The sequence below is a fragment of the Epilithonimonas sp. genome (assembly GCF_032054305.1).
Taxonomy (GTDB): domain Bacteria; phylum Bacteroidota; class Bacteroidia; order Flavobacteriales; family Weeksellaceae; genus Epilithonimonas.
This window is the reverse complement of sequence record NZ_DAMBSX010000007.1, coordinates 71,070-128,740: the sequence shown is the minus strand read 5'-3', so window position 1 is coordinate 128,740 and position 57,671 is coordinate 71,070. Positions and strand designations below refer to the sequence as shown.

46 protein-coding genes (2 of these 46 cut by a window edge) are annotated in these 57,671 nt (G+C 37.6%); 39 read left to right on the top strand and 7 right to left on the bottom strand.

Annotation, left to right across the window (positions count from 1 at the left end; all coding sequences use genetic code 11):
- The 11 genes from RTX21_RS15925 to RTX21_RS15875 form a co-directional block, all read left to right on the top strand.
- Positions 1-692, top strand: the 3' portion of a protein-coding gene (locus tag RTX21_RS15925) for an aldo/keto reductase (RefSeq protein ID WP_312769169.1). Its footprint begins 283 nt before the window's first position; only the last 692 of its 975 coding nucleotides appear in the window; its start codon lies off the left edge, out of view; its stop codon occupies positions 690-692.
- 245 nt (positions 693-937) lie between these two features.
- On the top strand, positions 938-3,565 hold the full coding sequence (locus RTX21_RS15920; RefSeq protein ID WP_312769167.1) for a glycoside hydrolase family 3 C-terminal domain-containing protein: 2,628 nt from the start codon (positions 938-940) through the stop codon (positions 3,563-3,565).
- A gap of 777 nt (positions 3,566-4,342) precedes the next feature.
- Positions 4,343-7,066, top strand: a complete 2,724-nt coding sequence (locus RTX21_RS15915) for a T9SS type A sorting domain-containing protein (RefSeq protein WP_312769166.1) — start codon at positions 4,343-4,345, stop codon at positions 7,064-7,066.
- Between the two features lie 216 nt (positions 7,067-7,282).
- Positions 7,283-9,265, top strand: a complete 1,983-nt coding sequence (locus RTX21_RS15910; protein WP_312769164.1) for an alpha-L-arabinofuranosidase C-terminal domain-containing protein — start codon at positions 7,283-7,285, stop codon at positions 9,263-9,265.
- A 183-nt stretch (positions 9,266-9,448) separates the two neighbouring features.
- Entirely contained in the window at positions 9,449-11,146 is a 1,698-nt protein-coding gene (locus RTX21_RS15905; protein ID WP_312769162.1) for a ribulokinase, read from the top strand.
- A gap of 271 nt (positions 11,147-11,417) precedes the next feature.
- Positions 11,418-12,116, top strand: a complete 699-nt coding sequence (locus tag RTX21_RS15900) for an L-ribulose-5-phosphate 4-epimerase (protein WP_312769160.1) — start codon at positions 11,418-11,420, stop codon at positions 12,114-12,116.
- A gap of 149 nt (positions 12,117-12,265) precedes the next feature.
- Positions 12,266-13,762 carry an L-arabinose isomerase gene (gene araA, locus RTX21_RS15895; protein ID WP_312769157.1) on the top strand — a complete coding sequence of 499 codons (1,497 nt, stop codon included), beginning with the start codon at positions 12,266-12,268 and terminating at the stop codon, positions 13,760-13,762.
- 21 nt (positions 13,763-13,783) lie between these two features.
- A complete protein-coding gene (locus tag RTX21_RS15890) occupies positions 13,784-14,941 on the top strand; it encodes an aldose epimerase family protein (RefSeq protein ID WP_312769155.1) in 1,158 nt (385 codons plus the stop codon).
- Between the two features lie 2 nt (positions 14,942-14,943).
- Complete coding sequence (locus tag RTX21_RS15885; RefSeq protein ID WP_312769152.1) at positions 14,944-16,671, top strand: sodium:solute symporter family transporter; 1,728 nt, start codon at positions 14,944-14,946, stop codon at positions 16,669-16,671.
- Between the two features lie 80 nt (positions 16,672-16,751).
- A complete protein-coding gene (locus tag RTX21_RS15880; RefSeq protein WP_312769150.1) occupies positions 16,752-17,333 on the top strand; it encodes a Crp/Fnr family transcriptional regulator in 582 nt (193 codons plus the stop codon).
- A gap of 57 nt (positions 17,334-17,390) precedes the next feature.
- Complete coding sequence (locus RTX21_RS15875; protein ID WP_312769148.1) at positions 17,391-17,744, top strand: DUF4260 domain-containing protein; 354 nt, start codon at positions 17,391-17,393, stop codon at positions 17,742-17,744.
- A gap of 6 nt (positions 17,745-17,750) precedes the next feature.
- On the opposite strand, the gene RTX21_RS15870 is transcribed toward RTX21_RS15875, so the two are convergent.
- A complete protein-coding gene (locus RTX21_RS15870) occupies positions 17,751-18,437 on the bottom strand; it encodes an NUDIX hydrolase (RefSeq protein WP_312769146.1) in 687 nt (228 codons plus the stop codon).
- A gap of 541 nt (positions 18,438-18,978) precedes the next feature.
- On the opposite strand from RTX21_RS15870, the gene RTX21_RS15865 reads away from it, so the two are divergent.
- The 13 genes from RTX21_RS15865 to RTX21_RS15805 all read left to right on the top strand — a co-directional run bounded on the left by RTX21_RS15865 (position 18,979) and on the right by RTX21_RS15805 (position 36,426).
- Entirely contained in the window at positions 18,979-21,354 is a 2,376-nt protein-coding gene (locus RTX21_RS15865; protein WP_312769144.1) for a glycoside hydrolase family 127 protein, read from the top strand.
- Positions 21,355-21,379: 25 nt separating this feature from the next.
- Complete coding sequence (locus RTX21_RS15860; protein WP_312769143.1) at positions 21,380-23,290, top strand: sialate O-acetylesterase; 1,911 nt, start codon at positions 21,380-21,382, stop codon at positions 23,288-23,290.
- Between the two features lie 125 nt (positions 23,291-23,415).
- Complete coding sequence (locus RTX21_RS15855; protein WP_312769141.1) at positions 23,416-24,870, top strand: MFS transporter; 1,455 nt, start codon at positions 23,416-23,418, stop codon at positions 24,868-24,870.
- A gap of 288 nt (positions 24,871-25,158) precedes the next feature.
- On the top strand, positions 25,159-26,280 hold the full coding sequence (locus RTX21_RS15850; RefSeq protein WP_312769140.1) for an endo-1,4-beta-xylanase: 1,122 nt from the start codon (positions 25,159-25,161) through the stop codon (positions 26,278-26,280).
- Positions 26,281-26,321: 41 nt separating this feature from the next.
- A complete protein-coding gene (locus RTX21_RS15845) occupies positions 26,322-27,296 on the top strand; it encodes a glycoside hydrolase family 43 protein (protein WP_312769138.1) in 975 nt (324 codons plus the stop codon).
- 79 nt (positions 27,297-27,375) lie between these two features.
- Positions 27,376-29,406, top strand: a complete 2,031-nt coding sequence (locus tag RTX21_RS15840) for an alpha-glucuronidase (RefSeq protein WP_312769134.1) — start codon at positions 27,376-27,378, stop codon at positions 29,404-29,406.
- A gap of 117 nt (positions 29,407-29,523) precedes the next feature.
- Entirely contained in the window at positions 29,524-30,177 is a 654-nt protein-coding gene (fsa, locus tag RTX21_RS15835) for a fructose-6-phosphate aldolase (RefSeq protein ID WP_312769132.1), read from the top strand.
- A gap of 2 nt (positions 30,178-30,179) precedes the next feature.
- A complete protein-coding gene (locus tag RTX21_RS15830) occupies positions 30,180-31,025 on the top strand; it encodes a transketolase (protein ID WP_312769255.1) in 846 nt (281 codons plus the stop codon).
- A 113-nt stretch (positions 31,026-31,138) separates the two neighbouring features.
- On the top strand, positions 31,139-32,092 hold the full coding sequence (locus RTX21_RS15825; RefSeq protein WP_312769131.1) for a transketolase C-terminal domain-containing protein: 954 nt from the start codon (positions 31,139-31,141) through the stop codon (positions 32,090-32,092).
- A 178-nt stretch (positions 32,093-32,270) separates the two neighbouring features.
- Positions 32,271-33,281 carry a Gfo/Idh/MocA family oxidoreductase gene (locus tag RTX21_RS15820; protein WP_312769129.1) on the top strand — a complete coding sequence of 337 codons (1,011 nt, stop codon included), beginning with the start codon at positions 32,271-32,273 and terminating at the stop codon, positions 33,279-33,281.
- A 54-nt stretch (positions 33,282-33,335) separates the two neighbouring features.
- Complete coding sequence (gene galK / locus RTX21_RS15815; protein ID WP_312769128.1) at positions 33,336-34,523, top strand: galactokinase; 1,188 nt, start codon at positions 33,336-33,338, stop codon at positions 34,521-34,523.
- A complete protein-coding gene (locus RTX21_RS15810; RefSeq protein ID WP_312769127.1) occupies positions 34,507-35,556 on the top strand; it encodes a UDP-glucose--hexose-1-phosphate uridylyltransferase in 1,050 nt (349 codons plus the stop codon). The genes galK and RTX21_RS15810 overlap by 17 nt, the downstream gene beginning before the upstream one ends.
- Before the next feature lie 72 nt (positions 35,557-35,628).
- Positions 35,629-36,426: a Cof-type HAD-IIB family hydrolase gene (locus tag RTX21_RS15805; RefSeq protein WP_312769126.1), complete on the top strand. Its 798-nt coding sequence runs from the start codon at positions 35,629-35,631 to the stop codon at positions 36,424-36,426.
- A 132-nt stretch (positions 36,427-36,558) separates the two neighbouring features.
- Here the strand turns inward: RTX21_RS15805 and RTX21_RS15800 are convergent, their stop codons facing one another.
- The 4 genes from RTX21_RS15800 to ccoN form a co-directional block, all read right to left on the bottom strand.
- Positions 36,559-37,422, bottom strand: a complete 864-nt coding sequence (locus RTX21_RS15800) for a T9SS type A sorting domain-containing protein (RefSeq protein ID WP_312769124.1) — start codon at positions 37,420-37,422, stop codon at positions 36,559-36,561.
- An 85-nt stretch (positions 37,423-37,507) separates the two neighbouring features.
- Positions 37,508-39,331 carry a T9SS type A sorting domain-containing protein gene (locus RTX21_RS15795; protein ID WP_312769122.1) on the bottom strand — a complete coding sequence of 608 codons (1,824 nt, stop codon included), beginning with the start codon at positions 39,329-39,331 and terminating at the stop codon, positions 37,508-37,510.
- Between the two features lie 499 nt (positions 39,332-39,830).
- Complete coding sequence (locus RTX21_RS15790) at positions 39,831-40,706, bottom strand: cbb3-type cytochrome c oxidase N-terminal domain-containing protein (protein WP_312769120.1); 876 nt, start codon at positions 40,704-40,706, stop codon at positions 39,831-39,833.
- 17 nt (positions 40,707-40,723) lie between these two features.
- A complete protein-coding gene (gene ccoN, locus RTX21_RS15785; protein ID WP_312769118.1) occupies positions 40,724-43,003 on the bottom strand; it encodes a cytochrome-c oxidase, cbb3-type subunit I in 2,280 nt (759 codons plus the stop codon).
- Positions 43,004-43,177: 174 nt separating this feature from the next.
- Between ccoN and RTX21_RS15780 the strand changes: the two genes are divergently transcribed.
- Positions 43,178-43,471 carry a helix-turn-helix transcriptional regulator gene (locus RTX21_RS15780; RefSeq protein WP_312769115.1) on the top strand — a complete coding sequence of 98 codons (294 nt, stop codon included), beginning with the start codon at positions 43,178-43,180 and terminating at the stop codon, positions 43,469-43,471.
- Between the two features lie 2 nt (positions 43,472-43,473).
- Here the strand turns inward: RTX21_RS15780 and RTX21_RS15775 are convergent, their stop codons facing one another.
- Positions 43,474-44,172 carry a DUF1826 domain-containing protein gene (locus RTX21_RS15775; RefSeq protein WP_312769253.1) on the bottom strand — a complete coding sequence of 233 codons (699 nt, stop codon included), beginning with the start codon at positions 44,170-44,172 and terminating at the stop codon, positions 43,474-43,476.
- A 250-nt stretch (positions 44,173-44,422) separates the two neighbouring features.
- Between RTX21_RS15775 and RTX21_RS15770 the strand changes: the two genes are divergently transcribed.
- The 12 genes from RTX21_RS15770 (at position 44,423) to RTX21_RS15715 (ending at position 54,443) form a co-directional block, all read left to right on the top strand.
- On the top strand, positions 44,423-45,355 hold the full coding sequence (locus tag RTX21_RS15770; protein WP_312769113.1) for a ring-cleaving dioxygenase: 933 nt from the start codon (positions 44,423-44,425) through the stop codon (positions 45,353-45,355).
- A 60-nt stretch (positions 45,356-45,415) separates the two neighbouring features.
- Complete coding sequence (locus RTX21_RS15765; RefSeq protein ID WP_312769111.1) at positions 45,416-45,712, top strand: GNAT family N-acetyltransferase; 297 nt, start codon at positions 45,416-45,418, stop codon at positions 45,710-45,712.
- A 48-nt stretch (positions 45,713-45,760) separates the two neighbouring features.
- Complete coding sequence (locus RTX21_RS15760) at positions 45,761-46,714, top strand: VOC family protein (protein ID WP_312769109.1); 954 nt, start codon at positions 45,761-45,763, stop codon at positions 46,712-46,714.
- 1 nt (position 46,715) lies between these two features.
- The gene (locus RTX21_RS15755) at positions 46,716-47,336 is read left to right on the top strand and encodes a dienelactone hydrolase family protein (RefSeq protein ID WP_312769107.1); all 621 of its coding nucleotides are present in this window, start codon (positions 46,716-46,718) and stop codon (positions 47,334-47,336) included.
- 133 nt (positions 47,337-47,469) lie between these two features.
- Complete coding sequence (locus RTX21_RS15750; protein ID WP_312769105.1) at positions 47,470-47,817, top strand: hypothetical protein; 348 nt, start codon at positions 47,470-47,472, stop codon at positions 47,815-47,817.
- Positions 47,818-47,826: 9 nt separating this feature from the next.
- A complete protein-coding gene (locus RTX21_RS15745) occupies positions 47,827-48,138 on the top strand; it encodes a hypothetical protein (RefSeq protein ID WP_312769103.1) in 312 nt (103 codons plus the stop codon).
- An 11-nt stretch (positions 48,139-48,149) separates the two neighbouring features.
- Complete coding sequence (locus RTX21_RS15740; RefSeq protein WP_312769101.1) at positions 48,150-48,734, top strand: Crp/Fnr family transcriptional regulator; 585 nt, start codon at positions 48,150-48,152, stop codon at positions 48,732-48,734.
- 147 nt (positions 48,735-48,881) lie between these two features.
- Entirely contained in the window at positions 48,882-49,757 is an 876-nt protein-coding gene (locus tag RTX21_RS15735) for a pirin family protein (protein ID WP_312769099.1), read from the top strand.
- 155 nt (positions 49,758-49,912) lie between these two features.
- Entirely contained in the window at positions 49,913-51,331 is a 1,419-nt protein-coding gene (gene gndA, locus RTX21_RS15730; protein WP_312769096.1) for an NADP-dependent phosphogluconate dehydrogenase, read from the top strand.
- A gap of 10 nt (positions 51,332-51,341) precedes the next feature.
- Positions 51,342-52,823 carry a glucose-6-phosphate dehydrogenase gene (zwf, locus tag RTX21_RS15725; protein ID WP_312769094.1) on the top strand — a complete coding sequence of 494 codons (1,482 nt, stop codon included), beginning with the start codon at positions 51,342-51,344 and terminating at the stop codon, positions 52,821-52,823.
- A 14-nt stretch (positions 52,824-52,837) separates the two neighbouring features.
- The gene (pgl, locus tag RTX21_RS15720; protein ID WP_312769091.1) at positions 52,838-53,554 is read left to right on the top strand and encodes a 6-phosphogluconolactonase; all 717 of its coding nucleotides are present in this window, start codon (positions 52,838-52,840) and stop codon (positions 53,552-53,554) included.
- Positions 53,555-53,816: 262 nt separating this feature from the next.
- Complete coding sequence (locus RTX21_RS15715; RefSeq protein ID WP_312769089.1) at positions 53,817-54,443, top strand: TetR/AcrR family transcriptional regulator; 627 nt, start codon at positions 53,817-53,819, stop codon at positions 54,441-54,443.
- A gap of 1 nt (position 54,444) precedes the next feature.
- On the opposite strand, the gene RTX21_RS15710 is transcribed toward RTX21_RS15715, so the two are convergent.
- The gene (locus RTX21_RS15710; protein WP_312769087.1) at positions 54,445-54,948 is read right to left on the bottom strand and encodes a DUF6702 family protein; all 504 of its coding nucleotides are present in this window, start codon (positions 54,946-54,948) and stop codon (positions 54,445-54,447) included.
- 61 nt (positions 54,949-55,009) lie between these two features.
- Here RTX21_RS15710 and RTX21_RS15705 point away from each other — a divergent pair, with 61 nt between their 5' ends.
- Positions 55,010-55,588 carry a HupE/UreJ family protein gene (locus RTX21_RS15705; RefSeq protein ID WP_312769085.1) on the top strand — a complete coding sequence of 193 codons (579 nt, stop codon included), beginning with the start codon at positions 55,010-55,012 and terminating at the stop codon, positions 55,586-55,588.
- A gap of 278 nt (positions 55,589-55,866) precedes the next feature.
- Positions 55,867-57,671: the 5' portion of a M1 family metallopeptidase gene (locus RTX21_RS15700; RefSeq protein ID WP_312769083.1), read on the top strand. It continues 568 nt past the right edge of the window; only the first 1,805 of its 2,373 coding nucleotides appear in the window; it begins with the start codon at positions 55,867-55,869; the stop codon falls past the right edge of the window.

Here is a 57,671-nt window from a genome sequence, read left to right as displayed (position 1 = left end):
AAAACATAAAAGCCGTTGCCGAAGCTTCTTTGAAAAGATTGAGAACAGACGTTATCGATTTGTTTTACCAGCACAGACCCGACCCTAACGTACCGATTGAAGACGTTGCAGGAACTGTAAAAGATTTGATACAACAAGGTAAAGTGAAACATTTTGGACTTTCGGAAGCCAATATAGAAACCATTCGCAAAGCAAATTCAGTTTTACCAATAACGGCTTTACAAAGCGAATATTCGATGTTTTATCGTGACCCTGAAAACGAAATTATTCCTGTTTTGGAAGAGTTGGGAATTGGTTTTGTTCCTTTCAGTCCTTTAGGTAAGGGCTTTTTGACAGGAACAATCAATGCTGATGTGGAATTGGCTAAAGATGATACCAGAAATATGTTGCCGCGTTTCAGCAAAGAAAATCGTGAGGCAAACCAGGCTTTGGTAGATTTGGTGGTTTCCATTGCGAAAGATAAAAATGCAACGCCTGCACAAATTGCATTAAGTTGGTTGCTGGCTCAAAAACCTTTCATCGTTCCAATTCCGGGAACATCAAAATTACATCGCCTACAGGAAAATATTGGTGCGACAAATGTTTCGTTAGGAATTGAGGAATTAAACAGAATAAATTCAGCTTTAGCAACTATTAAAATTGTTGGCGAAAGATATCCTGTGCAGATTCGGGATACGGCAGAAAGGAAATAAGTTATACAACTATATTAATTTGTTTTTCAACTGATTAATAATCTCAACCAATTCATTTTTAAACCATCGGATTACTGATGGTTTTTTATTAAATGGTTTATATCACAGAATTACATTAATTTAAATAAAATAAGTGTTAATTATACATTTATTAAAAATAGAATCTTATATTTGTTATCAACCGAATATCGAATTTCAATTATTTGAATCGATTTGATATTTCAATGATTTTTAAATAAATTATAATGAAAAAAGTTCTGTTCTCCTTATCCATCTTAATTTGTGCTTTCTCATCGGCGCAAACTTTCAAATATCCATTCCAAAATCCAAAACTTCCGGTCGAGCAGAGAATTGAAAATCTTATCGGATTATTAACGGTTGAAGAAAAAATAGGAATGATGATGGACCAGTCCAAGGCAGTTCCACGTCTGGAAATTCCGGCTTACGGCTGGTGGAACGAGGCGCTTCACGGTGTGGCAAGAGCAGGAATAGCTACAGTTTTTCCACAGGCAATCGGGATGGCGGCAACCTGGGATGTTCCGGAACATCTCAAAACTTTTGAAATGATTTCTGATGAAGCCAGAGCAAAATACAATAAATCTTTCGATGAATCCAACAAAACCGGACGTTACGAAGGTTTAACGTTTTGGACACCCAATATCAATATTTTCCGTGACCCGAGATGGGGAAGAGGTCAGGAAACTTACGGTGAAGACCCGTTTTTAACTTCAGTTTTAGGCGTTGCAGCCGTAAAAGGTTTGCAGGGAAATGACCCGAAATATTTCAAGACGCACGCTTGCGCCAAACATTTTGCCGTTCACAGCGGTCCGGAGTGGAACCGACATTCTTACAATGCCGAAGTTTCAAAACGAGATTTATACGAAACCTATCTTCCGGCTTTCAAAGCCTTGGTTTTGGAAGGAAATGTAAGGGAAGTGATGTGCGCTTACAATGCGTTTGACGGACAGCCTTGCTGTGCGAACAATACTTTGCTGACAGAAATTCTCCGTGGAAAATGGAACTACGATGGAATGGTCGTTTCCGACTGTTGGGCTTTGGCAGATTTTTACCAGAAACAATATCACGGAACGCACCCCGACGAAAAAAGTACGGCTGCAGATGCTTTGAAACATTCAACAGATTTGGAGTGTGGCGATACTTATAATAACTTAAACAAATCTCTCGCAAGCGGCTTAATCACAGAAAAAGATTTGGATATTTCAATAAGAAGAATCCTGAAAGGTTGGTTTGAATTGGGAATGCTTGACCCGAAATCTTCCGTTCACTGGAACTCAATTCCGTATTCTGTGGTGGATTCTGACGAACATAAAAAACAGGCTTTGACGATGGCGCGAAAATCAATTGTGCTGATGAAAAACGAAAAGAATGTTTTGCCATTAAATAAAAATATCAAAAAAATTGCAGTTGTGGGGCCAAATGCGGATGACGGACTGATGCAGTTGGGAAATTACAACGGAACACCTTCTTCAATCGTCACTATTTTAGATGGAATTAAAGCTAAATTTCCAAACGCCGAAATCATTTATGAAAAAGGAACAGAAGTGGCCGACCCATCTACCAGAACGTCATTGTATCAAAATTTCCTAAGCCAGAGAAATGGCGAAAGAGGAATGAAGGTCGAGTTTTTCAATAATAACGAATTCAAAGGAAAATCTGCCGATATTTCGGTCAATAAAACAGGAATCAACTACAACAGTTTTGGCGGAACTCAGCTTGCCCCGAATGTTGGGAGAGAAAATACGTCGGCGATTATTTCAGGCGTTTTTAAAAGTACTTACACCGGCGATGTGATTCTTTCACCTTCAACTTCCGATGTTTACACACTTTTTGTTGACGGAAAAGAAATCGCCACAAGAAAAGGTCCCGACGCAAGACATCCTTCCGAATTTCCTGTAAAAATGGAAAAAGGAAAAGAGTATAACATCGAATTACGCCACACCCAAAAAGGAAAATATGTGAGCATCACTTTCGATGTGTACCGAAAAGACCCTGTGAATTTCGCTTCCGTAAAGGAAAAAGTGAAAAATGCAGACGTTATTATTTTCGCTGGCGGACTTTCGCCGAGTCTTGAGGGTGAAGAAATGTTAGTGAGCGCCGAAAGTTTCAAAGGTGGCGACAAAACATCCATCGAGTTGCCGAAAGTTCAACGTGAATTGTTGGCAGAATTAAGGAAAACCGGAAAGCCAGTCGTTTTTGTGCTTTGCACGGGAAGTTCGCTTGGTTTGGAACAGGACGAAAAAAATTATGACGCCTTACTAAACGCTTGGTATGGCGGACAATCCGGCGGAACGGCTGTCGCAAATGTTTTGGCTGGCGATTATAATCCGTCAGGAAAATTGCCGATTACATTTTATAAAAATCTGGAACAGCTCGACAATAATTTGTCAAAAACCAGCAAACACCAAGGTTTCGAAAACTACGATATGGTCGGAAGAACTTATCGTTATATGACAGAAAAACCGTTGTACGCTTTTGGTCACGGTTTAAGCTATTCGAATTTTAATTTTGGTGATGCTAAATTGAGTAAAAACACAATTAATACAACTGAAAATCTGACGATTACCATACCTGTTAAAAATACTTCAAAACGAGATGGCGAAGAAGTTGTTGAGGTTTATGTGAAAAGAAACAACGATGCTTCTGCGCCTGTAAAGACTTTGAGAGCTTTCGAAAGAGTGTTCATAAAGGCAGGTGAAACAAAAGATGTTCAGCTTACTATTTCTCAGGATTCATTTAAATTTTATGATGAAAAAGTGGATGATTTAGCTCCAAGACCAGGAGACTACACGATTTTCTACGGCGGAACATCTGACGAATCCGGATTGAAGAGTCTTCAGATGAATGTGAAATAAAAGATCTGGATTAATCTATTATCAATTGCCCTTCTATGTTAAAATGGAAGGGTTTTCTATTATACTTCGATTTGAATTTCATTTAGTTCTACGAATGAATTTTAACTGAATTTGACAAAAAAAACGGATACAAAAATTCAAATATTTTTTCAGTATATAAAAATTAGGTCAGGTTATGTTCTTTTTTGGTAATAAACTAATTGGAATTTGTGACAAAAAAGATATATTTTTTATAAAAATGTATTTTTTTAGATTTTTTTTACAAATAAAATAGCATAATCCTTATCATATACCATCATTATTTTTTAATTATCAAAAATAATCTTCAGACCTGTGAAATTTCATTAATAGTATATTTTCATATTAACTAATTGTTAACTAAATGATAAGCTATTCATAAAATAGCTGAGTTTTTATATTATGCATTATTTTTAAAAATGGTTATTTATTTGATTTATATTTATAATAAATGGTAAATCTTTGAATATTTTTATTATATTAGATTATAATAATATCTAATTGTTAATTAATATGAAATTAGAAAATTTACCTCCTTAAACAATTCCGACTTTAAAATTGGAAAATCTACTATTTTGTTTTTTTAGTCAGATTTAAAGATTTGATTTCTACGGTAACTCTTCAATAGCTTTTTAAAACTTAGTTAAAAATGTGCATTTGTTCAAATTGCATCAGCTATCGTATTATGTATTTATAAAGAAGAAAAGTTACTGATAACTCTTTTAAAAATTCAAAAATCATTAAAAATAAACTTATGTTATGAACAAATTTATCACTAAACTAATTAAAAGAATTGCATTTTTTGCCATTGTTTTATCCACCTTTCAGTTGATTGCTCAAACTCCGAAAGTCCGTATTGATGCAACACCAAGACAAAAAATTACCGGATTTGGAGGATTTGTGTGTAGTCCTCAGTTTGCCTACAACCATATGACTCCTGCTGAGATCCAGAAAATGTGGGGAGCAGGTAGTGAAGCGGGATACAACATCATGAGGATTTATATTCCTACCACTCAGGAAAACTGGTCTACAGTATTGGAAACATCTCAATTGGCCCAGTCTTTAGGTCTGAAAATCTTTGCCAGTCCTTGGTCGCCGCCGGCTATTTGGAAAACCAATGGCAATGATGCAGGAACTTACAATGGGGTGGAAGGTTTTCTGAAACCTGAACATTATGGGGATTTTGCAAATTATCTGAATGACTTTGTTGTCTATCTAAGGAATAATGGGGTAGAGTTGGAAGGTATATCTCTGCAGAACGAACCGGATTATGTCGTAGATTATGCTGGATGTACATGGACAACTGCTCAAATGACGAATTTTCTGAAAAATTACTCAGATGTTATTAGCTGTAAGATCATCGCTCCGGAAACTGTGGGAATGTCGAACAATTATGCCAATGCACTTCTTGCTGCAGATGTATTGCCAAAATTTGAGATCTATGCAGGACATCAATATGGCGGTATAGGTTCCGCATATAAAGGTTTCCTGAATACGAACAAAGAAATCTGGATGACAGAGTTTCTGATTAACTGGAACTCTAATGGCGGTACAAGAAATTTTTCTTGGAATACCGATGCGTTTGACTTTGCGAAAAGTGTTAACGATGTTTTGGTAGGAGGAGGAAATGCCTGGATCCATTATGCTACGAAAAGATATTATGGGATGATGGGCGATGGTCTGTACGGAACTGTAGCTGGCGAAATTACCAAGCGTGGCTATATACTTTCTCACTTTGCAAAATATACGACTGGCTCTAAAAGACTGGATGCCATCTGGAGCGATCAGGGCTCGATGCAGGGTTCAGCATACATCAATGATTCCGGAGATAAAGTGACGCTGATGGTTTTAAATTCATCTGCCAATACTTATACTCTGAAAGTAGATTTGCCTTTCTATACGACGTCTGCGCAGAAGATTCTGACCAACGAGACCTCTAATATGGTTTCTTCTAATCAGAATTTTACAGAAACCTTCCGTCCGACCATTCAGGTCAATCCATCAAGCGTTATCACTTTTGTTTTTGATAAAAGTAATATCAGAGAAGTTTCCAATATGACGGGTCAGGATATTAATTATTCTAAAATTGAAACCCAATCAGTTACCAATCCTGCGTTCGGAACAACTTATCAATTAAGTGGTAAAACAGCTACGTTATACAACTCCACACCATTGATCAGTTCCAATATGACAGATTCCAATGGATACATCAGTTTAGATGACCGATACAACAAATTGGTTTTCCATGTCAATAGTTATACGACCAGCAATCTGGCAACTTCATCCAACACAACCTTATATTATGTTGATAACGCAGGCGTTGTGAAATCTTATAATTATGGAACTGTCAACTTGCCGTCGTCAGGTTCTTCTAATTTTGATTTGACATTTGATATTTCCAGAGCAGTTCTTACTACAGGCTGCAAAGGAATCATTGGACTTAGAAATGGTAATTTCAGCTCTATTCTGACATTCAATTTCGGAGATGTTTATTTCGCAATTTCAAATGAAAAAGCGATGAAGTTTGCAGGCGTTTACTCAGATGGCGATAGTAATCTGATGGATGTTTACGAAAATGCCTATTACACATCGCTGGATTTTACCAGTACAACAGGCATCAGTACTTCGGCAGATTGGAAAAGCAAAATGGCCAATTCCAATAGTATATTTTATGTTAACAGTGGTGCAGGATTCCGCATAGGTTCTTCCAAAGCAGCCAATACAAATGTTGTTTCAGGAACAGTTGCTGCGTCATTGGAATTATCTGACCAAGGCGGTGATTTTAATGTACCTTCTACTTTCAGTGCAACTGCCGCATCATACACAAAAACATTAAATGGATATGGCGTGATCATACTTCCGTTTGAAGCTAATGTACCAAATGGAGTACAAGCTTATAATATGTTGCCTTCATCATCTAAGGTAGTATGTACTGCAATAGAAAATGGTAAAATTCCGGCCAATATTCCAGTATTGGTTAATGGAAATGGTACTTTTGTATTCACTGGATCTGGTACTGTTTCTACACCGAAAGCAATTGTTTATAATCAGTTCAATGCAGATTACAGCACAATCAAAGCTTATTCAGGAGGTTATGTCCTGAAAACTGTGAATGGAACTCCCGGATTTCACAAAATTACGAGCGGAAGTGAGACTGTAACTGCGTTCAGCGCCTATATTACAGAAGAAAATTCTTATTCAGCTTTACTTTTACCATTAGAATTTGGAACCCTTGCCATTGGAGATATAGCTAAATATAAAATACAGATTTATCCGAATCCTGCAAAAGACGAACTCTTTGTTACAATCGAAAATTCGGATTCCGAATATAAGATTATAGATGCAAAAGGAAGTTTGATCTTTACAGGAAAACTAACATCAGGTAAGAATAGAATCGATGTTTCCAAACTTGCAGCTGGAGTATATTATATTATTTCTGGAAATACCCAAAAGACAGAAACTAACAAATTTATCAAACAGTAATTTCTTCATTAACATTTTTTCATTCAAAGCCATCACAGAATTTCTGTGATGGCTTTTGTATCCACTATTATAGTTGGGAAGTTTATGCTTAGTATGTTATCTGAAAAAATAAGTGTTTATTTTACATTTAATTAAAATAGAATCATATATTTGTTATTGCTCCGTGATAAATATAATTATTCAATTTTTTGGATAAAATAATCAATAAAATCAAGAATGAAAACAAAATCCAAAATATTCGCTACCGCATTTTCTTTAAGCGTAGCCTTCTTTTCAGGACAAAATGGAAATGTAAAAAAGCAGTTCCTCGATTTAGACGGAACTTCCACCAACATCAAAATCCAGCCAACGATGTACGGGATTTTCTTCGAAGACATCAACTTTGCCGCAGACGGCGGATTGTACGCTGAACTCATCAAAAACCGAAGTTTCGAATTTGATGAACCTTTGACAGGTTGGAAACAGCCCAACACAAAAACACTGTCTCCGAATCTGGATTCCGGTTTTCTGACGATTATAACCGACAAGTCTAAAACCAATAAAAACTACGCAAGAATCACGGTTTGGAATGATAAAAACTATTTGCTCGAAAATGAAGGTTTCAGAGGAATCGGGATTCATCAGGGTGAAAAATATGATTTCAGTTTTAATTTAGAAAATATTTCAGGCAATATTTCTGCGGTTAGGGCAAGTCTTGTAGATGAAAAAGAAAAAGTAATTTCGGAGGTTTCAACAATCATAAAAGGTAGTGGCTGGCAAAAATACAGTTTGGTTTTCGCTCCAAAATCGACGGTTGAAAAAGCAAAATTACAGCTCACTTTCACCGGAAAAGGTGTGGTAAATATGGATATGATTTCTCTGTTCCCACAAGACACCTGGAAAAGCAGAAAGGGTGGACTGCGGAAAGATTTGGTTCAGAAATTATACGATTTGAAACCCGGATTTTTGCGTTTTCCAGGCGGATGTATTGTTGAAGGACGAACTTTGGCAGAACGTTATCAATGGAAAAAAACGGTCGGAAAAGTAGAAGACAGAGAAAATCTTATTAATAAATGGAACAACGGGTTTGCGCACCGTCTTACACCCGATTATTGGCAGTCTTTCGGACTTGGTTTTTTTGAATATTTCCAGTTGGCGGAAGATTTAGGCGCAGAACCACTTCCGATTTTAAGCTGTGGAATGGCCTGTCAGTTCAATACCGCAGAATTGGTGAAGATGGAAGATTTAAATCCTTACGTTCAGGATGCTTTGGATTTGATTGAATTTGCCAACGGAGATTCCAACTCAAAATGGGGGAAAATCCGTACAGAAATGGGACATCCGAAACAGTTTAATATGAAATACATCGGCGTTGGAAACGAGCAGTGGGGCGAAGATTATATTGAAAGATACAAAGTTTTTGAAAAAGCGATTCACGATAAATATCCAAACATCCAAATCATATCAGGAAGCGGACCGTCGCCGGACGGAGAATTTTTCGATTACGGCTGGAAAGAACTTAAAAAACTGAATGCACAAATCGTGGATGAGCATTACTACAATTCACCGGGTTGGTTTTTAAAAAATGCAGACCGATACGATAAATACGACAGAAGAGGACCAAAAGTTTTCGCCGGAGAATACGCTGCGCAGTCAGTCGGCGTAGTGAAACCGGATAACAAAAATAACTGGCAGACCGCACTTTCCGAAGCTGCTTTTATGACGGGATTGGAACGCAACGCAGATGTCGTGACGATGACTTCGTACGCGCCGCTTTTGGCACACGCAGACGGTTGGCAGTGGACGCCGGATTTGATTTGGTTCAATAATCTGAAATCCTACGCAACTCCGAATTATTACGTTCAGAAATTATTTTCGAACAACAAAGGGACCGATTTAATTAAAATCTCTGAAAACGGAAAATCCTTAACAGGTCAGAATAATCTTTATGCATCGGCAGTCAAAGATAGTAAAAGTGGTGAAACTATCATCAAAATAGTCAATTCAAACACAAAAGAAACTTTGGTTGAAATCAATCCTAAAAATATTAAATCGGGCAGTCAGATGACCAAAATCGTCCTGACTTCTTCAGGTCTTTCCGATGAAAATAATTTCCAGACCGAAAATATTAAACCTGTTGAAGAAACGCAGGTATTAAAAAAAGGAAAAATTTCGGTGGATATTCCGGCAAATTCTTTAGTTGTTTTAAAGATTAAATAACGCTGAAGTACCATCAATAAAGAGAAAATTAAAATTAAGTGTAAATATTACATTTATTTAAAATAGAATCTTATATTTGCTTTAACTCAAAATCAGAAATGCGAAGATTTCTTTAAGTTAAATGAAAACTTACTGCCAAATCTTTGCCGACTGCCACAATAATTGAATAAATCTCTTTCGTTAATGAAAAAATATGTTATCGGCTTAGATTACGGAACAGATTCCGTTCGTGCCGTTTTGATTGATACAGAAAACGGCGCAGAACTCGCCACTTCCGTGAGTTACTACCAAAAATGGAAAGACGGAAAATTCTGTAAACCCGAAATCAATCAGTTTCGCCAGCATACGTTGGACCATATTGAAGGTTTGGAAAAAACCATTTCAACCGTCGTAAAAGAAAGTGAAATAGCGCCCGAACACATCGTCAGCATTTGCATCGACACCACCGGTTCATCGCCACTTCCTGTTAATAAAGAAGGAATTGCCTTGTCACTTTTGCCTGAATTTTCAGAAAACCCGAACGCAATGATGGTTTTGTGGAAAGACCATACGTCTATCAACGAAGCTGAAGAAATCAATCATTTGGCGAGAAAATGGGGCGGTGAAGATTATACCAAATTCGAAGGTGGAATCTATTCTTCCGAATGGTTTTGGGCGAAAATTCTTCACATCAACAGAGAAGATGAAGCGGTAAAAAATGCGGCATACAGCTGGATGGAACATTGCGATTACCTTACATTTTTACTTTCCGACCATCAGGATTTGGCAACTTTCAAAAGAAGCCGTTGCGCAGCAGGTCACAAAGCGATGTGGCACGAGTTGTGGGATGGACTGCCTTCCAAAGATTTTCTCTCGCAGTTAGATTTATCTTTGGCAGAACTTCGTGACAGACTGTACGATAAAACCTATACTTCCGACGAAGTTGCAGGAAATCTGAATGAAGAATGGGCTGAAAAATTAGGCTTGACAACCAACACAATAATCGCAGTCGGAACTTTCGATGCACATTCCGGAGCGGTGGGCGCAAAAGTCGAGGAGAATACGCTAATTAGAATTATGGGAACGTCAACCTGCGATATTATGGTAGCTCCCAATGAAATTATCGATGACAAAACCGTTAAAGGAATCTGTGGGCAGGTCGATGGCTCTGTGATTCCTGGATTAATCGGACTCGAAGCGGGACAATCTGCTTTCGGAGATGTTCTGGCTTGGTTCAAAAACATTTTGATGTGGCCAACTCAGAATATTCTGATGAATTCCCACATCATCGATGACAATCAAAAACAATTATTAAAAGAAGAATTAGAACAAAACTTAATTCGAAATCTGACGCTGGAAGCAGAAAAAATTCCGCTGTCAGAATCGGTTCCAATCGCTTTAGACTGGATTAACGGAAGAAGAACGCCCGATGCCAATCAGGAGCTGAAAATGGCCATCAACAATCTTTCTTTAGGCACAAAAGCACCACATATTTTCAAAGCTTTGGTCAATGCAATTTGTTTCGGTTCCAAAAAAATTGTAGACCGTTTCGAAGAAGAAGGCGTGAAAATCGAAAAAGTAATCGGGATTGGCGGTGTTGCCAGAAAGTCGCCTTACATTATGCAGACTTTGGCGAACGTTCTCAATATGCCGATTATCGTGGCAGAATCAGACCAGGCTCCGGCTTTGGGAGCTGCCATTTATGCCGCGGTTGCCGCAGGAATTTATCCAAATGTTCAGGAAGCAAGCCAGAAAATGGGTTCCGGTTTCGAAGCCGAATATTTCCCGCAAACCAAATACGTAGAAAAATACGCAGAACTGATGAACCAATATCAGATTCTCGCAGATTTCACTGAAAATAATATCAAGTCTAAGAAAAAGTTGAAGGTTGACAGTTTATAGTTGATAGAAATTTCAGACACAAAAACCAACAACCATCAACCAAAAACTATCAACTAAAATAATTATGGCAGCTTAATCCGTCTTCCGCTCCCAATCTTTTTTGCCTAGGCTTTTCCCAACGCAAAAAAAAGGATTTCCGCTCAAGCCGGGCTACAGATTCAGCATAAAACACAATCAATTATAACCAGGAAGTTTGTCAATACGTAGGAATCTATACAAAACTTGCAAAGATTGTTACGGAATGACAAACGAAAGTTTAAAAACAAAAAAAATGAGCATCTATAAAGAACTGAAAAGAGAATGTTACGAAGCCAATATGCAGCTCGATGCGTTGAAACTCGTCGTTTACACATTCGGGAACGTAAGCGCCGTTGACCGTGACAAAGGAATTTTTGCCATCAAACCGAGCGGTGTTCCTTACGAATTGCTGAAACCGGAAGACATTGTGATTTTGGATTACGATGCCAATGTCGTTGAAGGAAATTTAAGACCGTCTTCTGATACCCAAACCCACGCTTATCTTTACAAAAACTGGGACAAAATCGGCGGAATCTCACATACGCACGCTATTTATTCTGTAGCTTGGGCACAGGCACAACTGGATATTCCAATTTTTGGCACGACGCACGCAGACCATTTAACGTCAGATATTCCCTGTGCACCGCCGATGCGTGATGATTTAATCGAAGGAAATTATGAATACAATACCGGAATCCAGATTCTCGACTGTTTTAAAGAAAAAGATTTGTCTTACGAAGAAGTAGAAATGGTACTCATCGGAAATCACGGACCTTTCACCTGGGGGGAAAATGCAGAGAAAGCCGTTTATAACAGCAAAGTTTTGGAAACTATTGCAGAAATGGCGTATCTCACAAGACAAATTAATCCTAATGCGCCCCGTTTGAAAGATTCATTAATCAAAAAACATTACGAACGGAAACACGGCAAAAATGCCTATTACGGACAATAATACAATTAAATAAAGTCTGTCATTCTGAACGAAACGTAGTGTAGTGAAGAATCTCAATTAAATATGACCAATAGAGATTCCTCGTTCCTCGGAATGACAAACACAATATTAAACTATCAACAATCAACCAACAACAATCAACTAAAAATATGTTAATACCTCTCAATACGAAAGAAATCTGGTTCATCACCGGAAGCCAGCATTTATACGGTCCTGAAACATTGGCTCAGGTTGCAGAACATTCAGCGAAAATCGTGGAAGCGTTGAACGCTTCTTCACAAATTCCTGTAAAAGTGGTTTTAAAACCAACGGTAAAAACAACGGAAGAAATTTTCGAAACCTTAACTGCCGCAAACTTCGCAAAAGACTGCATCGGAATCGTAACGTGGATGCACACGTTCTCACCCGCAAAAATGTGGATTCGTGGATTGACGGCTTTGCAAAAACCGATGTTGCATTTGCACACACAGTTCAATCAGGATATTCCGTGGTCTACGATGGATATGGACTTTATGAACCTGAACCAGGCTGCTCACGGCGACCGTGAATTCGGATTTATGGTGAGCCGTCTCCGCAAAAACAGAAAAGTGGTGGTTGGACATTGGGCTGAAGATAGAGTTCAGAAACAAATCGGTGACTGGAGTAGAGTTGCAGCTGGTTGGGACGATTGGCAGGGTGCGAAATTTGCGCGGTTCGGAGATAATATGAGATATGTTGCAGTGACCGATGGAGATAAAGTAGAAGCAGAAACCAAGTTTGGTTTTTCAGTCAATACTTGGGGAATTGGGGATTTGGTAAGCGTTGTCAATTCAATTGGCAATGGTGAAATCAAAACCTTAATTGAAGAATATGAAGCTTCATACAAAATGGCAGAATCTCTTCTTTCCGGAGGTTCAAACAGAAAATCTCTGGAAGTTGCTGCAAGAATTGAATTAGGTTTAGAAAAATTTCTAAAAGACGGAAATTTCAAAGGTTTCTCTGATACTTTCGAAGACCTCCACGGTTTGGAGCAGCTTCCGGGAATCGCCGTTCAAAGGTTAATGGAAAAAGGCTACGGTTTTGCTGGAGAAGGCGACTGGAAGACGGCTGCGTTAGTTCGTGCAATGAAAACTATGGGACAAGGTCTGGAAGGCGGAAACGCTTTTATGGAAGATTATACCTACCATTTAAATCCATCAAATCCGTCCGTTTTAGGTTCTCATATGTTGGAAGTTGACCCTGTTTTGGCTGTGGATAAACCATCTTGCGAAATACATCTGTTGGGAATTGGCGGAAAATCTGACCCGGTTCGCTTGGTTTTCAATTCAAGAGGAAATATCGATTCTTTGAATGCGGCTTTAATGGATTTCGGAAATCATTTCAGACTGTTAATCAACAAAACAAAAGCGTTGGAAATTACCGAAGAACTTCCAAAACTTCCTGTGGCAAGAGTTCTTTGGAAACCACTTCCGGATTTGTACACAGCAGCAGAAGCGTGGATTTTAGCTGGTGGAGCACATCACACTTGTTACAGCGAAAACATCAGTGCAGAACAGCTGGAAGATTTTGCGGAAATCGCAGGAATTGAGTCTTTAGTTATTGATGAAGATACGAAAATCCGTGATTTCAAAAATACGCTTCGTTGGAATGAGATTTATTATCGTTAAACTTGCAAAATCATTCAGACTATGAAAAAAATAACTTATAACCTGATTATTGTTGCGTTTTTGAGTATTTTCGGATGCAATAAAAAAGAAAACAGTAATCAGCCTCAAAAAGAACAAATGGAAAATATACAGGTTTCAGACTACGGCGTGACGGCTAAGGGCGATTCTATCAGGAAATTTACGCTCACCAACAAGAACGGGATGAAGATGGAAGTCATTAATTTTGGAGGAATTATCACTTCACTCACCGCTCCCGACAAAAACGGAAAATACGAAGACGTGGTTTTAGGTTTTACGAAGCCTGAAGATTATTTCAACGGAAATCCTTATTATTTTGGAGCATTAATTGGCCGTTATGGAAACAGAATTTCAAACGCCAAATTTACTTTGGAAGGCAAAACCTACGACATCGACAAAAATGACGGACCGAACAGTCTTCACGGTGGAAAAGAAGGTTTTCATACCAAATTCTGGGACATCGAGCCTGTAAAAGATGTGAAATTCCCAACCTTAAAACTGACTTACACCAGCGCAGACGGCGAAGAAGGTTATCCTGGAAAATTAACGACGACGGTTCTTTATACTTTGACAGACGACAACGCTTTGGAAATTACGTACGAAGCTGAAACTGATAAAGCGACAGTTGTGAATTTAACGCAACATTCGTATTTCAATCTTTCAGGGAATTTCTCTAAAACCATTCTTGACCACGAATTGCAGATTAACGGAGATAAATTCACGCCGGTGAATGAAACTTTGATTCCGACTGGAGAACAAAAAGAGGTGAAAGGAACTCCGTTTGATTTTACGGCTTCAAAAGCGATTGGAAAAGATATTTCTGCTGAAGATGATCAACTGAAAAAAGGGAAAGGTTACGACCACAACTGGATTTTGAACGGAAGCGGACTGAGAAGTATTGCAAAAGTGTATCACTCAGAATCTGGAAGAATGATGGAAGTTTTAACCGATGAACCGGGCGTTCAGTTCTATTCCGGAAACTTTTTAGATGGAAAATTTGAGACTAAAACAGGCGGAAACAATGAATTCAGAACCGGTTTTTGTTTAGAAACCCAACATTTCCCGGATTCTCCGAATCAACCTTCATTTCCTTCAACAGAATTGAAACCCGGACAAAAATATCAGACTAAAACGATTTATAAATTCTCAGTTAAAAAATAGGTATGGGAAATTTAGCAACAATAGATATCATCATATTTTTAGTGTATTTTGTGGTGGTTGCCGGTTACGGATTATGGATTTATAACAAAAAAAAATCTGCAGCAACAGGCAGTAAAGATTATTTCTTGGCGGAAGGTTCACTAACTTGGTGGGCGATAGGAGCGAGTTTAATTGCTTCCAACATTTCAGCAGAACAGTTCATCGGAATGTCCGGTGAAGGATTTTTCGTGGGAATCGCGGTTGCAGCTTATGAATGGCTTGCCGCCATTGCATTGATTATCATCGCAGTTTGGTTCATCCCGATTTATCTTAAAAACAAGATTTACACGATGCCACAATTCCTGGAAACCCGTTACAACAAGTCGGTTTCATTGATTATGGCGGTGTTCTGGCTGTTTTTATATGTGATTGTGAATTTGACCTCAATTCTTTATCTGGGAGCTTTAGCAATCGATACTTTGTTAGGAGGCGACAATCTTCACATCATTATGATTGGATTGCTTCTGATGGCTTTGTTAATCGGTCTTGGCGGAATGAAAGTAATCGGTTACACCGACGTTATTCAGGTAGCCGTTTTGATTATCGGAGGTTTCGCAACGGTTTATATGGCGCTACAAATCGTTGACCAAAGAATCAACGGAGCAGCTGTAGGAAATGCTTTTGCAGGCTTCCAGACTTTGATGAACGAAGCTCCGCAACACTTCAAACTGATGTTGGATAAGCCAGTGAAAACAACCACAACTTTGGCAATGCCCGAGAATTTGGATGTTCAGAAATATGTGGTTTTACCTGGATTGGCGATGTATTTTGCAGGACAGTGGATTGTAAACCTGAATTATTGGGGTTGTAACCAATACATCACGCAACGTGCTTTGGGAGCTGATTTGAAAACGGCTAGAACAGGAATTTTGTTCGCAGGTTTCTTAAAATTATTTATGCCAATCATCGTAATGCTTCCGGGAATTGCTGCTTATGTTTTATATACAAAAGGACATTTGCCAGGATTCAATGGGGTGAAAGATGGTGCTTATTCTGCGATTTTAGGATTTTTGCCGACCGGTCTGAAAGGTCTTGCAGTAGCAGCTTTAACGGCGGCGATTGTAGCTTCATTAGCTGGAAAAGTGAACAGTATTTCTACGATTTTCACCTTAGATATTTATAAAAAATATTTAAAAGCTGATGCCACCGAAATACAGATGGTGAGAACCGGACGTTGGGCGATTATCATTGCGATGTTTGTTGCGTTAGCTTTTACTTGGACAGATGTTTTAGGAATCGGTGGAGAAGGCGGATTTACCTTTATTCAAAAATATACAGGATTTATCAGTCCGGGCGTTTTTGCAATGTTCATTTTGGGAATGTTCTGGAAGAGAACTACTGGAACTGCGGCTTTGGTCGGCGTAATTTTAGGTTTCGTTTTAGCGATTTTCTTCAACAGTTTTGCAGTCGATATTTTCGGGAAAGAAACTTGGTTATATACTGCATTTACGTATGAAAAATTAGAAAATGGAGTAGTACACACGATTACTGAGATTCCATTTTTAATTAATATGGGATGGTCATTCTTCTTCACGGTTCTGACGATGGTTGGGATAAGTCTTGCCGGTCCGAAAGTGAATCCGAAAGCATTTGCAATCGATGCATCAATGTTCAAAGTGGACAACAGAACATTGGTTTTAATTGTTGTAACATTACTTTTACTGACCGCCATTTATGTCAGGTTCTGGTAAAATTTAAGCTATAATAAAATGAATGCAGGATGCCAATTTGGTGTCCTGTTTTTGTTTAATTTTGATTTAAATAGACTTTAATGAAAAATTTCGACGAACTGATTCAACAATATTTTGGGTCTCTGACTTCTGAAGAACTGTCGGTTATTCAATCTTATTTTAAAGAAGAGAAATTAAATAAGAATGAAATATTTACCAATTCTGGTGAGATTTGTGACAGGTTGAGCGTAGTGAAATCTGGAATACTCCGTGTTTTTGCATTAACGGAAGATGGAAAAGAAATTACGCAATGGCTTTCTACAAAAGATTTTTTCCTAACCGAAGTAATGGGATTTTTCTTTAATCAACCCAACCGATGGACGATTCAGGCTTTTACCGAAGTCGAATTATTGTCCATTTCCAAAGCAGATTATCTCAAACTTTGTCAGGAATTTCCGAAATGGATTGAAATTGAAAAACAATTTATCATCAAATGTTTTGTGATGATGGAAAACCGAGTTTTTTCGGATCTGTCGATGACGGCAGAAGAACGCTACAATCAATATTTTGAGCAGAACAGAGAATTATTTCATCAGGTTCCGTTGCAATACATCGCGTCAGTTTTGGGAATGTCGTCTGAAACATTCAGCAGAATCAGAAAACGACAGGCAAAAAATTCTTGATTTTTGTCAAGAGGACGTTGTTTCAATTGTCGGACATTTGTCCAATAAATCATAACAATGAAAAATCTTTTAAAGCTCGAAGAAGTGGGGCAATTCGGTTTCGCCATTTTTCTTTTTACTCAGTTAGAATTCCAATGGTGGCTTTTTACACTTTGTCTTTTGCTTCCGGATGTTTCGATGGTTGGTTATTTAGTTAATCCAAAAATCGGAGCTTGGATGTACAATTTTTTTCATCACAAGTTGCTTGCAATTCTTGTTTTGATTATCGGATTTTGCTTGAAAATGCCGATTGTAGAATTTGCCGGAATTATTTTATGGGCGCATTCTTCGATGGACAGAATTTTCGGATATGGATTGAAATTTTCAGATGATTTCAAATATACACATCTAGGCTCGATGGGAAAAAATTAAACTTTTTTAAATCTTAAACATAAACCCTTCCGCCAGTTTTTTCTGATATTTCGCTTCATCAAAACGGTACAGAAAAGACCCTTTTTTAGACGAAGTCATATCTTTTTCCTCGGTTTTCACAAGAATATCCAGCGCATTGATTTTGCTGATGAAATTCCTTTTGTCATATTGTTCATTGAAAATCGCTTCGTACAAACTCTGCAAATCCTTCATTGTGAATTTTTCCGGTAAAAGTTCAAAACCGATAGGTCTTGTGGAAGCTCTTCTTCTCAGTCTCAGAACCGCATCTTTCACCATTTCGTTATGGTCGAAAATTAAGGTCGGAAAATCCTGTAAATCAAACCATTTCGCACTGTATTTTTCATTGATTTGAATGTTTTTTTCAACATTAATCAATGCGTAATAAGAAATCGACATAATTCTGGCAGTCGGTTCACGGTCAATTTGCGTGTAGAAATTGAGTTGTTCCAGATAGATATTTTCCAGTCCGGTAAGTGTGTTCAGAACACGTTGTGCGGCTTCGTCAGCATTTTCATCGTTGCCGATAGAACCACCCATCAATGACCATTCTCCCATTCTGGGTTCAAAATTTCTCTGCACAAGAAGAATCTTTAGGTTTTCGCCATCAAATCCGAAAATGATGCAATCAACAGCAACCAAATGTCGCGGAAAGTGAGAATAGTCTTGGGTCATCGATTATAATTTTTTTACAAAGTTAAAGCTTTTATCCTTTGATTTAGTGATTGATATTATGTAAATGTATTTTTCACACTTTATTTTTACTTTATTTTTGAATTTATTCAAATTTCATCTTTTACAGCAATGTTTTGGGAGCAATAAAATCTGATATTCCTTAAATTTCAATCATAAATCATATTAAATAGAGATGAATTCAATGTTAAAAATATGTTAAAATAAATTTTCTTATCATTTTTAAAAGCATAATTACTCTTTAATAGACTTAATCTGAAAAATACGATAAGCTATTGAAGTAATTTTCAATACCATTCCTAAAACGATCTATATCCATTTTTACATAGGTGGTTTTCATTGTATCGGTCTGATTATGTTTATTTTTAATAATCGTTATTTTTATGATAAGACCAACTAATCTTAACCGCATTTTCCAAACTTTAAAATAAGAATATTTTCGATTTTTTAGGCTTGTTTTCTAAAATTCTTTGTCATTCAGATTCTTTCTTATATTTTAGAAATGTTGAATTAACATTTAATAATGAATAAACATTCACTGATATTGTTTTTAAGTTTTGGAACGCTTGCTTTTGGGCAGGTGAAGAAAAATGTCAGCTATTTTCCGCTCAACAAAGTTCATTTGTCGGAAAGTGTTTTCAGCAAAGCGATGCAGACCGACGAAAATTACATAATGTCGATGGATGCGGACTGTTTGCTCGCTCCGTATTTGAAAGAAGCCGGTCTCAATCCAAAAAAAGAAAACTATCCAAACTGGGAAAACACTGGATTGGACGGTCACATCGGCGGTCATTATATTTCTGCATTGGCGCTGATGTACGCTTCCACAGGTGATAAAAAAGTAAAACAGCGACTCGATTATATGATTGACGAGCTGGAGCGTTGCCAAAATATTTCCGGAAACGGCTACATTTCTGGCGTTCCAAACGGAAAAAAAATTTGGAAAGAAATTGCGGATGGAAATATCCGCTCGGCGACTTTCGGGTTGAATGACCGTTGGGTTCCGTTATACAATATTCACAAAACATATTCGGGTTTACGAGACGCGTATTGGTATGCGGGAAGTGAGAAAGCGAAAAAAATGCTCATCAAGCTAACCGATTGGATGTCTCAGGAAGTTTCTCAACTTTCCGATGAGCAAATTCAGGAAATGCTGAAAAGTGAACACGGAGGACTGAACGAAGTTTTTGCCGATGTTTACGACATTACCAAAAATGAAAAATATCTGAAATTAGCGCATCGATTCTCACATCAGGCTATTTTGAATCCATTGTTGATTCACGAAGATAAACTGACGGGAATTCACGCCAATACACAGATTCCGAAAGTGATTGGCTTTAAAAGAATTGCCGATTTGGAACATAATAAAGAGTGGAGCAGTGCCGCAGATTTTTTCTGGGATAATGTTACGCAAAAACGTTCCGCGATTATCGGCGGGAACAGTGTTAGCGAACATTTTAATTCCATTAATGATTTCAGCGGAATGATTAAAAGTATCGAAGGTCCCGAAACCTGCAATACCTACAATATGCTGAAGCTGACCAAAGAACTTTTCGCGACCAATCCGAAATCATCGTATCTTGATTATTACGAAAAAGCGCTGTACAACCATATTTTGTCCACCCAAAATCCTGATAAAGGCGGATTTGTTTATTTCACACCGATGCGTCCCGGACATTACAGAGTCTATTCCCAGCCGGAAACCAGTTTTTGGTGTTGCGTAGGTTCCGGAATGGAAAATCACGCCAAATATGGTGAAATGATTTACGCCAAGTCGGGTAACGATTTGTTTGTCAACCTGTTTATTCCTTCTGTTTTAAAATGGTCTGAAAAAAAATTGGTGTTGAGACAGGAAAATAATTTTCCCCAGACACCTTCTACAAAACTAATTTTTGACCTTGCTCCAAATTCTGAAATCAATCTAAAATTGAGAACTCCGGAATGGACAAATGCATCACAGATAAGCGTTTCAGTTAATTCAAAAATCATCAATATTCCTGTCGATTCCGAAGGTTATATCAATGTCAAAAGAAAATGGAAAAAAGGCGATGTGGTCGAAATGAAAATGCCGATGCACCTTTCAGCAGAACAACTTCCGGACAAATCGGATTATTTTGCTTTTAAATATGGTCCCGTTGTTTTGGCTGCAACTTACGGAACAGAAAATCAGGACGGATTGTTTGCCGATGACAGCCGTGGCGGACATATTGCGCACGGACCACAGATTGCACTGAATGATATTCCGACGATTCTGGGAAGTTCAGATGCTATGATGAATCATCTGGAAACAGTGAATGGCGAAGATTTGACATTTAAATTAAAAGGTTTATATCCTCAGAATAAATTCGCTGAAGGACTGAAACTGGTTCCTTTCTATAAAATTCACGAGCAACGTTACATCATTTATTTTCCGCAGGCGACTCAGGATAAAATCGAAATGATTCAGAAACAGAAAGCCAAAGAAGAAGCGGAAATCCGAAAACTGGATAACATTACGACCGATAAAATCCAACTCGGCGAGCAACAGCCGGAGTCTGACCACTTTTTCGACAGCAAAGATTCCAACACCGGATATATGGAAGACCACCATTTCCGTGAGGCAAAAGGTTGGTTCAGTTATCAGATGAAAAACAAGGAGAAGAATGCGAAATATCTTTATATTACTTATTTTGACGCCAATAATAACCGTACTTTGAATGCAGAAATCAACGGAATCAAGATGTATTCTAAAAATTTCGAAGGAAAAATGGGCGGTTCACCACAAACTTTACTTATTCCTATCCCTGAATCTGAAATCCGTAAAGAAATTTTGAACATCAAGTTTACTTCAGGTGAAAAATCTTTAACGCCGAAAATCATTGAAGTGAGATTGCTGAATCAAGCTCCAGATAAAAACTAAAAATAACTGCAGAATCAAATTTGCTATGAAAAATAAACTCTTTTTTAAAATATTAATTCTATTCATCGGCTCGCTTTGCATTTCGTTGAATGCAAAAATTAAGCTTCCAACCTTAGTTTCAGACGGAATGGTTTTGCAGAGAAATCAAAAGCTGAATATTTGGGGAAAAGCCGATGCCAACGAAAAAGTGGAAGTGAAATTCCTCAAAAAAAATTATAAAACCTCGGCCGACCAGAACGGAAACTGGAAAATTGTTCTTCCGGAACAAAAAGCGGGCGGTCCGTACACGATGACCATCAACGAAATCACGCTGAAAGACATTATGATTGGCGAAGTTTGGCTCGCTTCCGGACAATCAAATATGGAATTGCCGATGCGAAGACTGACGCCGCTGTACGCCAATGAAATCAAGAATGCGAACAACCAGAATATTCGTTTTTTCACGGTTCCTCAGAAATATAATTTCAAATCGCCTCAAACTGAATTGGATGGCGGAAAATGGGAAGCTACAAATCCTCAAACGATTTTGAACTTTTCAGGTGTAGCATATTTTTTCGCTAAAGATGTGAGTGAAAAAGAAAAAGTGGCGGTTGGAATTATCCATTCGAGTTTAGGCGGTTCGCCAATTCAGGCTTGGATGGATGAAAATTCGCTGAAAAAATATCCTGAATATTTGGATGAAGCCAAAAAATGGCAGAATGATGATTTAATCAAATCTACAGAATCCAACGAACAGGCACTCAGCAAAGCCTGGTACGCAGAATTGGACCAAAGTGATATTGGACTTAATCAACATTGGGAAAAATTTGATTTAAATGATTCTGATTGGAAAACGATGCAAATTCCTGGTTCTTGGGAAGATAGAGAAGGTTCATTTGATGGTTCAGTTTGGTTCAGAAAAGAAATTATTTTAACTAAAAATCAGGCTGGAAAACTGGTGTTTTTAAACCTTGGAAGAATAAAAGATGCCGATGTAACCTATATCAACGGAACAAAAGTCGGAAACGTCACTTACGAATATCCGCCAAGATGGTACGACATTCCTGCCGGAATTTTGAAAGAAGGAAAAAACGTAATTGCTGTGCGGGTTTCCAACGGAAGCGGAAAAGGGCAGTTCATCGCAGACAAACCATATTACCTTGAAATTGACGGACAAAAAATCGACTTAAAATCTGAATGGAAATATAAAATCGGTGCAAAAGTTGACAGAATGGCGCCCGGACAGACCTTCATCCGTTGGAAACCGACTGGTTTGTACAACGCAATGATTAATCCTTTAATCAACTACAACATCAAAGGTGCGCTTTGGTATCAGGGCGAAAGCAACACCGGAAAACCAAAAGAATACGGCGATTTGCTGACGACAATGATTGCAGACTGGAGAAGCAAATGGAACAATAAAGATATGCCGTTTTTCACGGTTCAGTTAGCGAACTTTATGGAAGCAAAATCTCAACCGGCTGAAAGCAATTGGGCTGAGTTGAGAGACCAGCAAAGACAGGTTTCGCTAAAAGTTCCGAACGCAGGGTTAGCAGTAATCATCGATATAGGCGAGTGGAATGACATTCATCCTTTAAACAAAAAAACAGTAGGCGACCGATTGGCTTTACAGGCAATGAAAATCGCTTATGGAAAAAATGTAATTGCAGACGGACCGGTTTATCAGTCAATGAAAATCGACGGCAATAAAATCGCTCTTTCTTTCAAGAACGGAACTGATGATTTCGCACCGGTTTCAGAGCTGAAAGGTTTTGCCATCAAAAATTCCGATGGAAAATGGTCTTGGGCAACCGCAAAAATCGAAGGAAAAACAGTAATAATTTGGAATGATTCGGTAAAAAATCCTGTAGCAGTCCGCTACGATTGGGCAGATAATCCAGACGGAAACCTGAAAAACAAAACCGGACTTTCCGCATCACCTTTCACTACAGAATAAATTTTTAATTCTTTCCTGAGCGAAGCGTCTTTGCGAATCTTAAAAAAGAATAATAGTCAAAAAATCTTTGCGGACTTTGCGTTTAAAAAACATCATTTATTAATAATCATTTATCAATTATAAATATGAACAATTCATCTCAAAAAATATCTGTCGTTGAAAAAATCGGCTACAGTTTGGGAGATTTAGCGGCCAATCTGGTTTTCCAGACATTGGTGACCTATCTGGCTTACTTTTACACGGATATCTACGGCTTAAAACCTGAAAATGCATCGGTCATCACCTTGGTGGTCGGACTGATTGCCGGTTTCGGATTCAATCCGCTGGTCGGTGCTTTGGCAGACAGAACCAGAACCAAGTGGGGAAAATTCCGTCCGTGGATTTTATTTTCAGCCGTTCCGTTGGGCGCTGCGGCACTTTTTGCATTCAGCACACCTAATTTTTCTTACCAAGGGAAAATAATTTACGCAGCCTTAACGTATAGTATTTTGCTTTTGTTGTATGCTGCCAATAATTTGCCATACGCTGCGTTAAGTGGCGTTATTACAGGCGATATGAAAGAACGAAACAGCATTTCCTCTTACCGTTTTGTGGCAGTGATGTTTGCGCAGTTTTTCGTTCAGGTATTTATGCTGCCGATTATTTTATCCTCTGGAAACGGCGATAAAGCAGTCGGAATCGAAGTCGTAATGACGTGGTTGGCGATTATCGGAACCATAATGTTGCTCATCACATTTTTTACTACCAAAGAAAGAGTCATCCCAAAACCTGAGCAGGAATCTACTTTAGGAGCAGATTTGAAAGATTTAAAGAAAAACAAACCGTGGATTATAATGTTGGTCGTTACCGCATTGATTTTCATTACATTGGCAATGAAAGGAGGTTCGTACGTTTACTATTTCAATAATTACGTAGATGAAACTTCTTTGAAAAATTTCATTTCGCCGATTACTTCATTTTTCAGTTCGATTGGAATGAATTTTTTCGGTGAAGATCCTCGTTCAGCAGGTTTCGGACTGTTCAATGCAGGCGGAATCATTATGATGATTGTCGGGATAACCTTTTCAAAAAGATTTGCCGATAAGTATGGAAAAAGAGACGCATTCATCGCATCGCTGTTTATTTCAACATTATTCATCGTTGCATTCATTTTTTATCCGCCAAAATCGGTAGGATTAATGTTCCTTTCGCAAATTCTTCACGGTTTTTTCTATGGAATCAGCACACCGCTGCTTTGGGCAATGATTGCCGATGTTGCCGACTATTCCGAGTGGAAAAACAACAGACGCGCCACAGCTATTATTTTCTCCGCAATGATGGTCGGTTTGAAAGTTGGTCTGAGCATCGGAAGTTCATTGGTTTCCTCTATTATCGGGCATTACGGCTACATTTCATCCGAAGGAACCGAAAACGTTATTCAGCCCGAATCCGTTGCAAACGGCGCTCGGATGCTGGTCAGCATTTTTCCTGCCATTCCGTTCTTTGCGGCCTGTGGATTATTAATGTTCTACGAAATCAACAAAAAAATGGAAACCCAAATCGAACAGGAACTTAAAGAAAGAAGAAAAAAAGAAGATTAGTATTTGTTTGATTGTTTGGGCAGCTTTATCCGTCTTCCACTCCCGCTTTTTTGTTCCGCTTTGCTCCACAAAAAGAGCTCCGTTCAAGCCGGGCTGCGAGATTCAGCATAAAACAAATTTTACCCTTAAAGTAATATTGGTCATTCTTTAGATTTAGAATTTTAATAAAGAAAAACAAAATAGTAAAAGCTCCGTAGGAGCGAACTGTTAATAGCCAATATCAGATAAGCCATCAAGCCTCGTAGAGGCGACCTGTTAAAGTTCAGGATAATTAATAAAAAATTAACAATGAAAAAAATAGCCGCATTATTAGGAATTTTAGCCCTTACGGTTTCCTGCAAAACAGCAAGTTCGGCATCTTCAAAAGATTCCCTGAAAGATACCTACAAAAATAAATTTTACATCGGAACCGCAATGAGCCTTTCGCAGATTGACGAAACTGATGTAAAATCTGATGACATCATCAAAAAACAATTCAGTTCCATTGTTGCAGAAAACTGTATGAAATCGATGTTCATACAACCGCAGGAAGGAAAATTTTTCTGGAACGATGCCGATAAATTTGTAGCATTTGGTGAGAAAAATAAAATGTTCATCATCGGTCATACTTTGATTTGGCATTCACAGTTACCGAAATGGTTTTTCGTAGACAAAGACGGAAAAGATGTTTCTCCGGAAGTTTTGAAACAAAGAATGAAAAGCCATATTACAGCCGTTGTAAGCCGATATAAAGGCAGAATCAAAGGGTATGATGTCGTCAACGAAGCGATAATGGAAGACGGAACGTACAGAAAAAGTAAATTTTACGAAATTCTGGGCGAAGAATTCATTCCGTTAGCATTCCAATACGCACAGGAAGCAGACCCGAATGCTGAACTCTATTACAACGATTACAACGAATGGTTTCCTGAAAAAGTAAAAACGGTCATCAAAATCGTTAAAAATATGAAATCCAGAGGCATCAGAGTCGATGGAGTAGGGATGCAGACGCACGTTGGATTGGACACGCCAAAACTTGATGAATATGAAAAGGCCATAACAGATTATTCTTCCGCTGGTGTAAAAGTAAACATCACCGAGATGGAAATCAGTCCGTTGCCTTCACCTTGGGGAACTTCCGCCAACGTCGCAGACAAAGTGGAATACGATGCCAAAATGAATCCGTACACCAAAGGACTTCCCGCAGATGTTGAAAAGGAATGGGAAAACCGATATTTGGATTTCTTCAGATTATATTTGAAACATCAAGATAAAATCCGAAGAGTAACATTGTGGGGCGTCACTGACAATCAATCGTGGAAAAACGATTTCCCTGTAAAAGGCAGAACCGATTATCCACTTCTTTTCGACAGAAATTATCAGACAAAACCTGTAGTTGAGAAAATCATTCAATTAACAAAAGAAAAGTAATTCTAAAATCTAGCATCTAATATCTAACTTCTAATAATAAAATGAACAAAGCAAAATACCTTTTCCCGAAAGATTATATGGCAGACCCTTCCGTACACGTTTTCGAAGGCAAATTATACATTTATCCGTCACACGACCGTGAAAGTGGCATCGAAGAAAACGACAACGGCGACCATTTCGATATGAACGATTACCACGTTTTTTCTTTGGATGATGTGGAAAATGGGGAAGTGACAGAACACGGCGTTGTGCTTTCGGTAAAAGATATTCCTTGGGCTGGAAGACAGCTTTGGGATTGTGATGTAGCGCACAAAGACGGCAAATATTATATGTATTTTCCTTTGAAGGATAAAAATGACATCTTCAGAATCGGGGTTGCGGTGAGCGATAAGCCTTCCGGACCTTTCATTCCTGAGAAACATCCGATGTTGGGAAGTTACAGCATCGACCCTTGTCTTTTCGAGGACGGCGGAAAACACTATATGTATTTCGGCGGAATCTGGGGCGGGCAACTGCAACGTTACAGAAACAACAAAGCTTTGGAATCTGCATTAATGCCGAACTATAACGAACTGGCAATTCCTTCAAAAGTAGCGATGTTGAGCGATGATATGCTGGAATTTGGTGAAGAACCAAAAGACCTCTTAATCCTTGACGAAAACGGAAATCCTCTGCTTCACGGCGACAAACACCGTTTTTTCGAAGCTTCGTGGATGCATAAATATAACGGAAAATATTACTTTTCTTATTCAACGGGTGATACACACTTGATTTGCTATGCAACCGGAGATAATCCTTACGGACCTTTCACGTTTCAGGGAGAAATCTTAACGCCGGTAGTGGGATGGACAACGCATCACAGTATTGTTGAGTTCAAAGATAAATGGTATCTTTTCTTCCACGATTCTGTTCCGAGCGAAGGAAAAACGTGGCTTAGAAGTATGAAAGTGGTGGAGATTGAATACGATGAAAATGGAAAGATTAAAACCATTGAAGGTTTAGAAGAAAATCAATAGGAACGGGCTTCAGCCCGTTTTTTAAAGACGACATACAATTTGGCTTTAACCAAAACTTAAGTAATTTAAAAATTTAAGAATGCAAAATTTCCGACATTACATTTTCTTATTTTTCATTATTCCATTACTGACATTCGCAGAAGACGGCAGTCAGCTCTGGCTGCGATATCCCGCCAATTCAAAGCCAAGAAACATTGTAAATTCCAACAGCAAAAGTCCGACGCTGGAAATCGCCAAAAAAGAACTGAACCAACATTGGAGCGGCCAACCAATCGACTTGAAAATTGATAAGTTTCCGGACAGTTTCAAAGATGGTTATAAAATCATTTCAAGCCCGAAAAAGATCACGGTTTTGGCTAAAACAGATTTAGGATTGCTTTACGCAAGTTATCATCTCTTGAATCTGCAACAGCAGAAAGGCAGCTTTTCTAATCTGAATGTAGAAGAAAAACCGTCTTATGATGTGAGAATTCTAAATCATTGGGACAATCTCGATGGAACAATTGAACGCGGTTATGCCGGACATTCACTTTGGAAGTGGGAAGATTTGCCAAATAAAATTTCACCGAGATATGAAGAATATGCAAGAGCCAACGCCTCAGTTGGAATCAATGCGACAGTTCTGAATAATGTCAATACTTCCCCAAATATGCTTCGTGAAGATTATCTGAAAAAAGTAAAAATCTTGGCGGATATTTTCAGACCTTATGGCATCAAGGTTTATCTTTCGGTTAATTTTTCATCGCCGAAAGTTTTAGGAAATACTAAAGATTCTGACCCTTTGAACAAAGACGTTCAGAAATGGTGGAAAGATAAGGCGACAGAAATTTACAAACTGATTCCTGATTTCGGCGGATTTTTGGTCAAAGCCAATTCAGAAGGTCAGCCAGGACCGCAGGATTACGGAAGAACGCACGCAGACGGTGCCAATATGATGGCTGATGTTCTGAAACCTTACGGCGGTATTGTGATGTGGAGAGCGTTTGTCTACAGTCCGAGCAAAGAAGACAGAGCAAAACAAGCCTATCTGGAATTTGTTCCGTTGGATGGAAAATTCAGAGATAATGTCATTATTCAGATTAAAAACGGACCAATCGATTTTCAACCGAGAGAAGCTTTCAACCCGCTTTTCGGAGCATTGAGGAAGACTTCGGAAATGGTCGAATTTCAGATTACTCAGGAATATTTAGGACAGGCCAATCATTTGGTTTTTCTGGCGCCGTTATTCAAAGAAACTTTGGACAGCGATACTTTTTCGGATGGGAAAGGTTCTACGATTGCTAAAATCACAGACGGAACTTTACGACCTGCAAAACTGACGGCCATTTCGGCAGTTGCCAACATCGGTGAAGATACGAACTGGACAGGTCATCAGTTTGCACAAGCCAACTGGTACGCTTTCGGACGTCTGGCCTGGAATCCCGATTTGTCATCAGAACAGATTGCCGATGAGTGGATTAAAATGACTTTTACGAAGGATGAAAAATTTGTCAATCCCGTAAAAGAAATGATGCTCACCTCCCGCGAAACGGCTGTGGATTATATGATGCCATTGGGTTTGCATCATATTTTTGCAGGCGGACATCATTACGGTCCCGAACCGTGGGGCGATTACAAAGGCGGAAGACCAGATTGGTCGCCAGTTTACTACCATCAGGCCAACACAGAAGGACTTGGATTCGACAGAACCAAAACCGGAAGCAACGCCGTTTCACAGTATTTTCCGCCGCTTAACGAAATCTATAATAACATTAAAACAACTCCAGAAAACCTGATTCTATGGTTCCACCACGTGCCTTGGGATTACAAAATGAAAGACGGAAAAACACTTTGGGATGAGTTGTGTTACAAATACGATTTGGGCGTTCACGAAGTGAGATATTATCAGAAAACCTGGGATAAAATGCAGCCTTACATCGATGAACAACGATTTTCGGAGGTTCAGGATAAATTAAAAATTCAGGCGGAAGATGCCGTTTGGTGGAAAGATGCTTGTCTGCTGTATTTCCAGACTTTTTCTAACAGACTAATTCCGGATGATATCGAAAGACCTGTTCACAAGTTGGAAGATTTGAAGAAAATCAAACTCAATATGGGTCATCACAATTAAATAAAAATTTAAGCAACAACTTTCTGAATCTTTTTTAAGACAGGAAGTTGTTTGCGTGATAAATTAAGTGTAAATTTAACACTTAAATAAAAATTCAGTAATAATAAAAATCTAGATATGAAATTTTTTATCGACACTGCCAATTTAGAGCAGATTAGAGAAGCCAACGACTTAGGAATTTTAGACGGCGTAACCACCAATCCATCGTTAATGGCAAAAGAAGGAATCAGCGGAAAAGAGGCGATTCTGAAACATTACAAAGACATCTGCGATATTGTTGATGGCGATATTTCCGCAGAAGTTCTTTCAACAACTTATGAAGAAATGATTGCAGAAGGCGATATTTTAGCTCAAATTCATCCCAACATCGTGGTGAAAATTCCAATGATAAAAGATGGCATCAAAGCCTTAAAATATTTTTCAGACAAAGGGATTAAAACCAACTGTACCTTGATTTTCTCTGCCGGACAGGCACTTTTGGCCGCAAAAGCCGGAGCAACCTACGTTTCGCCGTTCTTAGGAAGACTCGATGATATTTCTACAGACAGCTTGAATTTAATCCAGGAAATCAGAACCATTTTCGATAATTATGGCTACGAAACTGAAATTTTAGCAGCGTCAGTTCGTCATTCAATGCACATCATCAACTGCGCAAAAATCGGCGCCGATGTCGTGACTTGCCCGATTCAGCCGATACTTTCATTACTGAAACATCCGTTGACGGATTCAGGTTTGGAGCAGTTCGTAAAAGATTCACAAAAAATGCAATAATGATGCACGATATTAAAAAATTAAATGACATCGCGTTGCAGGTTCGCCGCGACATTGTAAGAATGGTTCACACCTGTCAGTCGGGTCATCCGGGCGGTTCTTTGGGTTGCACAGATTTTCTTGTAGCTCTGTATTTTGACGAGATGAAAAGAAAAGAAGGCTTTAATATGAAAGGAAAAGGCGAAGATGTTTTCTATCTTTCCAATGGTCATATTTCGCCGGTTTTCTACAGCGTTTTGGCACACGCGGGCTATTTCGATAAATCTGAATTGGCCACTTTCAGAAAACTGAATTCCAGACTTCAGGGTCACCCAACAACACACGAAGGTTTGCCGGGAATCCGCATTGCATCGGGTTCTTTGGGTCAGGGAATGTCCGTTGCTATCGGTCACGCCGTCGGAAAAAAATTAGACAAAGACGAAAATCTAGTTTTCACACTTCATGGCGACGGCGAGTTGCAGGAAGGCCAAAACTGGGAAGCCATAATGTACGCTTCTCACAACAAGGTCGATAATCTCATCGCAACCATCGATTATAACGGTCAGCAGATTGACGGACCGACGTCAAAAGTCCTTTCTTTAGGCAACCTGAAAACGAAATTTGAAGCCTTCGACTGGAAAGTTATGGAAGTAGAAAACGGAAACGATATGCAGGAAATTCTGAACGTTCTGGACGAAGCAAAATCATTGACCGGACAAGGTCAGCCGATATGTATTCTCCTGAAAACCGGGATGGGTCACGGCGTAGATTATATGATGGGAAGCCACGCGTGGCACGGCAAAGCCCCGAATGACGAGCAACTGCAAGCCGCATTAAACCAACTCGAAGAAACTTTGGGCGATTATTAATTGGTTGTTGGTTGATTGTTTTTAGTTGATAGAAGAAAAATATCAGAAAAAATTAATCTAATCTTCTGACAACCATCAACCATCAACTGACAACCATCAACAAATTAAATCAAATGAAAAAATATACCTACACAGAAAAAAAAGACACCCGAAGCGGTTTCGGAGCCGGAATGGCAGAATTAGCCGATAAAAACCCAGAAGTGGTCGCACTTTGCGCCGACCTTATCGGTTCCCTGAAATTCGAAAAGTTCATCGAAAAAGCACCGGAAAGATTTTTCCAAATCGGAATCGCAGAAGCCAATATGATTGGAATGGCGGCTGGTTTGGCAACAGAAGGAAAAATTCCGTTCACAGGAACTTTCGCTAACTTTTCTACAGGAAGAGTGTACGACCAGATTCGTCAGTCGGTGGCGTATTCCGGGAAAAATGTAAAAATTTGTGCTTCTCACGCAGGCCTGACTTTAGGTGAAGACGGCGCAACACACCAGATTTTAGAAGATATCGGATTGATGAAAATGCTTCCGGGAATGACGGTCATCAACACTTGCGATTACAATCAGACCAAAGCCGCAACCATCGCTATTGCAGATTACGAAGGTCCGGTTTATCTGAGATTCGGACGTCCCGTAATTCCGGTTTTTACCGATGAAAATCAAACTTTCGAAATCGGAAAAGCGTGGATGGTGAATGGAGGAAAAGATGTGACGATTGTAGCGACTGGACATTTGGTTTGGGAAGCCATCAAAGCGGGCGAAATTCTTGAAGAACAGGGAATTGACGCGGAAATTATCAACATTCACACCATCAAACCATTGGATTCTGAAGCAATTTTAAAATCTGTAAAGAAAACAGGTTGCGTCGTTACCGCAGAAGAACACAATAGACTCGGCGGTTTAGGCGACAGCGTTGCCCAGCTTTTGATTACAGAACATTTGGCTCCACAGGAATATGTTGCGGTAAACGACAGTTTCGGAGAAAGCGGAACGCCTGACCAACTGATGGAGAAATATGGATTGACAGCCAATGATATCGTTCAAGCGGTGAAAAAAATAATGAGCAGGAAATAGAAATTACTATTTTTATAAAAGGCATTTTACCATAAAATATGCAGAGTCTTGTCATTCTGTAGGAATCTAAACTTCTTTATTTTAGTGTGTTGAAATTCCTACGGAATGACAAACAGACTGTTAAATATTATCATAAATTAAACTTAATAGACTTAAATCAAATTTTCATCGAAAAAGTATGAAAAAAATACGCTGGGGAATTCTGGGAACGGGAACAATCGCGCATAAGTTTGCATCGGACCTAAAGTTTGTAGAAAATGCCGAACTGGTTGCAGTCGGTTCTCGTTCGCTGGAAAATGCTAAAAATTTTGCCGATGAATTTGGCGTTCCATCAAGTTTTGGAAGCTATGAAGAATTCGCAGAATCTGACGAAATTGACATCGTTTACATCGCCACGCCCAACAATCTCCATCATCCAAACACTTTACTTTGCCTGAATAATGGAAAAGCCGTTCTCTGCGAAAAACCATTTGCACTGAACGAAAATCAGGCTTTAGAAATGATAAATCTAGCCCGCAAGAAAAATTTATTTTTGATGGATGCGTTGTGGACGAAATTTCTTCCTCACTATCAGAAAATGATAGAAATCGTGAAAGGTGGAAGTTTGGGTGACATCAAAGTTGTTTTGGCGAATTTTGGTTTTCGAGCCAACGTAGAACCGAATTCCCGTTTATTAAATCCTGAATTAGGTGGCGGTTCACTGATGGATATTGGGATTTACAATATATTCACAACGCTGGATATTTTAGGAAAACCGGATGAAATCAATGTCAGCATTAATTCCACTGAACAAGGAATTGACGAGCAATGTGCAGTTATTTTTAAGTACAATAGCGGAGCAATGGCAAGTCTTTTTTCTTCCATTTCAGCGAATTTAAGTACAGACGTTGAAATTTGTGGAACACTTGGAAGATTAAAACTGACAACACCTTTTTACGATTCGACTTCGGTTTTGGAACATTATTTTGATGGAGAAAAGCAAGTCATCAAAACAGAAAAAGAAGAAGGTTTGGGTTATCAATATGAAGCCCGTAACGCCACAAACTGTCTTCTCAACGGAATAACCGAAAGTTCGGTTGTTCCGCACTCCGACAGTATTTTGCTGATGCAGACTTTAGACCAAATCAGAAGCCTTGCAGGAATTGTTTTTCCGATTGAGCAGGACAGTCACCTGAATAGAAATGCGTAACTTTAATCATTATTTAAAACTTAAATTTCCATCCCAATATAATTTGCAGATTTTATGCAGGAGAATTTAATCAATTACACAAGAGAGGCCTTTCGGTCGGCTTTTCAATCGGAGCCGGAACGGTTTTTTCTGGCGCCGGGAAGAATCAATATCATTGGTGAACACGTAGATTACAGCGATGGCTTCGTACTTCCTGCCGCCATCGACAAATATATTTGTTTTGCTGTAAAAAAGTTGGATGATTCTGAAACCTGTACTTTTTTCGCAAAAGATTTCAATGATTCTTTCAGTTTCAATGTGAATGAAAAACAGACGCCCGTTTCGCAGACTTGGGTTAATTATTTGCTCGGTGTTTTTAACGCGATTCAGGAATCCAGAAAAAAGATTCGAGGCTTGGAAATTGCTTTCAGCAGTACAATTCCAATGGGTTCAGGTTTGTCATCTTCGGCCGCTTTGGAATGTGGTTTTGCTTATATACTCAATGAACTTTTCGATTTAAATTTAACCCGAAAAGAACTGGCTTTGATTGGGCAAAAATCCGAACATACGTTTGTCGGCGTCAAGTGCGGCATTATGGACCAGTTTTCATCAGTTTTCGGAAAGGAACATCAGGTGATAATGCTCGATTGCAATTCTCTGGAACATCAGTATTTTGAAGCCAATATCGAAGGATATAGTTTGGTTTTGTTCGACAGTTGTGTGAAACATACGCATTTGACTTCCGGCTACAACGACCGACGAAATGATGTAGACAACGGTAAAAAAATATTGTGGGAAAAGTTTTCTGAAATCGAAAAATTCAGAGATTTCACTATTGAAATATTGGATAATGCAAGAGCGGAAATGGGAGAAACTTCCTACAGAAGATGCCTTTATCTTCTCAAAGAAATCAAAAGGGTGGAAAAAGCAGCGAAAGCTTTATCAGAAGGCGATGTGGAATATTTAGGAAAACTTTTGAATGAAACCCATTCCGGACTTTCAACTGAATTCGAAGTGAGTTGCGACGAACTCGATTTTATGGTCGAAGAAACTTTAAAAGAAACCGGCGTTTTAGGCGCAAGAATTATGGGTGGCGGCTTTGGCGGCTGCAGTATTAATCTTATAAAAGATGAAAATGTGGATGCTGTAATTGAAATTATCGCTGCAAAATATAAAGCAGCTTTTAACATCGAAATGAAAGTCTACAAAGTAAAAATATCGGACGGAATTAATGAATACAAAGAAAATGAATTCGTCATTTAATCAAAAACAGCATCCGCACAGAAGATACAATCCGCTTTTGGATGAATGGATTTTGGTGTCTCCGCAACGCGCCAACCGGCCTTGGCATGGACAAACCGAGAAACGAGTAGAAGAGAAACTGCCCGCACACGATGAAAACTGCTATCTGTGTTCGGGAAATACTCGTGTTAATGGCGATAAAAATCCAGATTACAAAGGTGTTTTTGTCTTTGAAAACGATTTCGGTTCGCTGATGAAAGATGAAGTGGAATTTATTGAAGAAACTTCTGATTTTTTTTCGTTACAACCTGAAAGAGGCATCAACCGTGTCATCTGTTTTTCTGAAAATCATGGTCTGACCTTGCCTGAAATGGAAGTGGATGACATCAAAAGAGTGGTTGACGTTTGGCAAAATCAGTACGAAGAATTGGGAAATCTGGATTACATCAATCACGTTCAGATTTTTGAAAACAAAGGTCAGATGATGGGTTGCAGCAATCCGCATCCTCACGGACAAATATGGGCGCAGTCGTCAATTCCGTCTATCGTTTTGAAAACTCAGGAAAATTTAAAAAGATATTTTGAGAAAAACGGAACTTCACTTTTGGAAGACTACATAAAAAAAGAGCTTGAAACTGACGAAAGAATCATTTTAGAAAATGAAGATTTTGTCGCATTGGTTCCGTTCTGGGCAGTTTGGCCTTACGAAACGATGATTGTCAGCAAAAGGAAGATTGAAAACTTGATTGAGTTTTCTGATGATGAAAAACTTTCTTTAGCCTCAATTCTAAAGGATTTAACTACGAAATACGACAATCTTTTTGAAATGTCTTTCCCATATTCTGCAGGAATTCATCAATCGCCAACGGACAGAAATTCTCACCCGGAATGGCATTTTCATATGCATTTTTATCCGCCTTTGTTGCGAAATGCCGAAGTGAAAAAATTTATGGTCGGCTACGAAATGCTGGCTGAACCGCAACGTGATATCACGCCGGAACAAAGTGCGGAAATCTTGAAAAATCTTTCCACTACTCATTATAAAAGCAAGTAAAAAGATAGTTTTATCTTTGCACTGCTTTTACTAATCATAGAAAATCAGCCGATTTTTCTAAAAATTAAATTTATGAACGACATTAAACTGATTGTCACAGATATGGACGGGACTTTTCTAAATTCTCAATACGAAGTAAGTCCGGATTTTCCTCAGATTTACCAGGAATTGAAAAAGAGAAATATCCTTTTTGTGCCTGCAAGCGGAAGACAAATGCACGGAATTACGCAGTATTTTACAGAAATTGAAGATGAAATTGGTTTTATAGCGGAAAATGGTGGCTATGTTGTTTACAAAAATGAAGAGTTATTTGCAGACAAATTAAAACATCAGTTTGTCATCGATATCATTAAAACCATCCGGAAAATTCCTGATGCGAGAGCGGTACTTTCTGCCAAGAAGAAAGCGTATTACGAAAGTGATGATGAAACCTTTGTTAATTATTTTACCAGATATTACACAGAAAATCAGAAAGTTGATGATTTGACTATGGAAGTTGATGATGATGCTTTTAAGATTGCTATTTATCATCCGGAAGGTTCTGAAAAAAATATTTATCCTTTTCTGAAACATTTTGAAGATGGAAATCTGGAGGTTGTCGTTTCCGGAAAATATTGGGTTGATGTGATGAACCGCAATATCAATAAAGGAAAAGCTTTAGAAATAATTCAGAAAAAGCTTAATATTTTACCGTCGCAAACAATGGCTTTTGGCGATTATATGAATGATATCCAGATGCTTAAAAATTCAAAATATTCTTATGCGATGGAAAATGCGCATCCTGAGGTAAAGGAAGTGGCCAATTATGAGGCTGGGAATAATGATCATTTTGGTGTTTTGGAAATTATAAGTAACTATTTGAAATCGTAATGTAATTATTCTCTGCACAATTGTCTGGAAATAAAAAACCGGAAAGAAAATGATTGTCAATTCTTTCCGGTCGTATTTTTACTTTTATTGATGGTCTGCTTTGCTTGAGCCAAACATTATGGCTCAAAATCGTTATAGTTTTACAACTTTCTGAGTTGCCATAGTACTGTCTGAGAAATTTATTTTTAAATGATATATTCCTTTAGAATATTTGCTTAAATCTAGCATCTTTGAAGTCGTAGATTGAAGTTTTCTTCCTGTAGAATCATACAGTCCTATTTCTTTTACGATTTTTTCAGTTCTTACAGAAACTTTATCAACCGTAGGGTTTGGATAAACTTGGAAAGTGTTTGATTTAGTAATATCAGAAGCAGCCATTATCTGCTTTGCCTGAACTTTAAAATTATCAACAAATATACGATAGTTAGCTGCCGCAACGAATGTGGTACCATCGGATGCGTAGAATGCAAATTTTACATTATTACCTTTATAAGCAGAAACATCAATTGTAATAGTATTTCTTTCATTAGAAATTGTCATATTCGGGTTATCCCAGCTTTCTAGTTCTTGCCATGTCGTTCCGTTATCAGGTGTGATAAGAATTTTGAATTTGTCTGTTGATTCCACTTGGGGAGCTGGGCCGTTTGGATTGGTCATGAATGGTCCATTGGCAGTTGCATAATCAAAAGATATTTCATAATCGCCGCCAGAAAGATCAAAAGCGTTAGTAATGGCCCAAGCAGAAACATTAGCTGTAAAAAGATTGATACACAATGATGGGTCGTTTGCAGAAGTATTACCAAGAAATGGTTTCTGCTGCCAATAGTTAGTAGAAGTATTGGTTGGTCCGTTTCCAACATTAGCATTGAATGCATAACCAAGGTACCAATTGGTCAATGGAAAAGTAGTAAACTCCTGAGTGTAAGGAGGTACAGTTGCCTGTCCGAAAAATGAAGTTGCATATCCTAAAAGAGTTAGAAAATATAGTTTTTTCATATGTTAAATGATTTAAAAGTTAAAAAAGAAATGATGCCCAGCCCTTCGGCAGGACATCATTAAAAAAATAATTATGATGAAGATTTTACTGCTTGATCAATTTCTGAGTGTCGGTCATTCCGTTTTTGAAACTCATTTTAATAATATATTGACCTGTTGAAAGGTTGGATACATCGATGGTTTTGGAATTTGAATCCAATACTTTTCTTCCATTCATGTCGATGATTTCAGCTTTTGTCAACTCTGATTCATTTTTGATAGTAACTATATTTTTTGCAGGATTAGGGAAAATGATTGTGCTGATTTTTTTATCACTTTCTGAAACTGCAAGTGTTTCTTTCAGAACTGTTACCGTATAATCCTCTGCCTGTCCCTGATCAAAAACACTGCAGGAATAAGTTGGATAGTTGAAAGCTTCTGAAATAATCCTCATTTTTGTATCACCTAACTTAGCGGATAATGGGATAGGAAGTTGATAGGTGATTGTATTACCATTGGATGTAGCAACTTTTCCAAGATTATAAATTTCTCCTTCATCTCCTAGAAATCCGTTTTGGTTCCAGTCGATAAAAGCTGTTATGGCTTGACTGGATGAGCTATTATAAGTTTGTGCATTGATCGTGATTGGATAAGTTTCCCCTCTTTCAAGATCCGTTTTGATTGCAGAGAAATCCTCATATGCAACGTTAGCTGTTGACGCATTGTTGATAGTTCCGATTTTTACATTATCTATTGGCATCAGGAAGTTGAATCTCGGGGTACAATAGCTGTCAGTTGGGTCGGTGTCAACACAACTTCCAATCAATGTGAATACACCGTCTGCACCATTGGTCACAGCTTTCCAGTTGGTTTGTCCATCTCCACTATAATACATTTCTTTTCCGCTATTTCTAATTGAAGTGGATTCCCAAAATGATGGATTCGTTTCATCTTTGTTGATCACTTTTACAACTAGCCAATATCTTGATCCCGTAGCACCACCTGATAGAACAACAGGCTCAGGAAGATTGAAAGTATTTTTTCTAAAAGTATATCCCTCTCGTTCATTCAAATCTACAATGGAATTCGGGGTAATTCCCTCATAAGCTGCGATTGTCCCATCCGGCATTCCATAACCTGTGCCACCATTCATAATGTAAATGGCAAAAGACTCGATTCCACCTATATCAATTGTATTAAGAATAATATTGGTTAAAGTAAGGTCGGTATGCGCTCCAACATTGAAATCATTGGCAAGATAAAGAAGTTTTAGATCACCGGCCCCTGTTTCAAAATTGTTGCTTGGTGTAGATGGTGCGCAAGCAGAAGGATAATTTTCCACACTGTCACTGTTTCCTATAACAATATCATCAAGAACATTCGATCTTCCGGTTTTCATCACCGCTTCAAAACAGATTTGTAGTGTAGATGATTTTTCCGGTAAGCTCAAAACCGCTTGTTTCCAGTCCGGAACATTGAACATGAAATTTTTAAGTACTTTCCACTCAGAAGTAGGAGAGATGCGGTAATAAACATTAAGGGTATTCTGAAAGATTCCCCAAGCCTCTTGTCCCATAAAAAATGAAACCGTTGGTGTCTGTAATCCTGTAACATCCATTATTGGGCTTATCAGTCTAACCTTTGCATCAGGAGAATTGGCTGCAATCTGAGCGGTTGCATTCAATAGTCCAGAGTGTGCATTCACAATGTTGTAATCTACACCGCCTGCTGAACCTTTTTTATAAACCCAGCCATCATAACTGGGATAATGTCCGCCGATGACCTGTTGTGTCCAGCAAGAACGGCTCGGGCTGTCGGCTTCAAAAGTTTCCTTAAAAGGAAAACTACTAACGGTGTTACAAGTCTGAGCATTGAGATCTGCATTTGCAATAGCAAAGAATGCAATGATCAAATAATAGAATTTCTTCATTTCCAAATTAAATTTTTAAACAAGACGAAAGTATATCCTATTTTAAGAGAAAACAAAGTTTTGAATAGCTTTATTAGAGAAAATTTATGATTTTGATAGTGGAAAAAATTATTTAATAATTTGATTATTAATATTTTGAAGCTGTTTTTGTTTCTTTTATCGCTTGGCTGCTTATAAACCTTCTTTTTAACTGTTTTGAACATGGGAAAGCTGATGATAATGATCAGTATCAGATGTTTTTAAGGCTAGGTTATTTTCTAATGTACTGTCAGCTCGTTCTTAAATAATCCGTTGATTGACTAATTTTGCAGATTCTGAATCACGCTACTTCATGGTACAAGTTTGGTTTTTAATCTTGTGCTTATACTATTTCAAATTAAAAAGCCACTTGATTACAAGTGGCGTAATTTTGCTCTCTCAGTAAAACGGAAGAGTTGTGTTTGCATATATGCTAATTTGTTATTAGTTTAATGATTTTTCTGGGTTATTCTCCTTACACTTATTCTTCCCAGTGTGCTTCCTCACCTTGTGGCGCTGCACCGCCTTGAGCTTCTGTAATTGGAGATTTTTCCTGATTGATGTGGTAGATGTATGCTGCTACTTTCTCTGCATCTCTTCCCGTAATGATTCCTTCCTTTATAAAAGGTCGCATCGTAGGATTGTTTGGGGAACCATTTTCAAGCATCCAGAAAACATTTTTGAAAAGACTTTTCTGTTTGATATTGATCCAATTTCTGTCAGTAAGATTTGGTCCAATTCCACCTTTTCCATTGTCTGAGTGACATGAAACACAATTGGTTTTGAATATTTGCTCACCTTCTGCTATGTTTTCAGCGTTGTAAGTTGCTGTTTCTAAGTTTATTGCAGGTGCTATTTTTTCATATTCCCTGATTGAGGCGAGCTGGAATTTGGCTTCCTCCTGATATTCTACATCGGGGTGAGCATAATCTGTAAAGGCAAACGCAACTAAATAAATAGCACAAGATACAATGGTAAAATAAAACAATCCGAGCCACCATTTCGGTAATGCATTGTCAAGTTCCGTAATGCCATCGAAGCCGTGGTCGATCAAAATTTCTTTTTCTTCTTTTGCCGATTGTTTTTTGAAAGCAGAATCCCATAGTTTCCGGAAATAAGGAATTGATCTCTCTTTCAGATATTCTTCTTTTTCTGCGTCAGATAAAAGTTTGAAATTTGCGTTTTCCACCAGATCTCCTATAGAATTCATTATGAACAGAAGAAGAGTGACAACTACGATCAGCCCCCAGAATAACGGAGACATCATGTAATTGGAATCATCAGACACTTCGAAAATTATGAATATTGAAATTACAGCAGTAACGATATATATGGAAATTGGGGTTCTAGTTTTCATTTCAATTGATTTTCAGATTATTCTATACTTGCAGTTTTGATTTCAGTAGTTTTGATATCAGTTCCTAATCTTTGCAGATAGGCTATCATAGCAATGATTTCTCTTTGTTCAAGCGGGATAAAAGCATTTCCTTTTGCTTCTTTTTCTTGTTTCATCTGGTCTTTTAGATCTGCAGCTTCAGAAAAGATTCTTTTAACTATTCCTTTTGCCTGATTGTCCGCCCACTGATTTGCAGAATCGATTTCAGCTTTTTTGTATGGGATGTCAAAACTATTTTTCATCAATATTAATTTATTCACCATTTGGGAACGGTCCAGTTTGTTGGTAATCAACCAAGGAAAACGTGGCATGATAGAACCTGCCGAAGTGATCCTTGGATTATACATATGTTTGAAGTGCCAAGAGTCGGGATTTCTTTGCCCTTCACGATGTAAATCTGGTCCTGTTCTTTTTGATCCCCATAAAAAGGGTCTATCATAGACAAATTCTCCTGCTTTCGAATATTGGCCGTTCTTACCGTCAAACCGCATCACCTCATCACGGAAAGGTCTGATCATCTGAGAATGGCAGGAGTTGCAACCTTCGCGCACATAAAGGTCGCGACCTTCCAGTTCAAGAGGCGAATATGGTTTTACGGCTGATATCTGTGGTACATTGCTTTGTAGAGTAAGGGTTGGAACAATTTCTATAATTCCTCCAATGGCTATTGCAACAAATGCAAAAACAGATAAAATATGTGGCGTTCTCTCCAACCAAAGATGGAATCCTTCTCCTTGTTTCCTATTTTGACTAACATTGGCAAGAGCAGGTGCTTCAGCGGGAACATTCTTTTGAAACGAACCTGATCTAATTGTTTTATAAACATTGATTACCATTAAAATTGCTCCTCCGAGATAAAATAGACCACCTAAAAATCTCATTTTGAAGTAGGGAAGAATAGCGGTTACTGTATCCAACCAATTTTTATAAACCAAAGTCCCGTCCGGATTGAATTGTTTCCACATCAGACCTTGTGTAAAACCTGCGATATACATTGGAACAGCGTAGAAAATAATTCCAAAGGTTCCTAACCAAAAATGCCAGTTAGCGAGTTTTTTAGACCACAGTTCATTTCTCCACATGATCGGAACCAAATAATAGATAACTCCGAATGCCATAAAACCGTTCCATCCCAATGCACCCAAATGTACATGGCCAATGACCCAATCTGTATAATGCCCAATTTTGTTTAGTGATTTAGTTGCCAATAGTGGGCCCTCAAATGTTGCCATTCCATAGCACGTAACTGCTACCACAAAGAATTTGAGAATAGGTTCTTCTCGGACTTTATCCCAGGCACCTCGCAAGGTTAAAAGTCCATTCAACATTCCGCCCCAGGATGGTGCAATCAGCATTATAGAAAATCCTGTTCCTACTGCCTGAGCCCAAGCTGGTAAAGAAGTGTATTGAAGATGATGAGGTCCTGCCCATAGATAGACAAAGATCAATGACCAGAAGTGAATAATGGATAATTTATAAGAAAACACGGGACGATTAGCTGCTTTTGGTAAGAAATAATACATCAATCCTAAAACAGGCGTCGTCAGAACAAATGCAACAGCATTATGACCGTACCACCATTGTACCAGAGCGTCTTTTACTCCTGCATAAGCTGAATAGGATTTCCAGCTTGTGAATGATAATGGAACTTCCAGATTATTGAAAATATGAAGCATCGCAACAGCAATCCAAGTTCCAATGTAAAACCAAATGGCAACATACAAATGTCGAACTCTTCGTTTCAGAATTGTTCCAAACATATTGATTCCGAAAATTATCCAAGAGATTGTAATCAGAATATCGATTGGCCACTCGTGCTCAGCATATTCTTTTGATGTATTGATTCCCATTAAAAATGTAATGACCACGGCAATGATCATCAATTGCCAACTCCAGAAATGAATCCAAGACAATGTATCGCTGTACATTCTGGTTTTCAAAAGTCTTTGCATACTGTAATAAGCACCACAAAAAAAAGAATTACATACAAAAGCGAAAATCACTGCACTAGTATGCAGCATTCTGATTCTGCCAAAGCCCATTGCACCTTGAGAATTGATCAATCCTTGGATATTACCGCTTCGTAAACTCTGAATAGTTGTATCATCTGTTCCAAATAAAAACTCTGGCAATTCTGGATAAAACAACATCAGAGCTGCTGTAAGCCCCAGGATAAAACCAATGATTCCAAATGCTACTGTCGCATAGAGAAATGCTCTGACAATATTATTGTCATAATTAAACTTTTGTGTCTCCATATATACGTTTTGAGGTCGATAATAATTTTATTTCGAAAAGCTTTTAGGATGCTCTATTAATCGAAATAAATATCATAGTCTCGTTTTATATTTTGACAAAGGTATTTTGTAGCTTTGTGTACTGCTAATAGATTTACTTCTAAACTATACCGAAAACTACTAAAAATCAAAACGATGGAATTGTGTGGGAAAAATATCAGAAAAATAAGAAGAGATAAAGATTTAACTCAGGAATATATGGCTTTTGAAATGGGTATTTCACAAAAAGCCTATTCGGATATCGAGAATTCTAAAGTCAAGATCAATCTCGATATTTTAACTAAAGTTTCAACTATATTAGACATCAAACCATCAGATGTTTGCAGCATATCTGACCAATGTGGTGGAAATCATTATGAATCTAAGTATAATGAGCTGCTTGACTTTATGAAGAAAAATAATATATCTATACCTGGAGAATTATTGTAGTTTCAGCAAATCAAAAGCAGTCTATATTCACCATCATTTTCTTTAGGAGCTCGATGGATGCATGGCAAAACCTCTTGATGCGGATTGTCAACTGCTAATCTCCAAAGATGTCCTATTCCTAAATTTATGGGCTTTGCATTAGGCTTTGGCTGATAATGCAAATCAAAATAATATTCCTCCAAAAAAGTTTCAAATTCCTCTTCAGTACCATTATGCAATTCTTTAAGCTTTTCTCGGATCTCGGGAATCAGAATTTTTTGGATTGCCTGTTCATTTGGCAAAATATCACTTGCAGCTCCATAATAAGTACATAAAAATGTACTTGTGGGAATAGGAGAACGGTCGACATGATAGGAGTAAACATCTGTTGAAAAGAAGTCGAGTTCCTCATCTCGTTCATAGTTTTTAAGCAAATTTAGTGAAGGCAATGCCCCGAAATCACTTAATAATTGTATGTCATTTAAAATTATTTCTCTTGCAATATGTCCGTTTTTGGATAGCTGAAGGGAGGAGAGGTCTTCAATTGTAACTTCTGTGATATTTTCTTTTAATTTAAGTTCAGACACTATTTCTTTAAAATCACCATTCAAATTCCTATTCCAGCAAATAGCATTCATAACTCCTTGGAAATTGGTGTTTACAAGTTCAGAAAAAGAAGAAACAATTCCAATTTGATTTTTCTCAGAAGGCGTAATGCTCATATTTTCAAAAAATAATTTAATAGTTTCCTGCAAAAATAGCAGATTCAGATGTCTTTGCTGCATATTGTTGTTAAAATAAATGCACGTTTGGTTATAAGCATACTTGTATAAGAGCCGAATCAAATGATAATGGTAAACTTTCAGATTATTGATAATAAAAAAATTAAAATTGTGATTTATTAAACTAGTTAAATGTCCAGCATTTTCTGTCACCATAAATTTGTCATATCAAAATCAAACAATCAACAAAATGGAAAATAGAATATTAGGACTGCACCACATCACAGCAATTGCAGACAACGCAAAAAGAAATTTAGATTTTTATACTCAGGTTTTAGGCTTGAGAATGGTAAAGAAAACCGTCAACTTTGATGATCCGGGAACTTATCATTTTTATTATGGAAACGAGGAAGGAACTCCGGGAACGATTCTGACTTTCTTCCCTTGGGAAGGAATTGGCAAAGGAACCAACGGTTCAGGCTTGGCAACTCACATCGGATATTCTGTTCCGAAAGGAAGTCTGGAATTTTGGAAAAATAGATTTCAACAATTTAATGTAAACTTTGAAGAAGGTGAAATTTTCGGTGAAAAACTGATTTCGTTTCAGGATCCGGACGGTTTACAATTGCAGTTCATCGAACCTTCAACACCTGATGACAGAAAGGTTTGGACAATCGATGATATTAAAGATGAAAATGCTTTGAAAGGTTTTCACAACATCACTTTAACATTGAAAAAAGCTGACCCGACTATCAAAGTTTTGACAGATATTTTTGGATACGATTTACAAAAACAGGAAGGTGAGAGATACAGATTTGCAACCGATGCAATTGAAACAGCTAATCTTGTTGATATTATTGAAAATGATAAAATCCAGGTAGGAAGAAACGCAGCAGGAACCAATCACCACGTTGCTTTCCGAGTGAAAGATGACAATGTTTTAATGGAATTCCGTGAAAAAGTAATGTCCGCAGGTCTGAGTATCACTCCGAAAATCGACAGAGATTATTTCTACTCATTGTATTTCCGTGAACCAGGTGGTATTTTATTCGAAATAGCGACTGATAATCCGGGATTTACAGTAGATGAGCCTTTGAACGAATTAGGAACCAGCTTAAAACTTCCAAAACAACACGAACCTTTACGTGCAAGAATTGAAGAAGTTCTGCCGAAGTTATCATAAGTCATCGCTCAAATCTTATAAAGGTTATAATTTTAAACTATCAAATTGAAAATCAAAAAAATGGAAACAACAAAAGTAGTTTTAGGAAATGTGAAAGGCGAAATCCAGCTTTTCTCAGACGATAAAAAAGCAGGAAAAATGGATATTTCTGTCATCAAAGATAAATTAACCGTTTATCACACAGAAGTTGATGAAGAATATGCAGGAAAAGGTTTTGCCAAATTATTATTGAATCAATTGGTTTCTTATGCCAGAGAAAACGATCTGAAAATCGTTCCGCTTTGTCCATACGTTCATGCACAATTCAAACGCCATCCGGAAGAATACAATGATGTTTGGTTCAAAGAAGAAGCATAAGATCTAAAGACCATAACCAATCAACAATCAACCAAAAACCAAGAAACAATGTCACTTATCACAGGACTTCATCACGTTACAGCCATCACAGGAGATACGCAGGAAAATATAGATTTTTACACCGGAGTTTTAGGACTTCGGTTGGTAAAAACGACCGTTAACTTTGATTATTCCGAGGTTTATCATTTCTATTTCGGAGATGAATTTGGAACTCCGGGAACGATTATGACTACTTTCCCGTATGGAAAAGGTTTAGTCAATGGAAGACACGGCAAAGGAATGCTGAATACAACTGCTTTTTCAGTTTCGATGGATGCGCTGGATTATTGGACGAACCGTTTGGAACAGTTTAATATTCCTTTCAAACAGCCTCAGCAAAGGTTTTCGGGTGAAGCTTTTATTTATCTGGAAGATTTTGACGGATTGGGATTGGAATTGGTTTTCAATGAAAAGGATGATAGAAAAGGTTATGATAATGGATTCATTCCGAAAGATTTTGCGATTAAAGGAATTCATCACGTGGAAATTTGGTTGGATGCTTATGAAAGAACCGGTGCACTTTTGACGACTCAAATGGACCACAAATTAATTGCTGAAAGTTCAGACCGATTCAGATTTGGAACAGAAGATAAACCTGGAAAGTATGTCGATTTGCTATGCACACCAACAGCTCTAAAAGGTTTGGCGGGAAGAGGAACGGTTCATCACGTCGCTTTTGCTACTCCGAATGCAGAAACTCAGCTTGAAATGATTGAAAAATTAAACCAATTCGGATTGGAACATACCGAAGTGAAAGACAGAAAATACTTCACTTCCGTATATTTCAAAGAACCGGGTGGTGTTTTATTTGAAATCGCAACTTCGGGTCCGGGCTTTGATGTAGATGAAGAATTGGATTCTCTGGGAGAAAATTTGAGTCTGCCATCACAGTTTGAAGAGCAAAGAGAACATTTGGTTGAGGTTTTACCCAAATTTAATTACCCGACAGAAAAATACAGATAAAATGAGTCATATTTTAGACATAAAAACAGGCGGGAAATCATTGAAGGAAGCTGAAAAAGTTTTAATAATGATTCACGGAAGAGGCGGAAGTGCACAGGATATTTTGAGCTTATCTCAACATCTGAATGTAGAAGATTACGCATTACTGGCGCCACAAGCAACAAATGGAACTTGGTATCCATTTTCATTCATTGCACCAGCAGAGCAAAACGAACCTTGGTTGTCATCAGCAATTGAGACTGTAGGGAAAACGGTCCAAACTGCTTTAGGTTCAGGTATAAAAGTAGAAAATATTTACTTTTTCGGGTTTTCGCAAGGTGCGTGTTTGACTTTGGAATTTTTAGCTAGAAATGCTCAAAGATTTGGTGGAGCAGTAGCGATTATCGGTGGAGTTATCGGTGAAAAAATCAATCGTGAAAATTATAAAGGCGATTTTGCACAGACTCCTATTTTCTTGGGAACAAGCAATCCTGATTTCCACGTTCCGGTAGAAAGAGTGTATGCGACAGCTAATATTTTAAAGGAAATGAATGCTGATGTTACGGAAAAAGTGTACGCCAATTTTGGACATTCTATCAATCAGGAGGAAATTGAACTGGCGAATTCTATTGTTTTTAAATAATTTATTCTAAGTAACTTTTAAAAAATATTCTCGCAGATTTTTCTGATTAGCAGAGATAAATGAAATTTGCTGAATTTGATTAATCTGCGAGAATTTAAAATACTTTTAAACTCCAATAAAAATTAATCACAAAATGAAAATCACAAGAATATTCTCCGATGAAAATGGCGAATCTCACTTCGAAGACATCGAAATTTCTTTAATCAATCAGGAAGAAATTGGATTTTTGTCTGATGATATTTCCGTTAAAAAACTTCAGTTCAGAAAAGTTTCTGCGGATTATGATTACGATTTTCATCACGCTCCACAAAAGCAATATATTGTATTGTTGGATGGAGGCGTGGAAATCGAAACTTCGCTTGGAGAAATCAGACAGTTTCAAACGGGAGGAATTCTTTTGGTTGAAGATATTTCCGGTAAAGGTCACAAAACCAAAAACCTCGAAAAGAAGGAAAGAACTTCACTTTTTATTCATTTATAAATTGTAAAAATGAAAACATTAAATTTTTTAGTCATTGGAAAAAATCAGGAAATTCTTGAAACTTTAAAAAGAATCATCGAAAATAATGAAGGCTGGAAAGCGGAAATCCAAAGTGATGAAAATGTTTGTCTAGAATATATCAAAGAAAATAAGGTAGATATTGTTTTATTAAGTTCCGGTTTGGAAGAAAAATTTGAAAATGATATCAAAGTTTTTTGTGAAAATCTGGACAAAGATGTAAAAGTAATTGACCATTACGGTGGCGGAAGCGGATTATTAAAGAACGAAGTTTACACACTTTTTCCTAATTTGCAGTCGTAAAACTGCAAACAATGTTCGACAATATCATCAAAAACGTTATCCGATTCATCAGTCTTAGCGAAGATGAAGAAAAAATATTCACTGATTATTTAACGCTTCAGACTTTTCCCAAGAAAACAGTTTTGTTGAGGGAAGGCGAAGTTTGTCAATTCGAAGGTTTCATTAAAACAGGTTGCGTTCGGGTTTATTACCTTGATGATAACGGCTTTGAGGTCACGATTTTGTTCGCTATCGAAGATTGGTGGATTAGTGATATTGCTTCTTTCCAGAATCAAAAGCCGTCCAATTTATATATTGAAACTTTGGAAGATTCAGAAATCTATATGCTGAATCCGACTACAAAAGAAGAACTTTTACAGAAAATTCCAAAGTTTGAAAGGGTTTTCAGAATGCTGGTTCAGAGAAATCTTTTCACTCTGCAGAATCGTTTGGTGAATACAATTTCAAAATCTGCATCCGACCGATATTTGGAATTCATCAAAGTTTATCCGAGCATTCCGCAGAGAGTTGCGCAGTATTACATTGCTTCTTATCTTGGTGTTTCAAAAGAGTTTGTAAGTACGATTAGGAAGCGTTTAGCGAATAAGCAGAAATAAAACAATACGTTTAAAATTATATGAATGCTGAATATGAAAATATTAGGCATTTTTTTTTGTCTGAAGTGATTTATTAAACTAGTTAAATGCACAGATTTTTTCAGCATCCTAAATTTGTCCTATCAAAATGAATAAATAACAGCAGATATGGACAGAAAAGATTTTTTAAAGAAAGGATTATTGGGAACAGGAATGTTTGTAGCATCCGCTTCATTGGGCAACACAATGAAAAATGACATTGATGAGATAGAACCTTTGGAACCAATTGGATACAATCATTTACCGAATACAGATTCAAAAATTAAAGATAATTCTGTATTTCACAAGGCAGATTCAAGAGGAAAAGCAGACCACGGTTGGTTGGTGAGCAATCATACATTCAGTTTTGCGAATTATCATAATCCAGAAAGAATGCACTTCGGGGTTTTACGAGTTCTGAATGACGACAAAGTAGAAGCGGGAAAAGGTTTTGGAACGCATCCACACGACAATATGGAAATCATCAGCATTCCGTTGGAGGGTGATTTGGAACATAAAGATAGTATGGGAAATTCTGCGATTATTAAAAGTGGAGACATTCAGGTGATGAGTGCTGGAACCGGAATTATGCACAGCGAATTCAATAAAAATAACGACAGTTTGGTGAAATTTCTTCAAATCTGGGTGTATCCAAACAAAAGAAATGTAACGCCAAGATATGACCAGATTACTTTAGACAAAACAAAAGGTCAGAATCAATTCCAGCAGATTCTTTCTCCCAATGCAGACGACGAAGGCGTTTGGATTCATCAGGATGCTTGGTTTCACTTAGGAAACTTTGAAAATAATATCGAAACCAATTATAAGATTAAGAAAAAAGGAAATGGTGTTTATGCTTTTATTCTAAAAGGAAGTGTAGAAATCGAAGGTCAAAAACTGGAAAAAAGAGACGGTTTCGGAGTTTGGGATATTTCCGATTTGAACATTAAATCAACTTCAGAAAATACAGAGATTTTGCTGATGGAAGTTCCGATGACAATGTAACGGCACTTAAATATAATTTTAGACATTTTACGGAATATCTTGATGGATTAAAACTACAATAATAATCGAAAGAATTTTATAGATAATTTTTTTTCTGAGAGGCATTTCCGTAATTTTATTGTTTGTAAAAATCAAATAAATCTTAATTTAAAAAAATGAAAAAACTTAATTATGGGATTATTGGTCTTGGAGTAATGGGACGAAATCTTCTCTATAATATAGCAGATAATAACTTTTCAGTTGCAGGATTTGACCTCGACGAAGAAAAAGTAAAAGAGCTTCACAATGGTGCAACGCAAGGAACAATTGTAAAAGGAACAGTTTCTTTGGAAGAATTTGTATCTGCACTGGAAAGCCCGAGAAAAATTATTTTAATGGTTCCAGCGGGAAAACCTGTGGATGCGGTATTGGAAAGTATTACACCACTACTGGACAAAGGCGATATTGTGATCGATGCGGGTAATTCATATTTCAAAGATACTGATAGACGTATTGCAGATCTGGCTTCGAAAAATCTTCATTTCATGGGAATGGGGGTTTCCGGCGGAGAAAAGGGTGCTAGAAGAGGCCCGAGTATAATGCCTGGCGGAGATCTGGAAGCTTTCAATCTTCTTCAGCCGATGTTGGAAGCCATTTCAGCAAAAGTTGATGGTGAAGCTTGCACAGCTTATATGGGCAAAGGTTCTGCCGGAAATTATGTGAAAATGGTTCACAACGGAATCGAATATGCTATTATGCAATTGATAAGTGAAGCCTATGATCTGTTGAGAAAAGGTGCCGATATTAATAATGACCAGCTTTACGAGGTTTTCAAAGCCTGGAATGAAGGTGAAATGAACTCTTTCCTGATTGAGATCACAAGAGATATTTTCCAACAAAAAGATGATTTGACAGACGCTTATCTTGTTGATAAGATCTTGGATAAAGCAGGTGCAAAAGGAACGGGGAAATGGACTTCCGAGCAGGCTATGGAAATCGGGGTTTCTATTCCTACGATCGATATTGCAGTAACCTCAAGAATTTTGTCTGCCTATAAAGATGAGAGGGTAAAAGCATCTCAATTATATTCTAAAGAAGGGGTTTCAAAACCTGAAAATACAGAATTGTTCATCAAAGAAGTTGGTGATGCGTTGTATTTAGCTTCTTTGATCAGTTATGCGCAAGGTTTGGCGTTATTGGTAAAAGCTTCTGAGGAATATCAGTTTGAAATTCCATTGAAAGATGTTGTGAAGATCTGGAGAGGCGGCTGTATCATCCGCTCGGTTTTGTTAGAAAAATTCTATCAAGCTTACTCTAAAGATGAGAATCTATCTAATATTTTATTGGATCAAGGCATTTCTGAAATCGTAAAAAATAAAATTTCTTCATTAAGAAAAACTGCTTCCTATGCTGTATTAAATGGAATTCCAAGTTTAGGTATTCAGACAGCTTTAGGATATCTTGACGCTTATACAACAGAATCACTTCCTGTAAATTTGATTCAGGCGCAACGTGATTATTTTGGAGCACATACCTACCAAAGAATTGATAGGGATGGGGTTTTCCATACTTCTTGGGAAAGTGTAAATAATTAAAATCAGGAAAATGAGCGAACACATAATTTTACAGCCAACTACGATCATTATTTTTGGCGCAACTGGAGATTTGGCAAAAAGAAAGCTTTTTCCTGCATTTTATAATTTATATATAGATGGAAGAATGCCAAAAGGTTTCAACATCTTAGCGTTGGGAAGAGCAGAAAATACGGATGAGAAATTTAGAAATTATATCAAGGAAAATCTGGAAAGCTTCTCAAGAAAAAAAGTAATTGCTGAAGATTGGGCTGGTTTTCAGGCCCATATTACATATTTTCAGCATCAATTGGATGAGAATAGTTCTTATGAAAATTTGTCCCAGAAATTAGAAAGTTTTGACAGAGTGTATGGAACAAGAGGAAATAGATTGTTCTATTTGTCAATTGCGCCTAATTTTGTCTCGGTTATTTCTGCTCATATTAAGAATAATTCAATTGCTTCTGATGCAAAAAAAGACAGAATCATAATCGAAAAGCCTTTTGGGCATGACAAAGCATCGGCGATCGAACTGAATAATATGTTGTCACAAACATTTGAAGAAGAACAGATTTACCGCATCGATCATTATTTGGGAAAAGAAACTGTTCAGAACATATTAGCTTTCAGATTCGGGAATTCAATTTTCGAACCTTTATGGAATCACAGACATATAGAATCTGTTCAGATCACTGTTGCAGAAGAAGTTGGAGTAGAGACAAGAGCCAGTTTCTATGAGCAGACAGGAGCGCTTAGGGATATGATACAGAATCATTTATTGCAAATCCTTTGTATGGTTTCCATGGAACCTCCTGTATCATTGGAAGCAAGTGAGATCAGGAATCGTAAAGTGGATGTTCTGAAATCGATTCGTAGAATTTCTCCTGATAAAGTTGATCATTATGCAGTGAGGGGACAATATGGAAAAGGTACAATTAATGGAGTTGCGGCAAAAGGCTATCGTCAAGAAGAAGGAATTGCCCCGGATTCTAATACAGAAACTTTTGCAGCGATAAAATTCTATCTTGATAACGAAAGATGGCAGAATGTTCCCTTCTACGTTCGGACTGGTAAAAAAATGAAAGAAAAACATTCTTATATCACAATTCAGTTCAAGGCACTTCCGCATTCCACGTTTTCAGAGACTTCTCAGCTTTTGTCCGCTAATAGGTTGATCATCAATATTCAGCCGGAAATGGACATCAGATTACAGTTTATGGCGAAGAAACCAGGGCTTTCATTAGAATTAAAGCCTGTTGAAATGATCTTTGACAATTTTGCTTGCCAGAATGATACACCTGAAGCTTATGAAACATTGTTGTTGGAAGCTCTGTTGGGAGATCTGACCTTATTTATGCGTTCAGATCAGGTAGAAGAAGCTTGGGATGTTATGAAAACTATTCAGGAAACTTGGCAAAAAACCAAAGATCCTTCTTTCCCAAATTATGAAGCAGGAAGCTGGGGACCGGAAGATAGTGATGCTCTAGTTGAAAGACAAGGTCACGAATGGGTTTAATTTAAAAATATAAAATGAATATCACGGTATTTGATGATCTGGATACGCTGTATAGAAAAGCGGCTGACACATTTGTTGAACTTTCGGAAAAAGCTATCCAAAAACATGATAAATTTACGGTCGCATTAAGCGGCGGCTCCTCTCCAAAAACGATTTTCAAACTCTTGGCAACCGAAGAATATGCTAATAGAATAGAGTGGAATAAGCTTTATTTTTTTTGGGTCGATGAAAGATGGGTTGCCTTGGATGATGATAAAAGTAACTTTAAAATGACTCTCGAAACGCTTTTGGATAAAGTTCCAGTCAATAGAGCTCAGATTTTTCCGATGTATAAAGAAGGGATCGAACCAAAAGAATATGCTAAAAAATATGAGTCGCAGATCAGAAATGTTCTGGGAGCCGAAGGTATTTTTGATTTTATCCTTTTAGGGATGGGTGATGACGGTCATACGGCTTCTCTGTTTCCAGGTGAACCTGTTCTAAACGAAAAAGAAAAATGGGTGGATGCCTATTATCTGGGATCTCAGGAAATGTTCAGAATTACCTTGACAGAACCAATTATCAATAGAGCCGAAAATATTCTGGTCGTGGCCTTCGGAGAATCAAAGAAACACGCTTTGAATGAAGTATTGAACGGAGAATATAATCCCAAATTATATCCTTTGCAACTCATTGAAAAAAAAGAAGGTTTTCAGATTTTTACAGATGATAAAGCAATAGACAGAAAATAATAGTTATCAAATACAAAAAGCAGTGACCGTGATCACTGCTTTTTCACAACATAAAGTTATCAAGAATTTATTATAAATGACCAATTATCAATTCATATTTCATTTGTAATTGAAAAATATAAAATGAGTTTTCATGGCTATTAGTAATTTAGTTTTTTATATTAAAACCAAGCAAGATCTTATGATTGCACAAATATAATCAAAGTCACCAAATGGTGACAATAAAAAATATTATTTTTGTGGTTAGTTTTAAAAACTAAGGATGGGCAATACAAATAGTCGTGAAAAAAACAAAGAAAAGAGCAAACACCAGTTTCTGAATGCTGTTGGAGCAATCTTAACAACAAAAGGCTACAAATATCTTAAAATAAATGATATTGCCACTACAGCAGGACTTGACAAGAAGTTGATCTATAATTATTTTGGTGGATTAGAACAACTTTTGGACGAATATATCAAGTCACAGGATTTTTGGACCAATGTGAAAGAAGAAAATGCAGCTGTAGAAATTACGGATGGCGGGAGAGAATTCTCAAAGCAGATGCTATCTGAACAATTTGATTTTGTTTCAGCTAATAAGGAATTACAAAAGATTCTGATCTGGCGACTTTCAGAGGAACGCCAATCACTTAGAAAACTGACAGAAGGCCAAGAAGAAAATGGTGAATTGTTATTAAAAAGTATTACAGATTCATATTTCAAAGATAAAAGTGAAGATTTCCGTGCAGTGATGGCGGTTCTTATTTCGGGCGCTTACTATCTTAATCTGTATTCAGAGATCAATGGGAGTGTTTTTTGCGGAATAGACTTGAAGACTGAAGAAGGTAGATATAAAATTAAAAAAGCTTTCAATATGCTTGTGGATAAAACTTATGATGATATAGAATAGCTTAAAATTCCTGAAACAGATAACGGTCAGGATAATTCAGTTTTTCACTTTTACGTTGACCGTTGATGACGATATGAATGATATTCATCTGGTCATCGAAAAGATTATACAAGAAACTGACAGCTGTTTCCACTTTTTTAGGATTAGCTACGGTTTCTGATTCCAGAAAAATATCAACACTTTCCTTATCTTCTTCATAACCAACAAATTTAACTTTCACAAACTGGTTGTTCACTTTCAGTTTGACGTATTCTGAAGCATAATTTTTCAAAGCTTCATTCATTTCCTTTTCAGATTTCGGATTGAGAAAATGAAGATTTTTTCCATATTTTTTATTAATGGCATTCTCCAGATCATCCATGAAAAACCGTCCCGAAATTTCAAAGGTTTTTGACTTTTGGCTATAATTAAATTCCATAGAACCAACGTGATAAGGATGAACCCTGAAAGAAAAAAGCGTTATAAACAAAGACAAAACAACAACCGCAGAAAAAAAGTTCTTCATCAGACCCAAAATTTAAATCGAAATTAATCATTATTTTCGTAATTCTTTTTAAAATGACAGGATGCAGGATTTTATTTTTTACCTGAAATTAGGTTGGGAACATATTATTTCTTTGGATGCGCTGGACCATCAGTTTTTTATTTTGGCTTTGATTGCCGTATATTCTTACAACGATCTCAAAAAAATCCTGATTCTCGTAACCGCTTTTACCATTGGGCATTCTATCACTTTGGCGCTTAGTTCGCTTAATGTTTTGAGAGTTCCTGGCAATTGGGTAGAATTTCTAATTCCTTTGACCATCGTCATCACGTCGTTGGATAATATTTTGATGAAAAATAATCAGAAAACGCTGATGAGGATGAACTATTATCTGGCAATGATCTTCGGACTGATCCACGGGATGGGATTTGCGAACACGGCCCGAATGATGCTGGCCAAAGAACAGAGCATTTTCGTTCCGCTTTTGGGCTTTAATATTGGATTGGAATTGGGACAGATTGCTTTGGTAGTTGCGATTTTGATTCTACTTTTCATCTTGCTCAAGATTTTCCGAGTTAATAGAAAAGACTGGATTCTATTTGTTTCCTCGGGTGTTTTCGCATTGGCGCTAAAAATGACTTTGGAACGATTGCCTTTCTGAATCTCGATTTAATTTTAAAATCAGTTTTACCAATTATTTCAATTTAGGCAGCTTTTCCGTATGTAGTTTATCCTGTGCTTGTCGAAGGCTCCGAATTGTCACTCTGAGGTTCTCGAAGAGTCCGCTCAAGTCAGGCTGCGAGCAATTCTGTGTATTAAGGTCCTGCTATTTAGAATTAATCTTGACTGGTAAAAATAATTACGAATCTTTATTTCATTCGTAACAATTTCCTAAATTTGATTTCTTGTAAAGAATTATTATCTAATTGTTTTGAAAAAATGAAGTTAAAAGTTTTAGGACTTCTATTCTGTTCTGCTGTTTTGTCGGCACAGAATATCCAGAATAATCCGGGAAGCAACCACGGAAACAAATTTGAACAACTCGGAACCATTCTCCCAACGCCCAATGTTTACAGAACCGCTTCTGGATCGGCTGGTCACGCTTACTGGCAGCAACGTGCAGATTACGATATCGAAGCTTATTTGGACGAAGACAAGAGAAATCTGAAAGGTTCAGAAACTATAACTTATTACAATAATTCTCCGGACGATTTGGATTATCTATGGCTTCAGTTGGACGAAAATGAACAGTCGACTGTAAAAAATGCGGATTATCCTTCTTCTTCTATATTACCGAAAAGAACGGTTTTTGAAAACGTAAAAGCATCAGAACTTCCTGTTTCAGATAATGGCTATGGAGTTAATCTGGAGAAAATAACCGATGCTGGCGGCATTCCATTGAAATATGTTGTCAATAAAACAATGATGCGGATTGACCTTCCAAAAGCACTGAAAAAAGGAGAAAAATTCGTTTTCAAAGTTAACTGGAATTACAACATCCCAAACCGTATCGAAATGGGAGGAAGAGGTGGTTATGAAAATTTTCCGGAAGATGGAAATGACCTTTACACCATCACACAATGGTTTCCAAGAATGTGCGTTTACAGCGATTTCCACGGCTGGCAGAATCACCAGTTCACAGGACGTGGCGAGTTTGCCTTGGTTTTCGGAAATTATAAAGTAAAAATGAATGTTCCTGCTGATCACATTGTTGGCGGAACAGGCGAATGTAAAAACTACGAACAGGTTCTTTCATCAGAACAATTAGCAAGATACAGAAAAGCTGAAAATTCTAATGAACCTGTAGAAATTGTGACTTTGGACGAAGCCAAGAAAGCAGAAAAAAATCACTCCAAGCAGAGAAAGACCTGGATTTTTGAGGCTAATGACGTTCGTGATTTTGCCTGGACTTCTTCAAGAAAATTTATCTGGGACGGAATGAGAGTGACGATTCCTGAAAACAATAACAAAGTGATGGCAATGAGTTTCTATGGAAAAGAAGCTTATGGATTGTATAGAAAATTCTCTACAAAGGCAGTTGCGCATACAATTAAAACTTATTCAGAATTCACGATTCCTTATCCATATCCGGTAGCACAATCTGTAGAAGCAGCCAACGGAATGGAATATCCGATGATCTGCTTCAATTACGGAAGAACTGAAAAAGACGGAACTTATTCCGAAGCCATCAAAAACGGAATGTTAGGCGTAATCATTCACGAAGTTGGACACAATTTTTTTCCAATGATTATCAATTCGGACGAGAGACAATGGAGCTGGATGGATGAAGGTCTCAATACTTTTGTTGAATATTTGACAGAAGAAAAATGGGATAACAAATTCCCTTCAAAACGTGGACCGGCCTGGACAATCGTGGATTATATGAAGCTTCCGAAAGACGAATTGGAACCGATTATGTCCAACTCCGAAAATATCGCAAGATTTGGCCCGAATGCTTATTCAAAGCCGGCAACCGGACTTAATATTCTTCGAGAAACCATTATGGGAAGAGAATTGTTTGATAAAGCGTTCAAGACTTACGCCAAAAGATGGGCATTCCGTCATCCTGAACCAGCAGATTTTTTCAGAACAATGGAAGATGCGAGTGGGGAAGACCTGGATTGGTTCTGGAGAGGATGGTTCTACGGAACAGACCCTGTAGATATTTCGCTCGATAAAGTGACCATTGCAAAACCTGATTTTGATGCCGTTCCAAAATCTGAAACGGTGAAATATACTGTTGA

Excerpts from the sequence above, each read along its gene's own strand:
- RTX21_RS15750 (WP_312769105.1), top strand. The coding sequence starts at position 47,470 with ATGAAAATCACAAGAATATTCTCCGATGAAAATGGCGAATCTCACTTC.
- RTX21_RS15780 (WP_312769115.1), top strand. The coding sequence starts at position 43,178 with ATGGAATTGTGTGGGAAAAATATCAGAAAAATAAGAAGAGATAAAGAT.
- RTX21_RS15905 (WP_312769162.1), top strand. The coding sequence starts at position 9,449 with ATGAAAAAATATGTTATCGGCTTAGATTACGGAACAGATTCCGTTCGT.
- RTX21_RS15805 (WP_312769126.1), top strand. The coding sequence starts at position 35,629 with ATGAACGACATTAAACTGATTGTCACAGATATGGACGGGACTTTTCTA.
- RTX21_RS15740 (WP_312769101.1), top strand. The coding sequence starts at position 48,150 with ATGTTCGACAATATCATCAAAAACGTTATCCGATTCATCAGTCTTAGC.
- RTX21_RS15840 (WP_312769134.1), top strand. The coding sequence starts at position 27,376 with ATGCAAAATTTCCGACATTACATTTTCTTATTTTTCATTATTCCATTA.
- gndA (WP_312769096.1), top strand. The coding sequence starts at position 49,913 with ATGAAAAAACTTAATTATGGGATTATTGGTCTTGGAGTAATGGGACGA.
- RTX21_RS15765 (WP_312769111.1), top strand. The coding sequence starts at position 45,416 with ATGGAAACAACAAAAGTAGTTTTAGGAAATGTGAAAGGCGAAATCCAG.
- RTX21_RS15790 (WP_312769120.1), bottom strand. The coding sequence starts at position 40,706 with ATGAAAACTAGAACCCCAATTTCCATATATATCGTTACTGCTGTAATT.
- pgl (WP_312769091.1), top strand. The coding sequence starts at position 52,838 with ATGAATATCACGGTATTTGATGATCTGGATACGCTGTATAGAAAAGCG.
- RTX21_RS15770 (WP_312769113.1), top strand. The coding sequence starts at position 44,423 with ATGGAAAATAGAATATTAGGACTGCACCACATCACAGCAATTGCAGAC.
- RTX21_RS15810 (WP_312769127.1), top strand. The coding sequence starts at position 34,507 with ATGAATTCGTCATTTAATCAAAAACAGCATCCGCACAGAAGATACAAT.
- RTX21_RS15850 (WP_312769140.1), top strand. The coding sequence starts at position 25,159 with ATGAAAAAAATAGCCGCATTATTAGGAATTTTAGCCCTTACGGTTTCC.
- RTX21_RS15830 (WP_312769255.1), top strand. The coding sequence starts at position 30,180 with ATGCACGATATTAAAAAATTAAATGACATCGCGTTGCAGGTTCGCCGC.
- RTX21_RS15745 (WP_312769103.1), top strand. The coding sequence starts at position 47,827 with ATGAAAACATTAAATTTTTTAGTCATTGGAAAAAATCAGGAAATTCTT.
- RTX21_RS15885 (WP_312769152.1), top strand. The coding sequence starts at position 14,944 with ATGGGAAATTTAGCAACAATAGATATCATCATATTTTTAGTGTATTTT.
- RTX21_RS15865 (WP_312769144.1), top strand. The coding sequence starts at position 18,979 with ATGAATAAACATTCACTGATATTGTTTTTAAGTTTTGGAACGCTTGCT.
- RTX21_RS15900 (WP_312769160.1), top strand. The coding sequence starts at position 11,418 with ATGAGCATCTATAAAGAACTGAAAAGAGAATGTTACGAAGCCAATATG.
- RTX21_RS15775 (WP_312769253.1), bottom strand. The coding sequence starts at position 44,172 with ATGAGCATTACGCCTTCTGAGAAAAATCAAATTGGAATTGTTTCTTCT.
- araA (WP_312769157.1), top strand. The coding sequence starts at position 12,266 with ATGTTAATACCTCTCAATACGAAAGAAATCTGGTTCATCACCGGAAGC.
- RTX21_RS15870 (WP_312769146.1), bottom strand. The coding sequence starts at position 18,437 with ATGACCCAAGACTATTCTCACTTTCCGCGACATTTGGTTGCTGTTGAT.
- RTX21_RS15800 (WP_312769124.1), bottom strand. The coding sequence starts at position 37,422 with ATGAAAAAACTATATTTTCTAACTCTTTTAGGATATGCAACTTCATTT.
- RTX21_RS15825 (WP_312769131.1), top strand. The coding sequence starts at position 31,139 with ATGAAAAAATATACCTACACAGAAAAAAAAGACACCCGAAGCGGTTTC.
- RTX21_RS15890 (WP_312769155.1), top strand. The coding sequence starts at position 13,784 with ATGAAAAAAATAACTTATAACCTGATTATTGTTGCGTTTTTGAGTATT.
- RTX21_RS15710 (WP_312769087.1), bottom strand. The coding sequence starts at position 54,948 with ATGAAGAACTTTTTTTCTGCGGTTGTTGTTTTGTCTTTGTTTATAACG.
- RTX21_RS15760 (WP_312769109.1), top strand. The coding sequence starts at position 45,761 with ATGTCACTTATCACAGGACTTCATCACGTTACAGCCATCACAGGAGAT.
- RTX21_RS15820 (WP_312769129.1), top strand. The coding sequence starts at position 32,271 with ATGAAAAAAATACGCTGGGGAATTCTGGGAACGGGAACAATCGCGCAT.
- RTX21_RS15915 (WP_312769166.1), top strand. The coding sequence starts at position 4,343 with ATGAACAAATTTATCACTAAACTAATTAAAAGAATTGCATTTTTTGCC.
- zwf (WP_312769094.1), top strand. The coding sequence starts at position 51,342 with ATGAGCGAACACATAATTTTACAGCCAACTACGATCATTATTTTTGGC.
- RTX21_RS15920 (WP_312769167.1), top strand. The coding sequence starts at position 938 with ATGAAAAAAGTTCTGTTCTCCTTATCCATCTTAATTTGTGCTTTCTCA.
- ccoN (WP_312769118.1), bottom strand. The coding sequence starts at position 43,003 with ATGGAGACACAAAAGTTTAATTATGACAATAATATTGTCAGAGCATTT.
- galK (WP_312769128.1), top strand. The coding sequence starts at position 33,336 with ATGCAGGAGAATTTAATCAATTACACAAGAGAGGCCTTTCGGTCGGCT.
- RTX21_RS15845 (WP_312769138.1), top strand. The coding sequence starts at position 26,322 with ATGAACAAAGCAAAATACCTTTTCCCGAAAGATTATATGGCAGACCCT.
- RTX21_RS15860 (WP_312769143.1), top strand. The coding sequence starts at position 21,380 with ATGAAAAATAAACTCTTTTTTAAAATATTAATTCTATTCATCGGCTCG.
- RTX21_RS15715 (WP_312769089.1), top strand. The coding sequence starts at position 53,817 with ATGGGCAATACAAATAGTCGTGAAAAAAACAAAGAAAAGAGCAAACAC.
- RTX21_RS15705 (WP_312769085.1), top strand. The coding sequence starts at position 55,010 with ATGCAGGATTTTATTTTTTACCTGAAATTAGGTTGGGAACATATTATT.
- RTX21_RS15855 (WP_312769141.1), top strand. The coding sequence starts at position 23,416 with ATGAACAATTCATCTCAAAAAATATCTGTCGTTGAAAAAATCGGCTAC.
- fsa (WP_312769132.1), top strand. The coding sequence starts at position 29,524 with ATGAAATTTTTTATCGACACTGCCAATTTAGAGCAGATTAGAGAAGCC.
- RTX21_RS15880 (WP_312769150.1), top strand. The coding sequence starts at position 16,752 with ATGAAAAATTTCGACGAACTGATTCAACAATATTTTGGGTCTCTGACT.
- RTX21_RS15755 (WP_312769107.1), top strand. The coding sequence starts at position 46,716 with ATGAGTCATATTTTAGACATAAAAACAGGCGGGAAATCATTGAAGGAA.
- RTX21_RS15875 (WP_312769148.1), top strand. The coding sequence starts at position 17,391 with ATGAAAAATCTTTTAAAGCTCGAAGAAGTGGGGCAATTCGGTTTCGCC.
- RTX21_RS15795 (WP_312769122.1), bottom strand. The coding sequence starts at position 39,331 with ATGAAGAAATTCTATTATTTGATCATTGCATTCTTTGCTATTGCAAAT.
- RTX21_RS15735 (WP_312769099.1), top strand. The coding sequence starts at position 48,882 with ATGGACAGAAAAGATTTTTTAAAGAAAGGATTATTGGGAACAGGAATG.
- RTX21_RS15910 (WP_312769164.1), top strand. The coding sequence starts at position 7,283 with ATGAAAACAAAATCCAAAATATTCGCTACCGCATTTTCTTTAAGCGTA.